Source organism: Pseudomonas sp. P9_35 (genome assembly GCF_034008205.1).
In the GTDB taxonomy this organism is placed as follows: domain Bacteria; phylum Pseudomonadota; class Gammaproteobacteria; order Pseudomonadales; family Pseudomonadaceae; genus Aquipseudomonas; species Aquipseudomonas kilonensis.
Map to the genome: position 1 here is coordinate 3,488,655 of NZ_CP125373.1, position 56,144 is coordinate 3,544,798.

Genomic DNA, 56,144 nt, shown 5'->3' on the forward strand with positions numbered 1-56,144 from the left:
TCCAGAACCTGTAGAGACATCTCCCACATCAGGGCTTCGCAACGTTGTACGCGGGCCGAAATCCACGCCAGGCTCATAGGCGTCGGCAGATCCGGGCCATAAAGCCCGTGCATCCATTCATCGATGGAGAAGCGTACGCCGGTCACTTTGGTATTTAACTGCCTGGCGAACGTCGACTTCCCGGCCCCAAGAGGGCCAAAAACCATATGGACTGATTGCATGCCCGTCTACTTTCTAAATACTTGAACGCTACAGTATCAAGAAATAAGGTTGCCGCAACCCATGTTCGACGAACGGCCGAAGCTGCCCAAACACGAAACGGGGAAACCAAGCGCACCTCGATGTTGTTTTTGGATAACAATTGATTCAGGACAGTCAGGCCGTCACCTCAGGCGGCCTGACTTGCGATTGATCGCTCATGACTCCTGCAACTGGCGCAACTCACCGCCCTCCTCCTTCAGACGCTCCAGATACGCGGCGGCATCCAACAGTTGATATGGGAAATAAAGCCCTGGCGCCGTTGGTGGCTGACCATCCAACCCTAGCAACCGCTCAAGAATCATTGCGACGCTGAGGCCAGTCAGAGGTGCAGCGCCTGCAGGGTGGACGACGGCATGACGCGTGCGTAGCGGTTCGCCCTTCAGGTCCTCGCCAACGAGTTCGATGATGATCTCGGTAGACATCGGCCTCCCCAGACGTCGGGTTGAGCTAACCGCGGTGGCCAGGTTGAACTGGACATTGGGTGCACCCGTCGCAGCCGCCAGGCCGACGACATCGATGGACGAGAAGCCGGAAGCTTCGATTTGCGTGCCATCCACCGCGCGGAATATTGCCTTGGAGTCGTCCCCTTCGCGCCAGACGAACACACCGTCACGTCGTGTCAGCGCGGCGGGCAGCATTCTGTTCAGGTGCTCGAAGTCGGTGGCGACGGTAGGGCCACCGGTGTCCTGCTCATCGACCAGCGCACTGATACGGATGTCGTGGACCCGGCCGAATGCCCGGGCAATGCTTAGCGTCGACACTGTCGTCGCACCTGCCATCCATTCATAACCGAGAACAATCGGCGAGGCGTCAGGCGTGTGCATGTACGTCGCGATTTCTGGCGCAATCTCGAAAACGCCAGAGGAAATGCTGAGGTGCGGCACTGCGCGCTTCTGCGCAAAACGCAATCCGGTAAGGGCGTGATCCATATAAAAGACTGCAACACCGCTGACCGAGCGATCGCCGAGGCCCAGGTCATCTGCGGCGGAATCAATCACCACGCCCTGCGCCCCGCCCATTTGCTCGGCGGCCCGCTGACCCTTGGCAAGATCGCGACCACCGATCAATAGTGGTACGTCGGGATGGGCGGCGCGCAGCGCCCGGGCGGTGTGATGACCAATAGCGCCAGAACCGCCCATTAACAAGATAGGATCAAGTGACATCGTGTGTTCTCCTTGTTTCCGGGTTTCAACCTATCCGGAGCGTCAAACTCCAACCGGGTGATACTTGGCCGGGAACTCGAGCGATGACTTTGATCTCGAAGTCGAACCCTGCGAGCCAGTTGACACCGATTGCCGTCCAGTTCGGATAGGGTGCTTGCGGGAAGAGTTCACTTTTATAACGCGCCAGCGACGCCCTCCATTTCAACGCACAGAAATCTCACCGCCTGCGCACCGTTTCTGACGAGCAGGCAGAGTTGCTGGTTGTCGTGCATAGCTCGGATTAGGCGGTTTGGATTCGATCAGGCCTGGAGGCTCAACGCTGCTTCAAATACACCCCGGCCAGCCCATCCTGTGAATCCGGTACCGCGTTGTAGCCAACGACCGCGAAGCCTTTCACCAATTGAATGTGATACGGACCGTTCTTCTCCAAGGCTTGCGGCTCGCGCACGATGATCAGGTTTTCGGTGTCCATCGGCACGATGTGATGCTCGGTCACGCTGTCCTTCGTGGTCACTGTGAATTCGGCGACTTCTTTTCCGTTGGCGTCGCGGTCCGGCAGGATCTTCAAGTCCAGGTCCGCGTCCCGTCCCAGGGCATCCTGGCGCATCTGGTAATGGCCGCTGCGCTGGTCAGCGTCGACGTCGTCGATGTTGTCGCCATCCAACTCCCGTTCTTCATCGTGCAGCAGGATCGCCAACTTGCGGTCGTCGCCCTGAGTGCCTCTAAACCAGGTGCCGGTGTGATTGTAGGGTTCGACGTTTTCCCGGGAGATCCTCCAGGTACCCGTTTGACGACCATCGCCGGCATATTCATGGAGGCTGACAACGTCGTCATCGTCCTCACGAGTCCCCAACAGCTTGATCGCTTCTCCGTTGCCAGCCTGGGTATAGCGCACCTCGCCAATGATCACTGCGCCTTGCGCCTGGTACCAGAGTTCTACCGGGGTCTTGGCGTCGAGGGTTCCGGCAAGAATCACTGGATCCTCCTTTTCCGGACCTTCCAGGCGTGATTGTTCGCGCCACTGGCCATCTTTCAATTCGCCGGTCGTGCGTAGCGTGTAGCCGCTGGGCATGCTGGTATTGTCGCCTGGCTCGGTCGGCTGGATCTGTTCCTCGGTGTCCGAGTAAAGCAGGACCAACTCGTCGCCGCGCATTTTCCAGTGGGTGGCGCGCGTCCAGCAGCAGTCGCGGTCGGTTTGCGAAAGCAGGACGCCGTCCAGCGGGCTGACGGCGAACATGCCTTTGCTATCCTCCTTTGCCAGGCCCGTCAACGCGGGGTTGAGGACCCATTGGGTTTTCTGCGGGTCTTGCAGGTAGACGTCGAACGCCGGTTTGTAGCTCGCGTCGGGATCGTTGCCGTTACGAATCGCCAAGTCCAGGCGGCCATCGAAGTTGAAGTCGTCGAAGTACAACAGGCTCTGGGGGCCGAGCAGCCAGTTATCGACCTTGCCGTTGCGGTCCACGGGCACATTGCCGGCGGCTGTCTGCAATTGCTGCAGGGTTTCGTGGGTGGCGTTGTCGCGAATGGTGATGAACGCGTGCGCCAGTTGATGCGGGTCTTCCGGCGGCTCCGGGAACAACACTTCAACCAGGTATTGGCCGCTGCGATCATTCACCGAAAACGCCCTTGGCTCGGCCATGACCGGGGTTGCCAGCGTCATGGAAAAAAGCACACTGCTGACGAGCGAACGCATCCACCCACTTCCTTGCTGAAATTCGGGCCAGCAGTTTAGCGATTACCGTGATGCATCGCGAGGAACGACTGTTGCTATCAGATTGGCCCGGACTGTAACTGACGCCCTCCTCGTCATTCGCTTACTGTCGTGGCTCATCCCTCGGAGTGATCCCCATGCCGGATACCGCCAATCTCTACCTGTTCGTGGTTGCTGTCGTGCTTCTGCTGATCGTCCCAGGGCCCAACATGGCCTTCGTCACCAGCCATGCGCTGGCCCACGGCTGGCGTGCCGGCGTTGCCGCCGCCCTTGGCATTTCCTTTTCGGACGTGCTGATGACGATGATGGTCAGCGCGGGCATTGGTGCGCTGGTGATGAGCTGGGCGCCGGCGTTCGACATCCTGCGCCTGGCCGGGGCTGGTTATCTGCTGTGGCTTGCCTGGCAAGCACTGAGAACACCAGCAGCGACTCAGGATAGCCAGCTCCAGGCGGCTTCGCTGTGGAAAATCTTCTGCCGAGGCGCCCTCAACAGCCTCTTGAATCCCAAGGCGCTGCTGTTCTTCATGGTATTCCTGCCCCAGTTCGTCAACGTCAAGGCTGGCGGCGTCAGTGTGCAGTTGATCTTCCTGGGCGCTTTGCTGGCGCTGATTGCACTCGTATTCCATACGCTGCTGGGTGTTTGCGCCGCTCAGCTCAGGGCGAAGCTGGCAAGCGGCGGGATTTCAAGGCGCCTGGGCACGTATGGTTTTGCCGGGGTCATGGCAGCGCTGGCCGCACGCCTGTTGTTTCTTGATCGCCCGCTTTGACCACTGGCTTCCCTGCGCCAGCGATTGACCTATGCTTAGCCAATCCATTGCGGAGCTGGATCAATGTCGTCCTCGGAAACCACCCTCCTCCAAAGCTGGCACCACAACGCCCAATCCTGGATCGAAGCCATCCGCACGGGTGCCATCGAAAGCCGGCTGACGGTCACGGACCAGGCCATGCTACTGGCGGTACAGAGCCGTCAACCTGCGCGCGTGCTCGATTTGGGTTGCGGCGAAGGCTGGCTGTTGCGGGCGCTGGCTGAACGGGGCATCGAAGCGGTTGGTGTGGATGGCGACGCGACGCTGGTCGATGCGGCGCGGGCGGCGGGTTCCTCGCCGGTGCATCTGGCAAGCTATGACGCGCTGGTGGAGGCAAAGGTGGACGTCGGCAGCGGCTACGACCTGATCTGCGCCAACTTCGCCCTGTTGCACCAGGACATTATCCCATTGCTCGCCGCGATGAATGCCATGCTCAGCCCAGGCGGCGCGCTGGTGGTGCAGACGCTGCATCCATGGACCGTGGCGGCGGGCGATTATCAGGACGGTTGGCGAGAAGAAACCTTCGATGGGTTCAAGGGCCAATGGCAACGTATGCCGTGGTACTTCCGCACCTTGTCCAGTTGGCTCAATGCCTTGGACATGGCCGGTTTCCGATTGGTGATCCTGCAGGAACCGCAGCATCCACAAAGCCCGGTGCCGCAGTCGTTACTGCTGGTGGCCGAGCAATCCCCGTCATGGCGTTAGCGACTCGACGGTAAAACACCCCGAGCGATACACCCTGCGCGCCTGCAGTCCGCGCTTTTGCAGGGTTTTCCTGACGGTTCTGAGAAACATGCCGTGAGAGACAACGATCGTGGTCTTCCCCGGTTCGCCGCAGCTGTTGTAAAGCTCATCGGCGATACCGAGTGCCCGCTGGTGTTCGGCTTTTCGGCTGGCGGCGCCCAGTGAAATCCCCAGCAACCACAGGATCCTGTGCAAGGCGAACCAATGCCTCACGCCCATTTTCAAGACGGGAATGCTGCTCAGCCGCAGGTCGTATTCACGTAGTCGAGCATCCTGTTGGATACGTGTGGCTTCGAATAGCCGGCATGCCGTCGCGTAGGCTCTGTTGACGGGCGAGGAAATAATGTTGGCTTCGGTCGCCAAAAGCACTTGGGACAAATCCGGTTGGCTCAGGAATGCGGCAATTTCGTCTTCATCGATGGATGAGGTCTGGTTGTATTCATCCAGCAGCAGCTTGGCTGAACGCGCATTGCAGGATTTGTAATCGATCAGCGGCGTGGCATGGCGTATCAGGTAAATCACAGCGACAGCTCCCTTGTGTTGTCTTGAAAATCCCTTTCGAAGCGCATCTGTATACACGTAACGACGCCATTGATCGAGTTTGGTAAATATCGTGGCGAGGGAGCTTGTGTAGGAGCTGTGTAGGAGCTGTCGAGTGCAACGAGGCTGCGATCTTTCCCCTGACACTTAAATCTCAAGCGAAAGATCAAAAGATCGCAGGCTTCGCCAGCTCCTACAGAGCCCTGCGAGAGCAAGCTCTGGCCAGAAATTGCCGGGAGCTTACCAAAGCGCCATCGTGTAGCTGACGATCAACCGGTTCTCATCCAGGTCGTTGCCAAAATTCGAGCGCACCGTTGCGTTGCGCCATTTCAAGCCCAGGCCCTTCAAGGTTCCATCCTGTACCACATAGGCGATATCCGTGTTGCGCTCCCATTCCTTGCCTTCGCCCGGTGCGCTGCGCTGGACGTTGTCGCCGGTGATGTAGCGGGTCATGAAGGTCAACCCGGGTACGCCAATGGCCGCAAAGTTGTAGTCATAGCGCGCTTGCCAGGAACGCTCGTCGATGTTGGCGAAGTCGCCGATCTGCACGAAGTTGACCAGGTAGGGATCGCTGCGTCCGATGTACGGGAACGGATCGTCGCCGCTCATGCGCTGGTAGCCCAGGCCCAACGCATGGCCCGCCAGGCTGTAGGTGAACATGGCGCCGAAGGCCTGGTTGTCGAGTTCGCGAAAACTGCCGTCTTCGGTGCTGCGCGAATAGCGCACGTCACTCTTGAACGACTGGCCTGCGCCCAGGTCCAGGGTGTGGACGAAGCCGAGGTAGTTCTGCTGGTAGATGTCTTCCAACAGGCTATAGCGGTATTGAGCCGTGAGGTTCGGCAGGAACTGATAGTCCGCTCCGGCGAACTGGAACTTGTCGCTGCTACCGCCGATGCGGTTGGCGGTCATGTCCTGGTAGTCGGTGGAGTCGACAAAATTGATCTGCGTGAGTTGCCCGGCAGTCAGCTTCAAACGATCGATTTCCTGCACGCTCAGCAAGCCGCCCTTGAACGTTCCCGGCAACAGGCGCGTGTCGTTGGAACTCACCGCAGGGTCCTTGATCTGCAACGTTCCCAGCTTCAAGGTGCTGTTGGACGCACGGACTTTGGCCGTCAGGCCCAGCTCGCCATAGCGGTCTTGCGAACCGCCAGACAGATCCGCTGGCAGCAGGCTGGTGCCCGCCGTACCGCCCCCGGAGTCCAGTTTGAAACCGGCCATGCCCAAGGCATCGAGGCCGAAACCCACGGTCCCGGCGGTGTATCCCGACTCCATCCGCAGCAGAAAGCCCTGCGCCCATTCTTCGGCCTTGTCCCGTGCCCCTTCCTGGCGGAAGTCGCGGTTGAAGTAGAAATTGCGGGCCTCCAGGCTGCCTTTGCTGTCGGCGATGAAGTCGGCCTGGGCGTTCGGTACGCCGATCAGGCTCAGGCCCAGCAACGTACCGGCGGGGGTATAAAACCAGGTGGATGTGAAATGCCCCATGGCATGCTCCTTTTTTATGGACACGAGCGAACCCTCTCGGGGGCGTTGCAATCGCGTCCGATGGTTGTTGTTTTAAGAGTTGTTGTGGCGTCCGCGCTGTGCGCGGACGTCACGGTTGGTCAGGACTCGAGCTGTCTGCCGCGGGTTTCCGGCAGGCTCAACGCCGCCAGGATCACCACGCCATAGGCGCCGGCGGCAAACACGCCGATCCCGGTGCCGATGGGCAAGGTGTTGCTCAACGCGCCGATGAACAATGGGAACAGCGCCGCGATGGAACGCCCGGCGTTGTAGCAGAAGCCCTGCCCCGACCCGCGCATGCGGGTGGGAAACAGCTCGGTCAGGAATGCGCCCATGCCGGCGAAGATGCCCGAGGCGAAGAAGCCCAGTGGAAAGCCCAGCCAGAGCATCCAGGTGTTATCGATGGGCAGTTGGGTGTAGGCCAGGACGATTGCCATGGAGCCGACGGCGAACAGGATGAAGTTCTTCTTGCGGCCGATGGCATCGGTCAGCAACGCACTGGTCACGTAGCCGATGTAGGAACCGACGATGACCATCGCCAGGTAGCCGCCCGTGCCGAGCACACTCAGGCCGCGTTCGGTTTTCAGGTACGTCGGCAACCACGTAGTGATGGCGTAGTAGCCGCCCAGCGCACCGGTGGTCAACAGCGAGGCGCGCAACGTCGTGCTGAGCATCCGTGGGGCAAAGATCTCGAAGAATGCCCAGCGAGAGCTTAGTTCCGGCTTGGCCTGGCGCTCCCGCACCGCATGTTCGAAGGTATCCGACTCCTTGACCAGTCGACGGATCACCAGCACAAACAGCGCCGGCACCAGGCCGATCATGAACAATGCCCGCCAGGCGTCTTCCGGCGGCAGGAAACTGAACAGTCCGGCATACAACAGCGCCGTCAGCCCCCAGCCCAGCGCCCATCCGGCCTGCACCATGCCCACTGCTTTGCCACGGTCCTTGGAACGGATCACCTCGCCGATCAATACCGCCCCCGCGGTCCATTCACCGCCGAAGCCAAAGCCCATCAAGGTCCGGGCCACCAGCAATTGCTCGTAGTTCTGCGCCAGCCCACACAGGAAGGTGAAGAATGCGAACCACAGGACCGTCAATTGCAGGGTCCGTACCCGGCCGATACGGTCGGACAGGATCCCGGCGATCCAACCGCCGGCCGCCGAGGCCAGCAGCGTGCAGGTGCCGATCATGCCGGCGTCGCCCTTGGAAATCCCCCAGGTCGCGATCAGGGTCGGGATGACGAAGCTCAGCATCTGCGTATCCATGCCGTCCAGGGCATAGCCGATCTTGCAGCTCCAGAATGTACGTTTTTCATTTTTCGACAGGGGGCCGTACCAACTGAACGGGCCCGTGCGCCCTGTCCCGGTGGTTACGCAGTCAGTCATGGTCTTTTCCATGGAAGGTTCCTGCGGCAGCAAGCGAAGATGACGGACACGCCTCGTTATTTTTTTGTGAAGGCGTTGTCGTTGGGGATGCGGACGCAGTGGCTGCGTCGTGGAGCGGATTCTTGGTGGCGGATCGGCACAGCGTCAAACGGGAAAAACAACAGATGGGACATAAGAAAATTTGATGCCCCAACGGCCCGATCTGGAGTAACAATTGCAAAACAATTGCAACATAAGAACCACCCGCACCCAGAGAGCCTTCATGAACCTCAAATTCCTCGAAACCTTTGTCTGGGTCGCCCGGCTACAGAGTTTCAGCCTCACCGCCGAGAAGATGTTCAGCACCCAGGCGGCGATCTCCAGCCGAATCGCTTCGCTGGAAGAGGAGTTGGGCCTGCGCCTGTTCGTACGGGATTCGCGCGGGGTTTCGCTGACACCTGAAGGCCTCAAGGTGCTCGACTACGCCGAACAGATGCTCGAAGTGCAGCGGGCGTTGAAGCAGTCACTGGACACCACCAGCCCGCAGCAAGGCCTGGTGCGCATCGGCGTGATGGATACGGTGATCCACACCTGGCTCAGCCCGTTGATGTCGATGCTGATGCAAGCCTTCCCCGCCGTGGAAATCGAAATCACCGCCGACGCCGCGCGCAATCTCTGTGACCAATTGCAAAAAGGCTACCTGGACATCGTGTTCCAGACCGATCTGGTCCGCCACGAAAGCGTGCGCAACCTGGAACTGGGTCACTACCCCATGCACTGGATCGCCGCCAGCCAGTCGATCTATGCCCGCCCCTATGCGTCGCTGGTGGAGATGGCCGGCGAGCGCATCATCACCTTCGTCAAGCATTCGCGACCGCATCAGGATGTACTCAACCTGTTGTACGCCCATGGCGTGAGTGCGCCGCGGGTCAGTTGCGTCAACTCGGTGTCGGCCATGACCCGGCTGATTCGCGACGGATTCGGCATCGGCGCCTTGCCCGCCGCGCTGGTGGCCAAGCCCCTGGCCAGCGGCGAATTGATCCAGCTCGAACCCGGCACCGCCCTGCCCCAACTCGGCGTCGTCGCCTCGTGGCGCGCTGGTGTCGGCCTGGAACTGGTCGAGAATATCGTGCAGATGAGTCGCCAGGTGGTCAGCCAATACGCCGTTGATGTCGGGCCGCAACGCATGGTGGCGGCTCCCGGGCTGAACAGCCAACCACCTCTTGAATAACTTTTAGTTGTCACGGGGTAGCAATATTCCTTGTTGGACGTCATCGCCACGGTGTTCTCAAAGTAGCGAACGAACGCTTGGAGAGCCCCGTAATGATGTCCTTCGAACAACTGCAGCAATGCACGCCCCTGGCCCTGCGCCAAAGCATCGCCGCCGGCCAGTACCAGGGCCACACCAGCGGCCTGGGCCAGGGCCGCGTGCAAGCCAATATCGTGATTCTGCCCGGCGACTGGGCCAATGAATTCCTGCGCTACTGCACCCTCAATCGCCAGGCCTGTCCGGTGCTTGATGTGACCGAGCCAGGCGATCCGTTCTTCCGCAACCTGGGCGTCGCCATCGATATCCGCCACGAGGTGCCTCAATACCGGGTCTACCGCCACGGCGAGTTGAGCGAAGCGCCGCTGGACATCGAACACCTGTGGCAGGACGACCTGGTGGCCTTCGCCCTCGGTTGCTCGTTCTCGTTCGAACAACCCCTGCTGGAGGCCGGCATCCGTTTGCGGCACATTGAGTTGGGGCGCAATGTCGCGATGTTCCAGACCAACATCGACACACGCCCCACCGCTCGCCTGTCTGGCAAAATGGTGGTGACCATGCGGCCGATGAAAGCCGCCGCGGCCATCCAGGCGATCCAGATTACCGGGCGCATGCCCAACGTTCACGGCGCCCCGGTGCACATCGGCGATCCGTCACTGATCGGCATTCAATCCCTGGACTCGCCGGATTACGGCGATGCCGTGCCGGTGGAAGCGGACGAGATCCCGGTGTTCTGGGCCTGCGGCGTGACGCCTCAATCGGTGGTCCAGGCCTCGCGTCCACCGTTGTGCATCACCCACGCCCCGGGCTGCATGCTGGTGACGGACTTATGGAACAGTGATTTGTAAACCTCGGACGAGGCTGTTTTTCAACTTGAAGGGACACACGATGAACACCGCTCAGCAATCGATTCAACAGTACATCAGCGCCAAGGACGGCAACCGCCCTCACCTGCTGGACCAGGCTTTTACGCCGACTGCTATTCTGCACATGGTGGTGCGCACCGGTTCTATCACGTTTCCCGACCACGTCGAAGGCCGTACCGCCATTGGCGACGTGCTGGTCAGTCGCTTTGGCCAGACCTTCGAAAACGTCTACACGTTCTGCCTGGCCGCCCCGCCACCGGCCAACGCCGAGGCGTTCCAGTGCAAATGGCTGGTGGCGATGTCCGACAAGAACAGCGGCGAGGCACGCGTCGGTTGCGGCCTGTATGACTGGCAGTTCGATCCGGCGTCAAGCCTGGCCAAGCGACTGACCATCACCATCGAACACATGAAGACCCTGCCGGCGACCGATCTGCCGATGATCATGGCCTGGGCATCACGGCTGGAGTACCCATGGTGCCAGCCTGAAGCGGTTATCGATAACGTGCCGGACTCAGGCGCGCTTCAGGATGTTATCCGGTACCTGGAAGATCTTTGATCAGGCTGCCCATGCGCTTTCAGGAGTCTTCCACGACTGTTTCAAGGAATCGCCCCAAATGAACATCAAGTTTCTCGAAACCTTCGTCTGGGTCGCCCGCCTGAAGAGCTTTCGCCTCACCGCGGAAAAGCTGTTCACCACCCAGGCGTCCATTTCCAGTCGGATCGCCGCCCTGGAGGACGAAATGGGTGTGCGCCTGTTCGTACGCGATTCCAAAGGTGTGTCGCTGACCTCCGAAGGCCAGCGCGTGCTGGAGTACGCCGAGCGCATCATGGATACCATGCAAAGCATGAAAGCCGTGATCAAGGATCCGCGCCAGGTGCGCGGTCGGATCCGCATCGGTGCGATGGATACGGTGATCCACACCTGGCTCAGCCCCTTGGTGACGCGCCTGATGGAATGTTACCCAGCCCTGGAAATCGAACTGTCGGCCGACACCGCGAGCAACCTGTGCTCGCAACTGGAGAAAGGCTACCAGGACATCATTTTCCAGACCGACATCCTGCGCCTGGACAGCGTACGCAACGCGCTGCTGGCGCGTTACCCGATGCACTGGGTGGTGCGCACCGGCTCCGCCTATGACCGCTCCTATGCGTCGCTGGAGGACTTGTCGCAGGAACGCATCGTGACGTTCTCGCGCAACTCTCGCCCCCACCAGGACATTCTCAACCTGCTGCACTCGGCCAACATCGTCTCGCCCCGCATCAACTGCGTGAACTCGGCCTCGGCCATTACCCGCCTGGTTCGCGACGGCTTTGGCATTGGCGCCATGCCCGCGGCGCTGGTCGTCGGCGAACTGGCCCAAGGCACATTGACGTTGGTGGACGGTGTGCCGCTGCCCTCGGTCATGGACATCGTGGCCAGTTGGCGGACCGGCGCGGGAATGGAACGGGTGGAAGACATCGTCAGCCTGACCCGCGAAGTGGTCAGCGAATTCGTCGCACAATTACCGGCCGAGTACCGACTCGATATGAATTAAGCCGCCCATTCATTTCGTCATCAGATATTCACACCGGTAACATACCGTGGGCACCGATTGATCCCGTCCCTCGATCGGTGAGCCATCTGCCTGATGCAAGCATTCCTGAAAAACAGCCCCCCCGAAGCGCCGACTAAAACGCCAACTCATAGGGAACACAGGCATGACGCGCAGAACAGCGACAGGTCCCGTGAAGGTGAGATCTGTGTTCGGTTCCTGTCGTGTGCAGACATTCCCTCGCTGCTTGAGCTCGAACAAAAGAAATGGACGGACGATCAGCGGGCCGATGCCGCCATGCTGGCCTCCCGAATCGCCGCATTCCCTGCCCTGAGTGTCGGTGCGTTTTGCACTCGCAGCGGCACCGCGCAGGCATCGCTGTTCATGAAACCGACCCGGCACGACCATATTCGCCAGTGCCCGACCTGGGCAGATTGCGCGAGGAAACAGCACGGTGACGAATCGGCCAGAACGGATGCGTTGTTTGGCATCAGCCTGAGCAGCGTCGACCCGAAAGCGGCCAATGCGATTTTCGAGTTCTTCTGGCCCTACGCGCTGAAACAAGGCTGGTCGGTCATCTATCTGGGATCCCCTGTCCCGGGCCTGAGGGATTGGCGCTCGAAAAACCCCGGTATCACAGCGGCACACTACATCCTGGGTAAACGCCAGGGAGTGCCGTTGGACCCACAACTGCGGTACTACTTCAAGAAAGGCTTTCGCAAGATCGTCGCCATCAAAGACAACTACTTCCCCCATGAGCCTTCGCTGGATGTCGGCGTGCTGATCCAAGGCAAAGTGCCGCTGTCGGGCCTTTCGTTCATCTGGAAGAGAGTTCCGTTGCCCTGGTTGCAACGCATGAAAAAACTGGTCTTCGTGTGCCTGTGAACACCTCCCGGGCTGTAGCCGTTGCCCGTGCAGTGGCTTTTGCTTCATCGAGCAGCAATCTTCCCAGCTACCTGTTCATGGCACTGTGCGTCCTGAATACCGCCGCGATTGCCTGGCTGGCGACGCACGAGGCATTCGTATGGCTGGCTGTCGCACCGCTGATCGTGCTCCAGGCGATCCTGATGATCGGTGTCCAGGAGATCAAGCATCAAGGCGTGCATCGCCAGTTCCTCGTGGGCACACGCCTCAATGACGCAGTGGGGGTGTTCGCGGCAGGCATTTTTGCGGCCAACTTCGTGGGCTACCGCTACTTCCACCTCGAACACCACCGCAAGACCTGCCAGGCCGATGATCCCGAAGGCTTGATGTACGAACAGACCTGGCCCACCCGCTGGATCAGCCTGCTGGGCGCCGCAGAGCAATTCTGGGTGGCGATCTCCACCAACAGGATCTCCCGCCGCTACCTGCCGCCGAACGCGGTCTGGCGCTGGCGCTGGAACAACGCCTTGATCGTCGTTTTTGCCGGTGCGCTGGCGTTCGGTCTCTATGAGGTGCCTCGCCTGGTCGTCTGCGTCTATCTGCTCCCTTATTGCCTGTTTGCCTGGATGGATTTCTGGCTGACGCAAGCCGAGCACTATGGCGTACGGATCTCGGCCCAAGGCCCGCGCCGCGCGCCCTGTGAGATCACCACGGACGTGCGCCTGCCAAAGGCCCTCTCCTGGCTGATCCTGCATCGTTCGCTGCATCGCACCCACCATCATGCGCCTGCAACCCGCTGGTTCCACGCGTACGCGCAATCGAGGGTGCTCGCCAAAGACAAGCCCGGTGGCATGACAGACCTGCCCACGTTCGTTGCGACATGGATGCGACTCGGTCCCAGACTCTGGAAATAAGCCATGAAAAACAACTGCGAGCCCTTCTGGAACGACACACCGATCAGGACCTACCTGTTCGATGCCTTTTCGGTGCTGCTGCCTGCCGGCGAACAATTTGTGATTTCGGTGGTGGAATCATCCGCTTTGCAGTTGCCGCCAACCTCGCCACTGGCTGACCAGTCACGCGACTTCGTGGCCGAGGAACGCGCCCACCAGCGAGCCCATCGCCTCTACAACCAACAACTGGAAAAGCAGGGTTTTGCAGTCAAGAAATACGAACACGAGATCGAAAAGGACCTCGATGCCCTGCGTGCCAAACTGTCACTCCATGCGCAGCTGTCCCTGGCCGCGGCGTTCGAGCATGTGACGGCCGTCACCTCGCGGATCGCCTTGCGCAGTGGCGGGCTGCTTTCTACCAGCGCCTCCCCGCAAACACGCCTGTGGCGCTGGCACTGCACTGAAGAAGTGGCTCATCAGCACGTCACCACCGATCTGCTCCAGGCGTTGGGTGTCCCCTATTGGCAGCGGATTGTCTATTTCTTGGCCGCATCGGCGCTGATGACCTTCGATGTCCTGCGGCATCTGCATGGTTTTGCTCGCTGGGACATTGCCCGCGGCCGCGTCAGCGCCAGGCAGCTGGGATGGGCCACGGGGCGCCTGCTGCTGCGCGACGGCGCGAACCTGGTGCTGCTGGCAAGCGGATGGGCCGCCTACTTTCTTCCGCTGAAAACGAATGCGGTGGCGGACTGTAAGTGAACTGCAATATCGCCGACTTATTCTGGACCGAGCGCACGGCGGCGAATGGCTGGTTGTGCATGTCGCCCGCTCGGAATGATCCAGGGAGTTCGCCATGAAAATCAGTGTATTCGGAAGTGGTTACGTAGGCTTGGTGCAAGCTGCCGTGTTGGCCGAAGTGGGCCATGACGTGGTGTGCATGGACATCGACGAGCGCAAGGTCGACAGCCTGCGCCAAGGCCAGGTGAGCATTTACGAGCCGGGCCTGGCCGCGCTGGTGCGTGAAGGCCTGGAGGCTGGCCGTTTGCATTTCACCTGCGACGAACAGCTCGCCGTGCAGCACGGCCAAGTGCTGTTTATCGCCGTGGGCACGCCTTCCCGGGACGATGGCAGTGCCGATCTGAGCCAGGTCCTGGCCGTCGGCGAGGCCGTCGCCCGCTACCGCGAGCAACCGCTCATTGTGGTGGAGAAGTCCACCGTGCCGGTGGGCACCGGCGACGTTCTGCGGGCGCACATCGACAAATGCCTGCTCAAGGCCAGTCGCCTGCTGCAGTTCGATATCGTCTCCAACCCCGAATTCCTCAAGGAAGGCTCGGCGGTCGCCGATTGCCGTCGTCCGGATCGCATCGTGATCGGCTGCGAGCGCGAGGAAGTGCGCGAAACCATGCGCGACCTGTACGCCCCGTTCAACCGCAACCACGACCGGGTCCTGTTCATGGACCTGCGCAGCGCCGAGCTGACCAAATACGCCGCCAACGGCATGCTGGCGACCAAGATCAGTTTTATCAACCAGATCGCCGAACTGGCCGAACACCTGGGGGCCGACATCGAGTCCGTGCGCCTGGGCATCGGCGCCGACTCGCGCATCGGCTATCACTTCATCTACCCGGGATGTGGCTACGGCGGCTCGTGCTTTCCCAAGGACATGCGTGCCCTGATCCACACGGCCGAGCAGGCTCATTGCTCCAGCGACCTGCTGCAAGCGGTGGAAGCCATCAACGGGCGGCAGAAACACAAGCTGTTCGAGCGGATCAACGCGTTCTACCAGGGCGACCTGCGCGGCAAGACCTTCGCCCTCTGGGGCCTGGCCTTCAAGCCCAATACCGACGATATGCGCGACGCACCGAGCCGCACCTTGCTGGAATCGCTTTGGGCCGCAGGTGCCAGCGTCCGCGCGTTCGACCCGGAGGCGATGCAGCAGACGCAATTGCTCTACCCCGACGAGCCCCGACTCATGCTGATGGGCACGCCGGAATCGGTGTTGCCGGGGGCCGACGCGTTGGTCATCTGCACCGAATGGCAGCCCTTCAAGGCGCCGGACTTCGACCTGATCCAGCAACGGCTCAAGGCCCCAGTGATTTTTGACGGTCGTAACCTGTTCGATCCGGAGCGCATGGACGACAAGGGTTTCACCTATTTTCCGATGGGTCGCGGGCAGTCGCGCAACCTGCCTATCGCCCAGCAAACGTGGTTCCCAGCTTCGAGAAGCGCGTGACCTGTGGCGTTACCTCAAAATTAATGCACTCAAGCAGCATTAATATGAATTTGTAAGCAAGGGTTGTGAACGGCACACTGTGCAGCGTTCCTCCCCCAACTGTTGGAACACTTAAAGGGCTTTCTGGGACCTCCCCGTAAGCCCCTTTTTTTGTTCGTTTTTTGGATTGTCGCTTAATGCTTTCTCGCTGGTTCCCCGCCGCTATCAATACCCGTCCCACCGAATGGAGCCGCGCCGCCATCGGCATGGCGCTGGGGACGATGTTCAGCGTCTGGCTCTGTGGCCAGGTATTCGGCCTTGAGGTGGCGCAACACCTGATCGGCCCGCTCGGCGCCTCGGCGGTGCTGTTGTTTGCGGTGTCATCGGGCGCCCTCGCCCAGCCCTGGTCGATTGTCGGCGGTTACCTGTGTGCGTCGGTCGTCGCGCTGCTGGTGGCCCATGTATTGGGTCGCACGCTGGGTAGCGCCTGCCTGGCGGCGGGCATGGCGCTGGTATTGATGTGCTGGCTGCGTTGCTTGCATCCACCGGCAGGCGCCCTGGCGGCGACGCTGGTACTGGCCGCCCCGTCTATCATTACCTTGGACTGGCAAGCCGTTGGCGCGGCGATGCTGGCCGGTTCCGGGCTGCTGGCCTTTGCCCTGGCCTACAACAACCTGACGCGGGTGCGCTATCCCAAGCGAGCCAGCGAACCGGTGGCCGTCATACCGGCTGACCACCCTCCCGTCGACCGCCAGGCAATCACCGCCGAAGACCTGAAACTGGCCTTGGCAGAAATGGAAGCATTCTTTGACGTCACACCGGAAGATCTCGAGCAATTGATCCACGTCAGCGAGCGAAATGCCAAGCGCCGCAGCATCGCGGAGGTTCTCTCTAGTCGCGGTTGAGCCTGTGGCTGCTATAAATATGCAGAAAGGACCTGCACGTATCCCGGTTGTGCAATGCAAATTTGCACTGGTACGATCCTGAATGGGTACGCGCGACACAATTCATAAAGAAGAATAAAAGCAGGGAGTTAGCGATGACAGCTCAGGTTTCATCACACGCTGCGGGAACCATCGAAACCGCGGCCTATGAGGTGCTGGTCGAAGTTCGCAATCACATTGGCCATTTGACCCTGAACCGCCCCGCCGGCCTCAATGCCCTCACCCTGGGCATGGTGCGCAGCTTGCAGCAACAACTCGATACCTGGGCTCTGGACCCACAGATCCGCGCCGTGGTGCTGCGTGGCGCGGGCGAGAAGGCGTTTTGCGCCGGCGGTGATATCCGTTCGTTGTACGACAGCCACAAGCAGGGTGACACCCTGCATGAAGACTTCTTCGTCGAGGAATACGCCCTCGACCTGACGATTCATCACTACCGCAAACCGATCGTTGCCTTGATGGATGGCTTCGTGCTGGGCGGCGGCATGGGACTGGCCCAAGGTGCCGACCTGCGGGTGGTGACCGAGCGCAGCCGCCTGGGCATGCCGGAAGTCGGCATCGGGTATTTCCCGGACGTGGGCGGCAGTTACTTCCTGCCGCGCATTCCTGGCGAACTGGGTATCTACCTGGGCGTCAGCGGCGTGCAGATCCGTGCGTCTGACGCCTTGTATTGCGGGCTGGCCGACTGGTATCTGGACAGTCGCAAGCTTGAACAGCTCGATGCGCGCCTCGATCGCCTGGCGTGGGGTGATACGCCACTCAAGGACCTGCAAAGCTTGCTGGCCAAGCTTGGTGTGCAACAGCTGCCTGCCCCGCCCCTGGCCGACCTGCGGCCAGCCATCGACCATTTCTTTGGCCTGCCCGACGTGCCGAGCATGGTCGAGCAGTTGCGCCAGGTCACCGTCGCCAACAGCCACGAATGGGCGATTAAGACCGCCGACCTGCTGGACAGCCGCTCTCCCCTGGCCACGGCCGTGACCCTGGAAATGCTGCGGCGCGGTCGGCATTTGAGCCTGGAAGACTGTTTTGCCCTGGAACTGCATCTGGATCAGCAATGGTTCGAGCGCGGTGACCTGATCGAAGGTGTGCGCGCCTTGCTGATCGACAAAGACAAGAACCCGCGTTGGAACCCGCCGACCCTGGAGGCGCTGGACGCTGACCATGTGGCGAGTTTCTTCGACGGCTTCGACGACCACGGGAACTGAGCCATGCATGACCTCGAACTGACCGAAGAACAAGTGATGATCCGCGACATGGCCCGGGACTTCGCCCGTGGTGAAATCGCCCCCCATGCCCAGGCGTGGGAAAAGGCCGGCTGGATTGACGATGGCCTGGTGGCGAAGATGGGGGAACTGGGCCTGTTGGGAATGGTAGTGCCGGAAGAATGGGGCGGTACCTACGTCGATTACGTCGCCTATGCCCTGGCCGTGGAAGAAATCTCCGCAGGCGACGGTGCTACCGGCGCACTGATGAGCATCCACAATTCGGTGGGTTGCGGGCCGGTGCTGAATTTCGGCACCGATGAACAAAAACAGACGTGGCTGGCCGACCTCGCCAGTGGCCAGGCCATTGGCTGCTTCTGCCTGACCGAACCCCAGGCCGGCTCCGAAGCCCACAACCTGCGCACCCGGGCCGAATTGCGCGATGGCCAGTGGGTCATCAACGGCGCCAAGCAGTTCGTCAGCAATGGCAAGCGAGCAAAACTGGCGATCGTGTTTGCCGTGACGGACCCGGAACTGGGCAAGAAAGGCATTTCGGCGTTCCTGGTGCCCACCGATACGCCGGGTTTTATCGTTGATCGCACCGAACACAAGATGGGCATCCGCGCCTCGGACACCTGCGCGGTCACCTTGAGCAATTGCACCATCCCCGAGGCCAATCTGTTGGGGGCTCGCGGTAAAGGCCTGGCCATCGCCCTGTCCAACCTGGAAGGTGGCCGCATCGGCATTGCTGCGCAAGCCTTGGGCATCGCCCGTGCTGCCTTTGAAGCGGCGCTGGCTTACGCGCGTGATCGCGTACAGTTCGACAAACCGATCATCGAGCACCAGAGCATCGCCAACCTGCTGGCCGACATGCACACCCGCATCAACGCCACCCGCCTGCTCATCCTCCACGCCGCCCGCCTGCGCAGCGCCGGCAAGCCGTGCCTGTCAGAAGCCTCCCAGGCCAAGCTGTTTGCCTCGGAAATGGCCGAGAAAGTCTGCTCCTCGGCCATACAGATTCATGGTGGGTATGGGTATCTCGAGGATTATCCGGTAGAGCGCTACTACCGCGATGCGCGGATTACCCAGATTTATGAAGGGTCGAGCGAGATACAACGCATGGTCATCGCCCGGGAGTTGAAACACTACCTGGTGTGATGGCTGTAAAAGCATCGCGAGCAAGCTTTGCTCCCACTGAATCTGTGCTGCACACAGAATACTGTGCCAGGTCACGGCCCCTGTGGGAGCAAGGCTTGCCCGCGATAGCGGTGTATCAGTCATTTATAGGCTGAATGTACCGCCGCCTTCGCGGGCAAGCCCAGCTCCCACAGGGTTTAGCGGCGCACACAAATGCTGCGTATCCCTCCGATCCCCTGTGGGAGCGAGCCTGCTCGCGATGGCGGTGTATCTGTCACTGAGATGCCGAATGTTCAGGCCCAATCGCGAGCAAGCTCGCTCCCACGGGGTTTGATGGCGCACACAAAGGCTGCATACACCCCAAATCCCCTGTGGGAGCGAGCTTGCTCGCGATGGCGTCAGTGAAAACGCCGCCTTACTTGTCCTGGAACTCCGCCGCACGCTTGGCTACGAATGCCGCCATGCCTTCCTTCTGATCCTGCGTCGCAAACGCCGCGTGGAATACTCGGCGCTCGAAGCGCACGCCTTCGGACAGGCTGACTTCAAAGGCGCGGTTGACGCTTTCCTTGACCATCATGCTGATGGGCACCGACTTGGAGGCGATCAACGCTGCAGTCTTCAGCGCCTCGTCCAGCAACTCATCGGCCGGCAGGATCCGCGCGACGATGCCGCAACGCTCGGCTTCCACCGCATCGATGAAGCGCCCGGTCAGGCACATTTCCATGGCCTTGGCCTTGCCCACCGCGCGGGTCAGCCGCTGGGTGCCGCCCATGCCTGGCAGCACGCCGAGGTTGACCTCCGGCTGGCCGAACTTGGCGTTGTCACCGGCCAGGATGAAGTCGCACATCAACGCCAGCTCACAGCCACCGCCCAAGGCAAAACCGTTCACTGCCGCGATGATCGGCTTGCGACGGTTGGCCACGCGGTCGCTGTCGCTGAACAGGTCGTCCAGGTAGATCTGCGGGTAGGTCAGCTCGGCCATTTCCTTGATATCGGCACCGGCGGCAAAGGCTTTTTTCGAGCCGGTCAGCACGATGCAGCCAATCTTCGGATCAGCCTCCAGGCTGTCCAGCGCCTGGTTCAGTTCGCTGACGATCTGCGCATTCAAGGCGTTCAATGCCTGGGGACGGTTGAGGGTGATCAGGCCGACGCGGTCCTTGATCTCCAATAAAATCGTTTCATAGCTCATGCAGGACTCCTGTTCAAAGATTGCGCGAAATGACCATGCGCTGAATGTCGCTGGTGCCTTCGTAGATCTGGCAGACCCGCACGTCGCGGTAGATGCGCTCCAGCGGGAAGTCGTTGAGGTAACCGTAGCCGCCCAGGGTTTGCAACGCCATGGAGCAGACTTTTTCAGCCATTTCCGAGGCGAACAGCTTGGCCATGGAGGCCTCCACCAGCGCCGGCTGGCCGCTGTCTCGCAGGGCAGCGGCGTAGTGCACCATTTGCCGGGCCACGGCGATCTGGGTCGCCATGTCGGCCAGGCGGAACGCCACGGCCTGGTGCTCGATGATCGGCTTGCCGAAACTGGAGCGTTCCCGGGCATAGTCCCGCGCCGCCTCGAACGCCGCGCGGGCCATGCCCACCGCTTGCGCCGCGATGCCCACGCGCCCGCCTTCCAGGTTCGCCAGGGCGATCTTGTAGCCCTCGCCCTCCTCACCCAAGCGATTACCCACCGGCACCTTCACATCCTCGAAGAGGATCTGGCAGGTGTCGGAGGCGTGCTGGCCAAGTTTGTCTTCGACCCGGGCCACGCTGTAGCCCGGCGAATCGGTCGGCACGATGAATGCACTGATGCCACGCTTGCCTGCGCTCGGATCGGTCACCGCAAACACAATCACCACCCCGGCATTCTGCCCGGACGTGATGAACTGCTTGCAACCGTTGAGCACGTAATGATCACCCTCCAGCCGCGCCCGCGTCTTGAGGCTGCTGGCGTCCGAACCGGCCTGGGGCTCGGTCAGGGCGAAGGCGCCAAGCATCGCGCCACTCGCCAGGGGCGTGAGGAATTTCGCCTTCTGCTCATCGTTGCCGAACTTGAGGATCGGCACGCAGCCCACCGAGTTGTGCACGCTCATGATGGTCGAGCACGCGCCGTCGCCAGCGGCGATTTCCTCCAGGGTCATCGCGTAGGCCAGGTAACCGGTGTCACAGCCGCCCCACTGCTCCGGCACCAGCATGCCGAAGAAGCCCAGCTCGGCCATTTCACCAATGGCTTCCCGGGGGAAACGGTGCTCGCGGTCCCATTCGGCGGCGAACGGTTTCAAGCGTTCCTCGGCGAACTGCCGGGCCATGTCGCGGATTTGGGTCTGTTCTTCAGTCGGGAGCATGGTGATTCCTTAATACAGGCATTCGACGGCCATGGCCGTGGCTTCGCCGCCGCCGATGCAAATGGCCGCAACGCCGCGCTTGAGGCCCTTCTGACGCAGGGCCGAGAGCAAGGTCACCAGGATCCGTGCGCCAGACGCGCCAATCGGGTGGCCCAGTGCACAGGCGCCGCCGTGGACGTTGACCTTGTCATGGGCAATCTCCAGCTTGTCCATGGTCACCAGCCCTACCACGGCAAAGGCTTCGTTGACTTCGAACAGGTCGACTTGATCCAGCGACCAACCGGTTTTCTGCATCAGTTTCTTCACGGCGCCAATCGGTGCGGTGGGAAACAGGCTCGGAGTATCGGCAAACGCCGCGTGACCGTGAATCACCGCCAAGGGCTTGAGGCCACGCTGGGCAGCCTGGCTCTGGCGCATCAGCACCAGGGCAGCGGCACCATCGGAAATGGAACTGGCGTTGGCCGCCGTCACCGTGCCGCCCTCGCGAAATGCCGGCTTGAGCGAGGCGATCTTGTCGATCCGTGCTTTCGGCGGCTGCTCGTCGTGGCGCACGGTCACTTGCTCCTTGCCGACCATGATCTGCAACGGCACGATCTCGGCGTCGAAACTGCCATCCTTGATCGCCTGCTGGGCGCGGGTGGTGGATGCAATGGCGAAGGCATCCTGGGCCTCGCGACTGAAGCCATTGGCCTCGGCGCAATCTTCGGCGAAAGTGCCCATCAGCCGACCTTTGTCGTAGGCGTCTTCCAGGCCGTCGAGGAACATGTGGTCAAGCACCCGGCCATGGCCCATCCGGTAACCGCTGCGAGCACGATCGAGCAGGTACGGCGCGTTGGACATGCTCTCCATGCCGCCGGCCACCACTACTTCGGCGCTGCCGGCGATGAGCATGTCATGGGCAAGAATCGCCGCTTCCATGCCCGAACCGCACATCTTGTTGAGCGTGGTGCAGCGGGTCGACTTGTCTAGCCCGGCGCCCAGCGCGGCCTGACGCGCCGGTGCCTGGCCCAAGCCTGCGGCGAGTACACAACCGAACAGCACTTCTTCAACCGCGTCGGGTGCGATGCCGGCTCGCTCCACGGCGGCCTTGATGGCGGCGGCACCCAGCTGCGGGGCGCTGAGGCTTTTCAGTTCGCCCTGGAAACCGCCCATGGGGGTGCGGACGGCGCTGACGATGACAATAGGATCGTTGGACATCATGAATCCTCCTGATTATTTGGCTGCCATACGCAAGGCACCGTCGAGACGGATCACCTCGCCGTTGAGCATGCTGTTTTCAATGATATGCCTGACCAGCGCCGCGTACTCGGAAGGTTTCCCAAGGCGTGGCGGAAACGGCACGCCGGCGGCCAGGGAATCACGGACTTCCGGGGTCATGCCGGCCATCATCGGGGTCTCGAAGATCCCTGGCGCAATAGTCATCACCCGGATACCGAAACGCGCCAGCTCGCGGGCGGCCGGCAACGTCAGGCTGGCGATGGCGCCTTTGGATGCCGCATAAGCCGCCTGGCCGATCTGTCCATCGAAGGCCGCCACCGACGCCGTATTGATGATCACCCCGCGCTCGCCGTCGGCGTCTGCCTCGGTTTCGGCAATGGCCGCAGCCGCCAGGCGCAGCAGGTTGAAGCTGCCGATCAGGTTGACGTTGATCACCTGGCTGAAGCTGGCCAGGGCGTGGGGACCGTTCTTGCCGAGGATCTTCTCGCCGCGCACGATACCGGCGCAGTTCACCAGGCCATTGAGACCGCCGAACGCATCGACCGTGGCCTTGACCGCCGCTTCAGCCGCCGTTTCGTTGCTGATGTCGGCCACCACGCTCTGGCAACCCAGTTTTTGCGCCTGGGCGGCCACGGCGTCGGCGTTGAGGTCCACCAGCATCACTTTGGCGCCGGCCTTGACCAGCATTTCACCGGTGGCCGCACCGAGGCCGGAAGCACCGCCGCTGACGAGGAAAATCTTGTTGTCGATCTGCATCATGGTTTCCTTGGATTCAAGCTGAAACGTTGGACGCCACGGCCTCTTGAGCCTTGGCGATTTCCTGGTTGCGCAAGATAAAGCGCTGCAATTTGCCGCTCGGGGTTTTCGGCAAGTCGCTGACAAATTCGATTTCACGGGGATAGGCATGGGCCGCCAGGCGCTTGCGCACATGCAGGCGCAGCTCTTCGGCCAGCTCCGGTGAGGCACGGAATTGCGCGCTGAGCACCACGAAGGCCTTCACCAGCTCGGTGCGTTCCGGATCGGGCTTGCCGATCACCGCCGCTTCCACCACGGCCGGGTGTTCGATCAGTGCGCTTTCCACGTCGAACGGACCGACCCGGTAGCCGGAGGTGGTAATCACGTCGTCGCTACGGCCCACGAAGCTGATGCTGCCGTCGGGGTTCAGCTCCACGGTGTCGCCGCTCAAATAGTAGTCACCGACGAAGGCCTTGGTCGGCCCGCCTTCGTAACCGGCGAACCAGCACATGGGCGATTGACTGCGATCCAGCGCGAGAATGCCCGGCTGGCCTACGCCCAGCTCGCGCTGATTTTCATCCAGCACCACGATCCGATGGCCTGGCGAGGCAAAACCGGCCGCGCCCAGGTGCACCGGATGTTCCAGCCCATGGTGGTTGCACAGCACCATGCCCAGTTCGGTCTGGCCGTAATGGTCGTGGATCACCACGTTCAGGTTATCGGCGAACCAACGGATCACCTCCGGGTTCAACGGCTCACCAGCGCTGCTGACGATGCGCAGCTTGCCCTTGATCGAGCGGGCAAACTGCTCGCCACCGGCGATCAACAGGCGATAGGCCGTGGGCGAGCCGGTCAGGTTGGTGATGCCGTATTTATTGATGACCCGGCAGGTGCTTTCCAGGGTGAACGGGCCATCGTAGAAGGTAATCGGATGCCCCATGGCCAGCGGCCCGGTCACGCCAAAATAGATGCCGTAGGCCCAGCCCGGGTCGGCGACGTTCCAGAAGGCGTCTTCAGGGCGCAGGCCTACGGCGTCACGGGTGTAGCTCTGGAACGCCACGATGGCCTTGAGCGGCACCGACAGCGCCTTGGCAGGTCCCGTGGTGCCGGAGGTGAACATCAGCAGGAACGGGTCTTCGCCGGTGAGCATCAGCGGTTCGCACTGGCTGGAGTGGTTCGCCACTTCGGCCCAGAAACTGTAGTCACCGCGCACGATGCCCTGGCCCTTTTCGCCGCCGACCGTGACGATGGTGGGGCAACCGGCGACTTCGTCGAGCTTGGGACGGTTGACCGCATCGGTGACGACCAAGCGCGCGCCCGAGCTGCCGAGGCGGTGCTCGATGGCCTTGGGCCCGAATGCGGTGAACAGCGGTTGATACACCGCCCCAATGCGCCAGGTGGCGAGTACCACGATCAACAGTTCAGCGGTGCGCGGCAGCAGGCCGGCCACTTTGTCGCCCTTGCCGATGCCTTGGGCCCGCAGGAAGTTGGCGAACCGCGCGGCGTTGTCCTGCAGGTCACGGTAAGTCCAAGTCGCATCGCTGCCGTCACGGCCCTCCCAGAACAAGGCGATGCGCCCTGGCAACGCATGCCGGTCGCAACACTCGACGCAGGCATTGAGCGCCTCGAGCGAGCCGTGCAGTGCGGTGTTGACAGTGTGCAGGTAATCGAACTGCGAAGTGGCGGACGAATAATCGCGCATGACCAGCATCCCTCTGTGGTTTTTATTGGTTGGGGGAACCGTAATAGCAGGCAAATACTCGCGCCGAAGGGCTGTGGCGGCAATGGTCAAAGCTTTCAAGTTGCTTGACTGGTTTGGCCATGGTCCGAGGGATGTGTTGTCAGTACGGCCGCCATCGCGAGCAAGCTCGCTCCCACAGGGTGTTTGGGCGGTCACAAAGTCGAGGCCCCCCACCAATCCCCTGTGGGAGCGAGCTTGCTCGCGATGGCGGTGGTTCAGCCGCTACAAGGGTTGCTGCCAGGCAAACGAATACACCTTCTCCGGCGCTGGCGACTGGCAGCGCTGGTTGTCCGCATCAGCCCCCACCAGGAACCACTCGGCTCTTGAGGTATCGCCGACCCGGCGAGCCTTTTGCGGGTCGTAACAGCGGGCCAGGTCCCGAGCGGGCACCAGGGCGAAGGCCTGGGGGTGGCTGCGCAGCCAGGTGGCGGATTGTTCCAGGGAGTTGCCGTTATAAAAGCCGAAATGCACGATGGGTTGCTGGGCGAACAGCCAATGCCCCTCACGCCACCCCACAAGCACCAACTCGGCATTTGAAGTCATCCCGGCGACATCGCGCATCAAGGTCTGGTGGGGGTTGATGCCTTCCTTGTGGGGCTCGATAAAACCGCGCACAAACCAGGCACACAGCCACAGCGCAGCCAATACGTTGAAGACCACCCTGCCCCTCGGTCGCGCGCCAAACCAGCGGCGCAGCATCCACGGCACAAGCGGCGCCACCACCAGAATCAACGCGGGTAACGCGGGAAAGATATACAGCTTGCGTTTGCCGCTGCTCAGGCTAAAGAACACCAACACCAGCAGTACCCAACCGAGCAGCACCAACACCCGACCGTCGTGCTTGAGCAGTTGTTTACGCCAGGCCGGCACCAGCCAGGGGAGCATGAACACAATCGGCAGCCAGTACTTCGGAATCACCTGGACGAAGAAATACCAGAATGGCTCGCGATGCTCCCATGCGTTGGCATAACGCCCAGCGGTCTGCTTGAACAGGATTTCCTGGGCGTACGCCAGGCTGTCGGCACTGCCCTGCGCCACAATCATCAGCAAAGGCCCCAGCCATAACGCGATGGCGGCCAATGCTACGACCAGCCCCAGCCACCAGCGTCCCGCCTGGCCAGGCATGGCCACCACCCCTTTCCAACCTTTGCGCAGCGCATAGGCGTAGGGAATCAGCAGTAGCACCGGCAGAAACCCCACGCCTTTGCTGATGATCCCCAACCCCATCGCCGCGCACGCCACGTAGTACCAACGCCAGGCCGGGCCGAGCAGCATGTGCCGGCACAGGCCATAGATCCCCAGGATGGTCCAGAGCGCAAGGAAACCATCGATCTGCCCGGTGCGCAGGATGCTGTAGGTCTGGTAAGTCGCGAGAAACAAGAGCGCCGCGATCACCCCAACACGCCGTCCCCACAAACGTCGGCCCAGGTCATACAGACACGCAGTGGTGACGGCGCCTGCCAGCAGCGCGGGCAAGTACAGGGCAACTTTGGGCAGGTGGGTCTGTTGCACGAACAGCGCCACCGTCCACATGAACAGCGGCGGCTTGTCGGCGTAGATTTCACCGGCACGATGGGGAATGAACCAAGAGCCGTTCTGCAGCATCTCCAGGGCAACGCCAAGGAAGCGCTCCTCATCGACGTTCATCGGTTGGCGCCAGCCCAGGCCCGCGCCCACCATGATCAAGGCCAATACCACAAACGCCAGGAGCTCGAGCCGCGAGGAAGATAATCGTATCCGCACCGTCTCAGCCCTTCTTGGCCAGTTCGGGGTTTTCCTGCTCATGATGCTTGGCGATCAACTGCAAATTGCGCAGGTAAACGATAAAGCCGAAGGACTGGCCGACAATGAACACCGGGTCTTCGCGGTAGATGGCATAGGCCAGCAACAGCGCGCTGCCGATGATGCTCAGGTACCAGAAGCCCACGGGAATCATGCTGCGCTTCTTGTATTCGCTGTACAGCCATTGCAGGGCAAAACGCCCGGTGAATGCCAATTGACCACCGAAGCCAACGGCCAACCACAACGATTCTCTGCCCATTTCAAACCTCGGTTTCTTGTGCGTTGACGTCCAGGCGGGTGCGCTTGATCAGCCACCACACCCCGAACAGATCGACAATGCCCACCAGCGCCCGGTCCAGGTTGCCGTAGTTGGACACCCCGGCCCCGCGCTCACGGTGATTGACCGGTTGAACCAGCATCCGGCCGTTGTGACGGCGGATCAGCGCCGGAATAAAACGGTGCATGTGATCGAAATACGGCAGACGCAGAAACGCCTCGCGCTCGATCAACTTGATGCCGCAACCGGTATCGGGCGTCTGGTCCTTGAGCAGGCTGGCGCGCAATTTGTTGGCAAATCGCGAGGCCCAACGCTTGCTCGCCGTGTCCCGGCGATTGACGCGATGCCCTGCCACCAGCTTGACGCCCGCGGGGGTGCCTTCGGAGCCGCGCACCAGGTCGAGCATTTTCGGCAGGTCGGCCGGGTCGTTCTGACCGTCGCCGTCCAGGGTTGCCAACCAATGCCCGCGTGCCACTTCAGCGGCGTGGTAGATCGAGGTGCTCTGTCCGAGGGAACGGGTGTGGCTGAGCACTCGCAACTGCTGGTAGCCGCTGCCTTGCAGCGTCCGCAACTCAGCGGCGGTGGCGTCGGTACTGCCATCGTCGACCACGATGACTTCAAAAGCCTCGTCGACCAGCGCCGCACGTACTTCTTCCAGCAATGGAATGAGGTTGCCTGCTTCGTTCTTTGCCGGAATCAGGACCGACACATAAGGGGTTTCGTGCATGACGCTCCAGTAAAAAGCTGAGGAATGAGGGGTTAAACGCGGTAATACGCGCGGTACCAATCGACAAACGACTGCACACCGACGGGCACTGCGACCTGTGGGCGAAACCCCACCCGCTCCTCCAGTTCGCGAGTGTCCGCCCACGTGTCGACCACGTCGCCCGATTGCAACGGCAAGAAATTCTTTATCGCGCGGGTGCCCAGCGCCTCTTCAATGCACTCGATAAACTGCAAAAGCTTCACCGGTGAGCCGAAGCCGATGTTGTAGACCTTGTTGCGCACGCCGCTCTCATCGGTCGGCGGCAGCGGTATCAGCCGCACGAGGCCCTCGACGATGTCGTCGATATAGGTGAAATCGCGAGACATCGCGCCATCGTTGTAAACGTCGATGGCGCGCCCATTGAGGATCGCATCGGTGAATTTGAACGGCGCCATGTCGGGCCGTCCCCAAGGCCCATACACGGTGAAAAACCGCAGGCCGGTGGTGGGAATGCCATAGAGATGCGAGTAAGCGTGGGCCATCAGTTCATTGGCGCGCTTGGTCGCCGCATAGAACGATACCGGCTGATCGACGGGGTCGGTGGTGGCATACGGCAGGCGGTCGTTCAAGCCATACACCGAACTGCTCGAGGCGAAAATCAGGTGCGCCGGCCGATGGGCACGGCAGGCTTCCAACACGTTGAGGAAACCTACCAGGTTGCTTTGCGCATAAACGTCCGGATTGTCGATCGAATAACGCACGCCGGCTTGAGCCGCGAGGTGGACGACCTGGTCGAAGGCATGTTCGGCAAACAACTCCAACAGTGCCTGTTTGTCTGCCACATCCAGCAACTGAAAGCGGAAATCGCGGCATTCGGCCAACTGAGCCAGTCGTGCCTGTTTCAGCTCGACGCTGTAGTAGCTGTTGAGGTTGTCGATGCCAATGACCTGATGGCCATCGCTGCACAGCCGCTTGGCGGTATGAAATCCGATGAACCCTGCGACGCCGGTGACCAGTACTCTCATACGCGGCCAAAAACGGTCATTTGCATACATTACCCTGATGGATGGCCCGGCTTTTCCGGGGCCTGCACAGGCTTGTATCAGAAATAAATGACGGTTTTATGAGCGTAGCGAAAACCCCTGTGGGAGCGAGCTTGCTCGCGATAGCGGTGGCTCAGCCGCCTCTTCATCGACTGCCAGCCCCTCATCGCGAGCAAGCTCGCTCCCACAGCGGGCTTGGGTAGGCACAAGATTGGAGGCCAGCCGATGGGTCAATCAGGGTCGTTGAGAATCAGGCTGCGATAATGCCCCGGGTTGGACCCGGACCATTTGCGAAACGCCTTGTAGAAGGAGCTGGCATCGGCAAAACCCAGGCGCGAGGCGATTTCGACGAAACTGATGGAGGGCTCGGCCAGCCAGGTGATCGCCAGATCCTTGCGCACGCTGTCCTTGAGGCCCTGGTAAGTCTGGCCCTCCTCCGCCAGGCGTCGGCGCAGGGTGGACGCGGACACGCACAGCTGCTGGGCCAGGGCCTCGGTTTCCGGCCACTGTTCGGCAGGCAACTGCCGCAGGTCGTGCCGGATACGGCTGGCCAGGCTTTGCGGGTTGCGATACTTGACCAGGATGTTGGCCGGGGCCTGGGCCAGGAAGCGCTTGAGCTCATCAGCGTTGCGCCTGATCGGCAGGTCGAGGCATTCGGCGGCGAAAATCATTCGGGTGCGAGGCCGGTCAAAACGCAGGTTCTGGGAAAACATCACCCGATAGTCGTCGCAGAAATCCGGCGCTGGGCAACGCAGTTCGACGGAAAGAATGGGAATGCGCCGCCCGGCCAGCCAGCAGGCCACGCCATGGACGATCATCCAGTAGGTGAAATAGGTAAAGGCCCGGCGCGGTTCCTGATCGTCTTCCAGCAGCACGATCTCCGCCAGGCTTTGCTGGCGCACCCATTGGGCCGGCAGGTGTTCGAGCATCAGCGACAGAAACCCCAGCCCCGCCGTCAAGCCGCTCGCCAGCGTGGGCTGGGCCATGGCGCACTGGCAGAGAAACGCCAGGCTGCCAGACTTGAGCTTGCGCGGGTCCATGCCAAAAAACTCGTCATCCAGGCGCCGGGCGAGCAAACGCCAGAGCCGCGCATAGGCATGGGCCGGGACCCGTGCCTGGGCGTCGTCGAGCAACGCGGGATCGATGCCCACCTTGCTCAATACCTCATCGGTAGCCGCTCCGGGGGCGCAGCTTTGCAGCAGCGCCTCACGCACCAACTGAATGGAGATGGTGTCTTTTTTCGACATGGCGCGGGTGTTCACAGGATCCGGTAAAGCAGCCGTTCTATCCGCACCCGGCTGACCCGTTTCAGGAACCTGGCCACGGCGTCGGGGTAATCCGGCAGGGTTTCCAGGTCCAGGTAACGTTCGATCCGGCGGGTGTGGCGGTAGATCTGTTCAAGCTCGGCCTGGCGCGGCGCCAGCAACTCGCCCTTGGGGTCATCCAGCAACAGCGCGTTTTCCAGGTCCAGGCGAAAGGCCCGCGGATTGAGGTTATTACCGGTCAGCAAGGTGTAGCGCTCGTCGATCCACATGCCCTTGAGGTGATAGGTGTTGTCCCCGTCACGCCACAAGTGCAGGTTCAATTGACCGCTGTCGATAGCGCGCTGATGCCGTTTGGCGAAGCGTCGCAAGCTGATTTCGTAGAGGTATGGCAGCGCCGCGATGATCTTGAACGGCTCGCTTGGCGGAATGTAGAAGTCGTTGGCGGTCTTGTCGCCGACGATGATGTCGATCTTGACCCCACGGGCCAAGGCGCGATTGAGCTCCCGGGTCACCGCCAGGGGCAGGTTGAAATACGGTGTGCAAATGGTCAGTTGCTGGCGACTGCTGGCGATCAGCTCACCGATCACCCGGCTCAGCGGATTGTTCTTGCCCACGCCCAGCAACGGGCTTACCGACAGGCCACTCTTGTCGAGGCTGCCAACGCTGGTGTCATAGGTCGCGTACTTGAGGCGACTGCGCAGGTCGCCGATGTCCTTGCGCAAACTGCGGGTGCTGGGCAGGTTCGGCAGGTCCAGGCGGTGCACAGCCCTGGAGGTGACCAGGCCGTGCTGCACCAGGTGATGCATCGAATCGGCCAGTGCCGTGTTCTGCAGCAGGTGATAGCGGTCGTAGCGGTATTTGTCGAACTTGTGCAGGTAGACGTTATTCAGGCTGGCGCCGCTGTAGAGCACACAGTCGTCAATCACGAAGCCTTTCAAGTGCAGCACGCCGAACAGCTCGCGGGTCTGCACCGGCACGCCGTAGATCGGCACTTCACTGGCATGGATGCGAGTCTGTTCCTGGTACCACGCCGAGTTGCCCGGCTGCTTCTTGGCGCCGATCAGCCCGCGCTGGGCCCGCAGCCAGTCCACCACCACGACCACATCCAGTTCCGGACGCGCGGCCTTGGCGGCATGCAGGGCATCGAGGATTTCCTGGCCGGCCTCGTCCTGTTGCAGGTACAGCGCGACGATGTAGATGCGCTGGGTGGCCTGGGCGATTTTCTCCAGCAGGCAACGGCGGAATTGGGCAGCGCCATCGAGGATGGTCACCGCGTCGGCGGTCAGTGCAAAGCTGCGCAGCTTGGGCAGCAGGGAGCGTTTGAAAAGCGACGGCATAGGGCTCGCAAAAGGTCGATTCCGAAGAACGGATGAGCTTACACCATGGATGGGTTTGGGTCTTCCTGTCCTCAAGAAAAAATGACTTGACCAAGGAGAACGATCATTCTACTTTTGTTTCATGAACGAAATCACTGGTAATGAAACACGAGACATCATCCTCGATGTCGCTGAAAAGTTGATCTATAAAAGTGGCATCGCCGCCACCGGCATGGACCTTCTGGTAAAAACCGCCGGCGTCTCCAGGAAAAGTGTCTATCGCTACTTCGCCAACAAGGACGACCTGATCGTCGCCGCCCTCAGGCGGCGGGACGAACGCTGGATGCACTGGTTCTGCACCGAAGTGGACAAGGCGCCGACCCCGACTGCACGGCTGCTCAACCTGTTCACCGTGCTCAAGGGCTGGTTCGACAGCGAAGGTTTCCGCGGCTGCGCATTCATCAACACCAGTGGCGAAACCGGCGATCCACAGGATCCGGTCCGCCAGGTGGCGAAGCTGCACAAACAGAAGTTGCTCGATTACGTAACCCGGCTGTGCGTCGAACAAGGTGTCCAGAACCCGGACGCACTGGCCCGCCAACTGCTGATTCTGATTGACGGCGCCATTACCGTGGCGCTGGTCATGGGCGACCACAGCGCGGCTGACGACGCCCAGGACTTGCTCGAAAAACTGCTGCACGCCTGACCTGTTGAACCCTTGTGCAATTCGTCAATTCACTGGAGATCCGCCATGTCTGCCTCTTCCGAAGTTCGTCCGCCGTTGCCGCCGTTCACTCGTGAATCGGCGATCGAGAAAGTTCGCCTGGCCGAAGACGGCTGGAACTCTCGTGACCCACAGAAAGTATCCCTGGCCTACACGCTGGATACTCAATGGCGTAACCGCGCCGAATTCGCCCATAACCGCGAGGAAGCCAAGGCATTCCTGACCCGCAAATGGGCCAAGGAGCTGGATTATCGGCTGATCAAGGAGCTCTGGGCCTTCACCGATAACCGCATCGCCGTGCGCTACGCCTACGAATGGCACGACGACTCGGGCAACTGGTTCCGTTCCTACGGCAACGAAAACTGGGAGTTCGATGAGCAAGGCCTGATGTACAACCGCTATGCCTGCATCAACGACATGCCGATCAAGGAAAGCGAGCGCAAGTTCCGCTGGCCGCTGGGCCGCCGGCCGGACGATCATCCGGGGTTGTCTGAGTTGGGGTTGTAACGCTTTCGACTGAACCACCGCCATCGCGAGCAAGCTCGCTCCCACATTGGATTTCAGCGAATACACATGGTGTGTCCGACATGGATCCCCTGTGGGAGCGAGCCTGCTCGCGATGGCGGTCTGACTGAGTACATATCCATTTATGCGGTGACGGCGGCTTAGGGTTCCGCCCTTACGGCGGGTCACTTTTGGAAGAGCCGGGAGCCGGACCAGCCAAAAGTAACCAAAAGCGCTTTGCCCCACCACTTGGCACCTCGCCTAGGCTCGGTGTGCCCGAGATCAACGTCCACGCCGAGGCGGCCTAGTAGCCGACCTGGTTCTTCCGGTCGTACTCCAATCCCATTGTGGGAGCGAGCTTGCTCGCGATGACGGCGGCAAATCCAGCAAGGGTCCAAGCTGACCCACCGCTATCGCGAGCAAGCTTGCTCCCACAGTACAGCGGTGGGCACGCAGTAGCGCCAGACCAGCGGCCCCTCCAACAGGCTTGACCCACATGTCGCCAGGCATCACATTGCCTGGGCCGGCGATACGTTGTGCATCAGACTTTGTGGAGCCCATGACCGCGTCGATTCCGATCCGTCCCCCCTGCCCGCCCGGCGTCTGCGATTGTGGCCGTGATGCCTTGCTGCAAGCGCCTGGTAGCGACCTGCGCATCCTTTGCCTGAATCGCCAGGAAGAAAAACGCCTGCTTGAGCGTCTGGAGAACATCCAGGACCTCGACGAACTCCAGCGCCTGCAGCAACGCCTGTACGAAAACCTGGGGATCCGCCTGAGCGTCGAGCCTGGCTACAACGAAGTGCGGACCATGCGCGGCATCGCCATCGAATTCCAGGACCAGCCCGGCCTGTGCCGCAAGATTCGCCAGTCGATTCCCGCCGCCATCCGCCGTGGGCTGGAAAAACGCCCGGAGATTGCCTGGCGGCTGCTGGATGCCCACGATCTGTTTCGCGACATCTGAACCCAGGCGGCTCCTTCCCTGGAGCGGCACCTCGGCCTAGAAATCCACCGTTGCGGAAAGCAGGTAGGTGCGCGGGGTCGACAGCGTCAATCCTGCCTCACTGTCATCCGACGCCCCGGCCGAACTCCAGTAGCGCTTGTCTGCCACGTTTTCGATGTTGGCCCGCAGGGTGATGTGCTTTTCGTCGACCTTGAACGCGTAGCGGGCGCCCACGTCGAAACGTTCCCAGGAATCGATTTGCTTGGTGTTGGACTGGTCCAGGTACTGCGAGCTGGAGTAGATGCCACGGCTGGTCAGGGTCAGGCCCTGTACCGTCGGCACGTCCCATTCGGCGCCGAGGTTGACGTTGTACTTCGGCGTGGCCGGTGCGCGGTTGCCATCGAAGGTGCCGTTGGTGGTATGGGTCAGTTCGCTGTCGATGTACATCACACCACCCAGTAAGCGGGTTCCCTTCAGCGGCTCACCAAATACACTCAACTCCACGCCGGTGTTTTCTCGCTTGCCGTTCGGGCCGAAGACACGCGTCGTCGCGTCGGTCGCATAGGCCGGCTGCTTGATCCGGAACAGCGCGGCGGTGACGGCGAACGGACCGGCATCATACTTGGCGCCCACCTCGACCTGGCGGCTGATGAATGGCGGGAAAATCTCGTCCTCATTCACCGATGTCGACGGAGCGATCTTGCCCTGGCTCAGGCCTTCCATGTAGTTGGCATACAGCGACAGCCTGTCGGTCGCCTTGAACAGGATGCCGCCCGACGGCGAAACCTTTTCCTCATCGTAGGCAGTGTCGCCCTTGACGTTATTCGTCCAGTCGTCAACCTTCACCCGCTGCCAGCGGGCACCGAGGGTCAGCAGCAAGCGATCGTCGAACAGCCCCAGGGTGTCGGACAACGCCACGCCACTGAAGCGGTTCTCGGTGTAGACCTTGTCGTCCTGTCGCGTCGGGTTGCTCGGCGTCGGGGTCTGTACCGGGTCATACAGGTTGCTGCTGCCGTTGGCGTAACGGGCGCCGCCATTTTCGAAGTCCATGTAGAAATAGCTGGCAGCCAGGTTGACCTCATGGCTCACCGGGCCGGTATGGAACCAGTTGCGCACCCCGGCCGTGGCCGTCCGGACATTTTCGTCACGGGTAAAGTCACGGGGCTGGACGGTGAAGTCACCCGCGTCGTTGGTCACCGAAACGTTGTGCCGAAGGAAGTCGTGCTCGCTTTTGCGCGCCCCCACACCGCCATACAGCATGACGGAATCGTTGACGTCGAATTCAGCGTTCACGGCGCCGAAGGTGTCCTTGGTGCGTGCCTTGCTCCAGGACTGGGCGTAGTTGTCACGCACATCACTGGCGTGAGGAACCTGTGCATTGGCGCCCACCTGCACGCGTTCCTGGGGCGCGTCGGTATTACGCTCGGTGCGGCCGATGTCCGTCGACAGTCGCAGGCGCTCACCGCGAAAATCCAGGCCCAGCACCGCCATCTCGCGGTCCACGCTCTGGTGATCCCATTCGGTATCGCCCGCCTGCTTCACGCCATTGAAGCGAATCCCGAACTTGTCATCCTCACCAAAACGCCGACCGACATCCACGGCACCGCCAAGCTGGTTGTTGGAGGCATAGCTGCCGGTGAACGAGGTGATGGGCTTGTCGGTGGCACGCTTGGGCACCACATTGATCCCGCCCCCCACACTGCCCCGCGGCGAGATACCGCTGATGAGCTGGCTCGGGCCCTTGAGGATATCGACGCGTTCGGCCATCTCCATGTCGATGGTGTAGGTCGGCAGGATGCCGTAGAGACCGTTGTACGCAACATCACTGTTGAACAGGCTGAAACCGCGAATGGTGAACTGCTCAAAGCGTCCGCCCGCCGGGTTGGTGGCACGGACCGAGGGGTCGCTGGCGATCAGGTCGCCCAAGGTGCGCGCCTGCTGGTTCTTGACGGCAGCGCTGGTGTAGGTGGTCATGCTGAACGGCGTTTCCATGAAGTCCCGCGAGCCCAGCAAGCCTTGCGAACCACGCCGCGCCACCTGTCCACCGGCATACGCCGGGCTGTCCGTCGACGCCGTGGCGCCGACAATCGAGGTGGGTGCCAGTTGCAGGCTGCCGCCTTCTGGCGCCGGCATCAGGATGTAGGCCTGCTCACCCACCGCTTGCAATTGCAGGCCCGAGCCCGACAACAGCCGGGCAAACCCCTCCTCTACGCCAAACTCACCCGAAAGCCCGGCGCTGTTGCGACCACTCACCAGGGCCGGATCCACCGACAGGTTGACGCCCGCCAGCCCGGCAAACCGGGTCAACGCCGCGCCGAGGCTGCCGGCCGGCACCTGGTAGCTGCGCCGGTCGGCTTCTTCGGCCAGGCTCGATGAGATAAAGAACGGGCTGGCGCTCAAACTCAGCATAAGGCTCAGGTTCAACAGCGGACGCCAGCCGGCAAAGGCCGGGCGCAAACGCAAAGGTGCAACTGCGGACATTGGAAAGCGCTCTCATTTTTGTTCAGTTGCCTTGAATGACAATCGAGACAAAAAAAGGGGACAGGCCTCAGGCTCGATTCCTGGCGAAACTTGCAAGCCACCCCCATCTGTGGCGAGGGAGCTTGCTCCCGCTGGGGTGCACTGTAGGAGCTGCCGAAGGCTGCGATCTTTTGATCTTTCGCTTGAGATTCAAGTGCCCGGGGAAAGATCGCTGCCTCGCTTCGCTCGGCAGCTCCTACAGACCCAGCGGGAGATCGACTTCAATTGGCCTCAGGCCATATTTTTGCGAAGTGTCAACGTGACCCAGTAGCGAGTGCGCATGTGCACGTCCAGCGGTAGGCTGGCTGCAAGCAGCGTGAGGATTCGGTCGGTGTTGTCCAGGCGGAAGCTGCCGGTGATTCGCAGGGATTCCAGGGGTTCGTCCCAACGCAACACCCCGGGGCGATAGCGGCTCAGTTCCCGCAGGAAATGCCCCAGTGGCTGGTCCTGCGCAACCAATACGCCGTCACGCCAACCCAGCTGTGCCACGTCGAACGCCTTCACTGGCCCCGCGCCTGAATCCTGGATGTTGACCTGCTGGCCCGCTTCCAAGCTCAGCAATGGCCCGCGCAAGGGTTGCAGTTGTGCCGAGCCGCTGACCACCGACACCCGGCAATCGCGTTCGCCCAGATACACACATATTTCGCCACGACCGACCGTGATGAGCCCGTAGGGTGATTGAACGGACAGCGGCGTGCGCCCGGCGAGCTTGAGGGCCATTTCGCCGCGCACCAGCACCAGGCGATGCGCCTTGAGGTCCAGGTCGACGGCGCTGTCGGTGTTCAGTTGCAGCGCACTGCCATCGACCAGCGACCAGCGCCGTTGCTCGCCCGTGGCGGTGTGCAAATCAGCGCGCCAGGCCTCCAACGGCAGCTCTCGCCCCAGCAACCAGGCGGTCGGGACCAATGCGGCGACGCCCAATGCGCGCTTGAGCACCTCGCGCCGAGCCAGCACTGGGCGGTCCAGGGTCGCCATGCCCAGGGACGCGGGCACCCCGGCAAAACGCTGGCGCAATCGCTGGGCCTTCTGCCAGGCCGCCTCATGATGAGCGCTGCTGTCGCGCCAGCGTTGCAGGGCCGCCGAGTCGAACGCATCCCCGTCGAACTCCATCAGGGTCAACCAGCGAGCCGCCGCCCGCGCCGCTTCGCGGGCTTCGGGTGAAGGGGCCGAGCGCATCAGAAGTCCACCAACAGGCAATGCTCATAGGCCTGGGCCATGTAGCGCTTCACGGTGCGTTCGGAGACTTGCAGGCGCTCGGCGATCTCGCGATAACCCAGGCCTTCAAGTTGGCTCCAGAGAAAAGCCCGCCGCACCAGGGGCGGCAGGCCATCGAGCAGTTCGTCCCAGGCTTGCAGGGTTTCCAGCAGCAGCCAGCGTTGCTCTGGCGACGGTACGCAGGCTTCGGGCAGGCTCGCCAGGGCGTCGAGATACGCCTGTTCCAGATTGCGCCGGGAGTAGAAATTGCTCAGCAGGCGTTTGCCAACGGTCAGCAGATAAGCCCGGGGCTCTTGCAGGTCAGCCAATGTCTGGGAACTGGAAAGCACCCGCAGGAAGGTATCCTGGCGCAGGTCCGCCGCATCCCAGGCATTGCCCATGCGCCGCCGCAGCCAGCCTTCCAGCCAGCTACCGTGGTCACGGTATAACGCATGGAGGGAATGCTCCGTCGACGTAACTGCATCACACATGTCCAGAAGCCTGCGCAAAGTCTTAAATGAGACTGATTCTAATTAATGTTCGCGCAGGAATCCAAGTTGTTTATGCAAAGTATGTCTAGAAACGGGTCGGAAACACCCCACCCTGTGGGAGCGAGCTTGCTCGCGATGGCGGTGTGTCAGAAACATGGATGCTGACTGATACTCCGCCATCGCGAGCAAGCTCGCTCCCACAGGCAGGTTTTTGCGAGCAGTGCGATCAGTGGCTGGCGTGCAAGGTCTTCGGCACTTCAGGCATGGCCGAAGAGTGATGGTTGATGATCTTCCACTGGCCATCGAGGCGCTCATAGAGGAAGGTGTAGCGCGCCTGGACCTCGCGCTTGGAACCGTCGGCCTGGGTCAGCGTGAAGGTATAGACACCACTGTCCATCGCCGCATCGGGGCCCAGGTGGCGGATCTCCCGGTAGTTGATTTGCCCGACCGGTTTGCCGGCCAGGAAATGCTCGAAGTAATCCTGGATCTGCGCCGGCGTGTTGCGCACCTTGTTGGAAACAGTCGGTTGCAAAATCGCATCCGGGGCGTAGAGGCCGGTCACGGCAGTGGCGCTACCGGTTTGCAGCGCGGCGTTCCAGCGGTCAAACAGCGCCGCGATCTCGCGGTCATTCACATTCTTGGGCTGCTCGGCCACCGTGCGATACACGTAAGGCGTAGCCTCAAGCGCCTGGACAAGCGGCGCGGCCAGCAGGAATAAAGCAGCAATGGCGCAGGTTTTCATTTTCATCAAAGTGGTCCTTTGGGTTTCAATGGGCCCACTTTGCCGGCCTTCCCTGCCTTCGCCATCGGCCAACCGGTGCCAATCGCCTATGCCGTTCGGCAGATAGGCCCGGCGTCGGTGACACGTTCTAATGACGCCACCGCGAACCGGACCGGTCCTCTTCCACGCTGGAGTTCCCCATGCAAAGTCCACCCCATGACCCCGGCAGTGCCCTGGCGATCCGCAGCCAATATCGCCAGTCGCAAAGCCGTGCCGCGCGCCTGGGCCTGCTGCTGGGCACCGGCCATGAACTGACGCAGTTGCCCCTGTCGGCCATGCGCCAGCGTGCGTTGCAACGGGCGTGCGCGTTCATGGCCATGGACCATGGCCTGCTGCTGGAGTGGGCGCCGGATCACCCGTTGCGCACCCTCGCCAGCCACGGCAGCGCGGAGCGACTCGAGCTGCTCGCCAACCTGGCCCAGCCACAAACGCCCGGCCCACAATGGCTGGAGTCGCCCGGCAGCGCCCTGCCCCAGGTCTTGCGGGTGCCGTTGCGTGCCTCCGACGGCGTAGCGTTCGGGGCGTTGTTGCTGGGTAACAGCGTGGCCCTCGGCGCGCCGGACAACGAAGACATCGAATCGCTGCAATTGCTCGCGACGCTGTTGGCGGCGCACCTGGAAAACAGCCGTCTGCTCGAAGCACTCCAGGCCCGCGAACGGACCATGTCCGAGTTGGTCCACCGCTTGTTCAGCGCCCAGGAAGACGAACGCAAGCGCGTGGCCTACGACCTGCACGACGGCCTGGCGCAGAATCTCGCTGGTTTGCATCAGCGCTTGCAGGGCTTCGCCGGTCGCTGCCCGTCGCTACCGCCGGCACTGGCGAACGAGCTGCAAAGTATCCTCGACCTGGCCCAAGGCTGCGTCGGCGAAGGCCGGCAACTGATCGGTGGCCTGCGCCCCCACGTGCTGGATGATTTCGGCCTGTACAAAGCCGTCGACAAGGAGGCCGATCGCCTGCGCGACGCGGGCCTGACGGTGAACTGGGCCGAACACAGCACCGCGCGCCTGCCGGGCAACACGGAGATCGCTCTGTTTCGCATTGCCCAGGAAGGCATCAACAACATTCTCAAGCACGCCCAGGCCAGCCATGTGCACCTGGGGTTGGCGGTGGACGATGGCCACGCTTGCCTGCGAGTGGAGGACGATGGCCGTGGCTTTGCCCTGGAACAACCCATCGAGACCAACGGCAGCTGCCATCTGGGGCTGGCTGCCATGCAGGAACGCGCGCACTTGCTGGACGGACACTTGAGCTGTTGCAGCCAGCCCGGCGGCGGCACCCGACTGCTGGCCAGCGTGCCGCTACCGGCCCACGGAGGACACCCATGAACTCACCTTTGCGCCTGCTGCTGGCCGATGACCACGAAGTCACCCGCACCGGGTTTATCAGCATGCTCGCCGGCAACCCGGGATTCGAGGTCGTCGGCCAAGCCCGCGACGGACAGGAAGCCCTCGACCTGTGCGAGCGGCTACAGCCGGACATCGCGATTCTCGACATCCGCATGCCCGTCCTCAACGGTTTGGGCGCGGCGCGGATCCTGCAGCAGCGCCAGCCCGGAATCAAAGTCGTGATCTTCACCATGGATGACAGCCCCGACCACCTCGAAGCCGCCATCGGTGCGGGCGCAGTCGGCTATCTGCTCAAGGACGCCAGCCGCGATGAAATGCTCGACGCCCTCAAACGGGTCGCCCAGGGCGAAGAGGCGTTGAACAGTTCGGTCAGCGCGCGCCTGCTGCGCCGCATGGCCGAGCGCGGTGCTAATGGTGCCACTCAAGTCCAGGCCCTGACCGCCCGGGAACGCCAGGTCCTGGGGCTGGTGGCCGGCGGTTTCAGCAACCGTGAAATCGGTGAAAAGCTGGGCATCGCGCCCGGCACGGCCAAGGCACACGTAGAGCGCGTCATCGGCAAACTGGGCGCCGCCGACCGGACCCAGGCCGCCGTGCGCGGCGTTGCCCTGGGCCTGGTGGCGCAACCCTCCGGGCAATGGCCATGAGGTTTCTCGCCGCCCGCCGCTGGGCCGACCTGCCCTTGCGCGGCAAGGCCCTGGTGGTGATTTCCCTGCCCCTGGTGGTCCTGCTGCTGTCGCTGGTGCTGATCTATATCACCGAACGCCAGACCGCCCGGGCCGAAGAAGATGTGCGCCGGGTGCTGCTGGTCCAGGGTGATATCCAGACAGTCCATACCCTGTTGGCCGAGGCGGCGGCCAGCGTGCGCGGTTACCTGCTGACCCGCCGCGAAGATTTCCTGCCCAGCTACGAGCAGGCCACGCCGCTGATCCAGGCCGCGTTGCAGCGCCTGGATCACAACATTCGCGACGCCAGGATGCGCGAACACCTCAAGACCATCACCCCGCTGATCGCCGACAAACTCGAGGGTTTGCTCGCTTTGCGCAACGGCAAGCGCGACGACCCCGAAGCCATCACCGCGATCCTGATCGAAAACAAACAGGTGCTGGACGTGCTGCGCGAGCAGATCAGCGCCATGCGCATACGCGAGGACGCCCTGCTCGCCGACCGCAGCGCCGCTGCCTCGGCCACGCGCATGCGCCTGTTGTTCGCCACCTTGCTGGCGGCGGTGTGCGGGCTGCTGGGGGCGATTGTCGCGGTGTTGTTCCTGTCCAAGGGCATTGTCGCCCGGGTCCAGCAGGTACAAGGCAACGCCCAGCGCCTGGCGTTGGGCCAACCCTTGTTGCCGCAACCGCCGGAGCAGGACGAAATCGGCCAGCTCGGCACGCGCCTGGTGGAGGCTGGGCAGTTGCTCGCCGAACGCGAGCGGGCCCTGCGCGACAACGAGGAGCGCTTGCGGCTGATCATCGATGGTGTGAAGGACTACGGGATCTTCGCGCTGGATGCCCAAGGCTACGTCACCACCTGGAACGCCGGCGCGGAGCGGATCAAGGGCTACACCGAGCAGGAAATCCTCGGCCGGCATTTTTCCCTGTTCTACCTGGCCGAGGAATGCCCGGCGCACCCGGACATGGCCTTGCGCGAAGCCACCCGCGACGGTCATTACATGGAAGAAGGCTGGCGTTGCCGCAAGGACGGCAGCCGCTTCTGGGCCAGCGTGGTCATCACCGCCCAATACGATGGCACCGGCGCCCTGCGCGGCTTTTCCAAGATTACCCGCGATATCACTGATCGGCGCGCCGCCGAGATCGCCCTGCGCACCGCCCGCGAAGAAGCCGAAAGCGCCAGCCGGGCCAAGAGCGAGTTTCTCTCGCGCATGAGCCACGAGCTGCGCACGCCACTGAACGCCATCCTCGGTTTCGCTCAATTGCTGGACATGGACTCCACGGCTGGCCAACGCCCCCAGGTCAGCCACATCCTGCGGGCAGGCCAGCACTTGCTGGCATTGATCAACGAGGTGCTGGACATTGCCCGGATCGAGGCCGGGCGCCTGCCGCTGAACATCGAACCGATCGCCCTGTCGACGGTGCTGCACGAAGCCCTGACCTTGGTTTCACCAATGGCCGCCGACGCCGGAATCCACTTGGCCGAGCTGCCAGCGCTGCCCGACGACAGCGGCGTGCTCGCAGACCGCCAGCGCCTGGTGCAAGTGCTGCTAAACCTGCTGTCCAACGCCATCAAGTACAACCGGCCCGGCGGTGAGGTGCGCATCGAGGTCAGCATCCAGGCCCATCAGGTGAGCATCGCCGTCAACGACACCGGCCATGGCATTGCCCCGGAACAGCTGGACCAACTGTTCAAGCCCTTCGAACGCCTGGGCGCCGATCCCCAGGTCGAAGGCACTGGCCTGGGGTTGTCCTTGAGCAAGAGCCTGCTGGAAATGATGCAGGGCAACCTGCAGGTCCACAGCGAGCCCGGACACGGCTGCTGTTTCACCCTGCAACTGCCCGGCACCCAGGTGGTTGGCGCGCACTTGCCGCCTATCGCCGCCCTGGCGGTGACACGTTCGCCTGTGGACTATCACGGCAAAGTCCTGTGCATCGAAGACAACCTGTCGAGCCTGGCGCTGATCGAAACCCTGATGCAACGCCGCCCTGGCATCCAGTTATTGTCGAGCATGCAAGGCCAGATGGGCCTGGACCTCGCTCGCCAGCACACCCCGCAACTGATCCTGCTGGACGTCAGCCTGCCGGACCTCGAAGGCCTGGAAGTCTTGCGGCGCCTGCGCCAGTCCCCGGCCACCGCCGCCACGCCCGTGCTGATGATCACCGCCGATGCCAGCGACCTGACCCACCGCGCCCTGCATGACGCCGGCGCCACGGCGATCCTGACCAAACCTATTCATATCCAGGCCTTCCTGGGCCACCTCGAGCACTATCTACCGGAGCCCGCATGAATCGCGACTTGCGCATTCTGATCGTCGACGATCAGCGCCCCAACCTGGACCTGATGGAACAACTGCTGGCCCGCGAAGGGTTGCACAACGTGCTGAGCAGCACCGAACCGTTGCGCACGCTCGATCTGTTCAACAGCTTCGAGCCGGACCTGGTCATCCTCGACCTGCACATGCCGGCGTTCGACGGCTTTGCCGTGCTCGAGCAGCTCAACCGACGCATCCCGGCCAATGACTACCTGCCGATCCTGGTGCTGACCGCCGACGCGACCCGTGACACGCGCCTGCGGGCCCTGGCCCTCGGCGCCCGGGATTTCATCAGCAAACCCCTGGACGCGCTGGAAACCATGCTGCGCATCTGGAACCTGCTGGAAACCCGTGCGCTCTATAAGGCGTTGCGCGAGTTGATCCCGGCCCAGCAGATCGAACTGTTGCGCCAGCACCGTCCCGCCGTCGACCCGGTGTAGTTCATTTGATCCAGTAGTGAAAGGAATCGGCGGGGTTTAGTGCCCGCGAATGTAGTGTTCCAACTGCCGGATCAAATCCGCCTGCTCGACAATCGCTTCTTTCACCAGGTCACCAATGGACAGCAGGCCGATCAACTGCCCGTTATCCAGCACTGGCAGGTGCCGCAAGTGGCTGTCGGTCATGACTTCCATGCAGCGGTCGATGCTCTGCTGGCAGTCGGCGGTGACCACCGGCGCGCTCATGATGGTGCGTACCGTCGTCCCCACCGATGAACGCCCCTTGAGCACCATCTTGCGCGCGTAGTCCCGCTCGCTGAACACACCCACCACCTGGCCGTCCTCGATCACCGGCAGCGCACCGACATTTTTCTCGGCCATGATCTGCAGCGCTTCGAGCACCGTCTGCTCCGGTGCGATGCTGTGGACCTGCTGGTTCTGCACACTCTTGAGTCTTACCAGTTGGGCGGCGGTCTTCATTGTTCATCCCCACATTTCAATAAAATCTGACCCGCTGTTGTGGCGAGGGAGCTTGCTCCCGCTCGGTTGCGCAGCGACCGCAAAGGCTTGGGGCCGCTCCGCAGCCCAGCGGGAGCAAGCTCCCTCGCCACAAAAGCACCACAAAAGCACCACGAACGCAGCGATTGCGCAGATCAGTCTTCGCCAATCTCCACCACGTCGCCATTGAGCCGCACCGGCCACACCCGCAGGCTTTGCTCCGGGTATTCCAGGCAATGGCCGTCTTCCAGGCGGAAATGCTGCTTGTACATCGGCGAGGCAATCACCAGGTCACCCTTGATGCTGCCCAGCAAGCCACGGCCGATGACGTTTGCACCGGACTTGGGGTCGCGGTTGTCGATGGCGTACAGCGGTTTGTCCTGATGCTCGGGCAGGTACAGCAACGCCACTTGGCTACCGTCGTGCCAGGCGACCACGCCAGAGTTGGGCACCAGGTCCTCGCGGCTGCACAGGGCACGCCATTGCAGCGGTTCTTGGGCAACATCGCGGACAGGAATACGAACGACGTTTGACTGGCTCATCAGAGCACCTCCTCGGTAACGGGAATCAGGTGGAGTTCGTGGGCGTGAACCGGCCGACGCTGGCCGCGTTCCCTGACGAAGTGAACATCCGGATCGCCGCGCCCGTCGTTGACGAAGGTGCGGAAACGCTTGAGTTTGTCCGGATCCTTGAGGGCATTGGCCCATTCGCATTCGTAGCGGTCGACCACCAGTTGCATCTGCGCTTCGAGCTCGGCGCCCAGGCCCAGGCTGTCGTTGATGATCACGTCCTTGAGGTAGTCCAGGCCGCCTTCCAGGCTTTCGCGCCAGACCGAGGTCCGTTGCAGTTTGTCGGCGGTGCGGATGTAGAACATCAGGAAGCGGTCGATGTAGCGGATCAGCGTGGCGTCATCCAGGTCCGTGGCGAACAGCTCGGCGTGACGCGGACGCATGCCGCCGTTGCCGGCCACGTAGAGGTTCCAGCCCTTCTCGGTGGCGATCACGCCGACGTCCTTGCTCTGGGCCTCGGCGCACTCGCGTGTGCAACCGGACACCGCGAACTTGAGCTTGTGCGGCGAGCGCAGGCCTTTGTAGCGATCCTCGATGGTCAGGGCCATCTGCACGCTGTCCTGCACGCCGTAGCGGCACCAGGTGCTGCCCACGCAGGATTTCACCGTGCGCGTGGATTTGCCGTAGGCATGCCCGGTTTCGAAACCGGCTTCGATCAGCTCGGCCCAGATGTCCGGCAACTGGTGCAACTGGGCGCCGAACAGGTCGATGCGCTGGCCGCCAGTGATCTTGGTGTAGAGGTCGTATTTCTTGGCGACCACGCCGATGGCGATCAGCTTGTCGGCGGTGATTTCCCCACCGGCGATACGCGGTACCACCGAGTAGGTGCCGTTTTTCTGCATGTTCGCCATGAAGGTGTCGTTGGTGTCCTGCAACGGCACCAGGGACGGGTCCATGATCGGCTGGTTCCAGCACGACGCCAGGATCGAGCCCACCGCCGGCTTGCACAGGTCACAACCGGTGTGGCCACGACCGTGCTTGGCCAGCAGTTCGTCGAAGCTGATGATGCCTTCCACCCGCACCAGCGCATACAACTCCTGGCGGGTGTAGGCGAAATGTTCGCACAGGCTCTTGTCGACGCTGACGCCGCGGGCAGTCAACTCATGCTCGAACACTTGCTTGACCAGGGCCGCGCAACCACCACACCCGGTACCGGCCTTGGTGTCGCATTTGAGCTGGCCCAGATCAGTGCAGCCACCGTCGATGGCCGAGCAGATCGAGCCCTTGGTGACGTTATGGCACGAGCAGAGGGTGGCGGTTTCGGGCAACGCCGCCGGGCCCAGGGTCGGGGCGCCTGCGGATGAGGGCAAGATCAGGCTGGCAGCGTCCTTGGGCAAGGCGATACCGTTCTGCATGTATTGCAACAAGGTGTCGTAGTAGCTGTTGTCGCCCACCAGCACCGCGCCGATCACGCGCTTGCCGGCGGCGTCCACCACCAGTCGCCGGTAGCTGGCGCTGGTTTCGTCGATGAATTGGAAGCTGCGCGACCCCGGGGTGTTGCCATGGGCGTCGCCGATGGAGCCAACGTCCACACCGAGCAACTTGAGCTTGGTCGACATGTCCGCGCCAGTGAAGGCCTCAGCGCTTTCGCCGCACAGCCGGGCCGCGACATTGCGGGCCATTTGGTAGCCCGGGGCGACCAGGCCGAAAATGCTGCCGTTCCAGGCCGCGCATTCGCCGATGGCGTAGATGTCTGGGTCGCTGCTCTGGCAATGGTCGTCGATCACCACGCCACCGCGCGGGCCGATCTGCAGGTCGCTTTGGCGAGCCAAGGCATCCTGGGCACGGATGCCGGCGGAAAACACGATGAGGTCGGTTTCCAGGAAATCGTTGTCACCGAAGTTCATCCGATAACGGTACTGCTCACCGGCGCCGATGGACTGGGTGCCCTTGGACAGGTGCACGCCGACGCCCAGCTTCTCGATACGGGCCTTGAGGGCCAAGCCGCCCTGGATATCCAATTGCACCGGCATCAGCCGGGGGGCGAATTCCACCACGTGGGCCTCCAGGCCCAGGGTCTTGAGGGCATTGGCCGCTTCCAGTCCCAGCAGGCCCCCGCCGACCACCACACCACGACGGGCATTGCTGGCGGCGGCGCGGATCGCGTCCAAGTCTTCCAGGGTACGATAGACCAGGCACGAATCGCCTTCGGCACCTTCAATCGGTGGCACGAACGGGTAGGAACCGGTGGCGAGCACCAGTTTGTCGTAGTGAAGGCGATCATGGGCGGTCACGACCTGATGCGCGTCACGGTCGATTTCCAGCACCGGCACACCCAGGTGCAACGTCACGCCGGGGGTCTGGTACAGCGACGCTTCGCCAAGGGCCAGGGACTCGGCATCGCGGCCCGAGAAGTACTCGGACAGGTGCACACGGTCGTAGGCACGCATCGGCTCTTCGCTGAACACATGCACACGGTAATGATTGAGGGCACCGCGCTCGATCAGTTGCTCGACGCAGTGATGGCCGACCATGCCATTGCCGATCACGATCAGCGTTTGCAGCTTGTTCAGAGAAGCAACGTTGGAATTCATAAAAAGCACCCGACAAAAGCCCATCACGATTTTGAAAGCAAAAAAAAGACGCCTGAAACCTTGCGGTTCCAGGCGTCTTTGCCTGTTCTGTGCGGTATCGGCCCGGCGACTGCGCCCTGACCTACCGTTGTCCCCCGGCCTGCTGGCACTCGATCTTCGTTGACCGACGGGGCTGCCCACTCGACTGTGTTCGCGGTGGGCCTGGATAGCCTCTTGCAGCGAGCGTGCCAAACCTGCGTCCCCGCTTATTCACGCCCTCCCGTTCACCCACAATCCCCTGTGGGAGGGGGCTTGCCCGCGAAGAGGCCAGCTCAGTCACCGCAAGCCAACCGGCGCCCGCCGCCGTTTCGCAAGCACCGCCAACTGCCTTGCGATGGTGCGATCACCCCGCCTGCGGCTTCATAAAAGTGCAGCCCGCCCTCAGGAGAGGCTTGCTCTCGATATCAGTCGGTCAGTGGGTAAAGATGCCGGATGTGCCGCCGCCATCGCGAGCGAGCTCGCTCCCACAGGGGTAAGTGGTGAGCTTGCTCGCGATAGCGGTGGTTCAGTTTGAGGGGATATTGGCGGTCCTATCCACCATCGCAACGATACTGACCAGCAGTTCTTCCTTCGCCTCGCCAGCGCTGATTTCCCCGCTGGCGGCGGCATTGGACAAGGCCTCCGCCGCTCCCAGCATCGCTCGCAAACCGGCTTGAGTGATGCCCTTCGTGCCGGCGAACGGTTCCAGCACGGCACGGCACTTGTCGAGGAAAATCCCCTCGTATTCGCGCTTGATACGTTCCAGTTCCGGCGAGCTGGTCAACGCCGCGATCACCCCAGGGATCTCTCGGCCCTGCAACAGCACGCATTCGACGTAGGACGAAGCAATCACCGTCGCGCGGCTTTGCAGGGTGGCTTCGCTGGCGTCCAGGGCTGCGTCCATCAACGCGGTCTGGCGGGCGTCGAAATCCTGGTACAGCGCCGCCAGCAACCCGGACCGGGTGATGAAGTGGTCGTAGACGATGGGCTTGGTCACCCCCGCCTGATCCGCCAGCCGGGCCAATGTCAGGGCGTCGCTGCCCTCCTCCCGCACCAGTCGCCAGGCGACATCCAGTAATTGTCGCTGCCGGTCATGCCGGGATAAACGACGACGAGGTGAAGACTGCGGATTTTCGTCAGTGCTTGACATGCTAACTTTACCAACCGTAACTTACTAGCCGTAACTTAACCCAGCATACCTGTCTTCCAGACTGCGTGACCAGAAGGAGTTTCGCCATGCATGCACTGATCGTTGTGGCTCACCACGACCCTCGTTCCCTCACCCACAGCCTGGCCGGAAAAATCGCCGAGGGCATCACCCGCGCCAACCCCGCCGATACGTTCGAGATCGCCGACCTGGCCGCCGAAGGCTTCGATCCGCGCTTCAGCTTCGCCGACCATGCCGTTCACCACCGCGAAGCCTTGCCGCCCGCGGATGTGCTGGCCGAACAAGCCAGGATCGATCGTGCCGATACGTTGGTGCTGGTCTATCCGATTTACTGGTGGTCCATGCCGGCGCTGCTCAAGGGTTGGATCGACCGGGTGTTTTCCAACGGCTGGGCATTCGATTTCAGCCTCGACAAGCCGTTTGTCCAACAACTGCAGCACTTGCGGGTGCATCTGGTGGCAGTTGGCGGCGCCGATGCCGACAGCTTCCAACGCCACGGCTATGGTGAGGCGATGACCACGCAGATCGACCATGGCATTTTCGATTACTGCGGCGCCCGCGTGGTGAGCTCCCAACGTTTGCTCGAATCGGAAACCGTCGATCCGCACCAGCATTTGCAGGCCGCCAGCGTTATCGGCCAGCGGCTGTTCACGACGCTCGACGAGACCACACACGCCGCCACCGCCTGCGCGTGACCTCAGAGTGCTCGACCCTGGGCAGCAGACAGTGTCGCATCACGAGCATAGATATCCGGGATGTACACCGGCTGGCCCTGGCTGTCCGCTTGTGCTGTCCAGTACCCCAGCAGGATCGGCACGGGCCGGGCCAACCGGAATTCATGGGTCGTCTCGGTAGCCAGCAGCGTATCGGTACGCGCGCGTTCGGCCGGGCTGACCAGCAGGTCGCGCAAGCTCATCACTTGCTCGATCCGCACACAACCTGAACTGAAGGCTCGCGGGCCTTTGCTGAACAGCGCCTGGCTCGGGGTGTCATGCAGATACACCGAGAACGGATTGGGAAAGCGGATCGCCATTTTGCCCAACGGGTTCTTCGGACCTGGATCCTGGCGCAGCATGAGGTTGCCCGGATGTTCCCAGTCGATATCCTCCGCCAGCAACGGCTGGCCTTCACTGTCGAGAATCCGCAGGTTGTAGCGGTTGAGAAACTCCGGATCACGGCGGATCTCGGGCAGTTTGTCTTCGCGCATGATGGTTGGGGGGATGGTCCAGGTCGGGTTGAGCGTCAGTCGGGTGACATGGGACTTGAGCAACGGTGTCTGCCGTTGCGCACGGCCCACCTGGGTGCGGGTTTGCCAGACCGGCGCGCCACCTTGGTAAACCGTCAGTTGGGCCGCCGCCACGTTGACCAGGACACTATCGGCCTCCACGTCCTGGGCCAGCCAGCGCATGCGTTCCAGGTTGATGCGCAACTGCTCGCGGCGCATGGCCGGGCTGATGTTCAGCTCGGTCACGGTCCACGGCCCCACCACCCCATCGGCCTGCAGCGAATGCTGGAGCTGGAAGCTCTTCATCGCCTCCACCAGCATGGGACTGTAGTGCTCGTCGGTCACCAGCGGTGGTGTACTCAGGTAACCCTCGTTGAACAGTCGCTGGGCCAGGGCGGGGACGCGGGCGTCCTGCTTGTCCGGTTGCAGCAACGGCCCGCCGGGCACGGGTTGCCAGTTGGATAAAGGTTGTTGCCGCAGGCGGGCATAAAGGCCGCGCAGGTTGCGATAAAGGTCCAGGTTCGGCCGGGCCTGTTCAAAGGCACTGGCGACGTTCTGCAGGCCCAGCCCGGCGATGGCCAGCACCACGGCCGGGTGGTCCTGTGGCGGCGGGTTGGCCTTCCATACCGGTTCCAGCCGGTCTTGGGGCAAATAGCCGAAACGCAGGTCATGCAAGGCTTGCAGGTAGCGCTGGCTGATGGCGATGTCGACACAATGAGCGCCCTGGTCTGCCCCCTGGGCCGGCAGGCTATAGCGGGTTGGATCCAGGCCGTCGTCGGCCAGTTGTTGCAACTGGACCTGCAACGCCATCCGTCGTTCGTCGTCCGTCCAGGCTTGCTGGCCTGCGTTTTGCTGATAGAACGCCTGCAAGTCGAGCAACGTCGGAAAGTCGACACTCGTCGCTACTTTTGGACACGCGACCGCCAATTGCGCCAGGGTGGTCTGCACGAGCGCCGGATCGCTGTCTTCGGCTGTCGCGACCAATGGCGCAGTGAGCAATAAAAGGCTCAGGTAACATGCGGACTTTTTGAACAACTGCTTTACTCCACTCCATGGCCGTCTCGTTGACGGTGAATTTTGCGACAGGTACGACCCGCCATCATGCAAACAAACGAAATCGGACGGGATGCCGCGAACGAACACCACGCTGGAAACGCTTCGCCTGTACAGGGCTTTTTGCGCCGATTCTGTCTGGTCATGCTGGGCCTGGGCGTCATTTGCAGCCCGGCACTGGCCGAAAAGAAGACGAATTCGCAAACGCTTTACAACAGCCTCGCCCACGCAGCGCCGGAACTCAATCCCCTGGCGCTCAAAAGTGCCTTGAGCGCCATGCAATGCGCGGTCGCCAATGGTGCCAGCCAGGCCCGCCACCTGGCGGTCATCGACTACTCGCAACCCTCCACGGCCCGTCGCCTGTGGATCTTCGACCTGCGTCAGCAGAAACTCGTATTGCGTGACCTGGTGGCCCACGGGCAAAAATCCGGGGAAAACTTCGCGACACAATTCTCCAATCGCCTGGGCAGCTACCAATCCAGCCTGGGTCTGTTTCGTACCCAGGAAAGCTACCAGGGCACCCACGGCTATTCGCTGCGCATGGACGGCCTGGAGCCGGGTTTCAATGACCAGGCCCGTGATCGGGCAATCGTGATCCATGCCGCCGACTACGTGAACCCGTTGTGGAGCGTGCGCCAGGGCCGTATCGGGCGCAGCCAGGGCTGCCCTGCCGTACGCCCGCAGGTGGCGCGCCAGGTGATCGACAAGCTCAAGGGCGGTCAATTCATGTTTTCCTGGTACCCGGACCCGGGTTGGCTCAAGCGTTCGGCCTATCTCAACTGCCAGCCGCAACAGGTTGCCAGCATTTTGGCTACAAGCGGTAGTTGATGCGGCTGCTTCGCAGCCGAGCGGGAGCAAGCTCCCTCACCACAGGGATTGCGCCGGGGTGGCCTGCGGTTAAAATGCCGGCCTTTCGAATCCCTGGCGTTGCCTGAATGAATTGCGTAGCCCTTCAAACCCTTCACGCCCATTTGCTGACCGCCCTGGAATCGGTGCTGGAAGAAACCCGGCGCCTGTTCCATGGCCGCGGACGCTGCTGGCCAGGCCTGGAGCAGATCACGGTTGACTGGTTGCAAGGGGTGGTGCTGGTCTCGCTGTTCAAGGAGCCTGAACCGACGCACCTGGACGATTTGATCGCAACACTGCTGGCGCTCACTACGTCGCCGGCCTGGCAACACAGCAAGGCCCATACACTGGCGTTGCAGCACCGCTACCTCCCGCAAAGCCTCACCCAATGGCTGGTGGGCGAACCCATTGACGAATGGACCTTGACCGAAGGTGGCCTGCGCTACCGGATCGATCTGGGCAAGAAGCAGAACAACGGCCTGTTCCTCGACATGCGTTATGGCCGCGACTGGGTCCGGGCCAACGCCGAGGGCAAACGGGTACTGAACCTGTTCGCCTACACCTGCGGCTTCTCCGTGGCGGCCATCGCCGGCGGCGCCCGGCATGTGGTCAATCTGGACATGTCCCGTGCGGCCCTGAGCCGAGGCCGCGACAACCATCGCCTGAACGGCCACGACCTGAGCCAGGTAAGTTTCCTCGGCCACGACTTGTTCAAGTCCTGGGGCAAGGTGATCAACAGTGGCCCGTACGACCTGGTGATCATCGATCCGCCGACCTTCCAGAAAGGCAGCTTCCTGCTGACCAAGGATTACCAGCGGGTATTGCGCCGCCTGCCGGAACTGCTGACGGCCCACGGCACAGTCCTGGCCTGCAGCAACGACCCGGCCACCGGCCCGGACTTCCTCATCGACGGCGTTACCCAGCAAGCGCCGGGGCTGGTCTTCGAGAAACGCCTGGAAAATCCGCCGGAATTTCCTGACGTCGATCTGGAGTGTGGCCTCAAGGCCCTGGTCTTCAAGACGACGGCGCCCGTGGCGAGGGAGCTTGCTCCCGCTTGAGTGCGAAGCGCTCACCAAAAGGGGCTGCTACGCAGCCCAGCGGGAGCAAGCGCCCTAGAGACTCAAACCACCAAGGTCAACCACGCCGACACCAGCAGCATCACCGCCATGACCCGATTGAATCGGCCCATCGCCACGGCGGAACGGCAGAACCTGGCGGCGCCGCGGCCCAGGTAGGCCCAGACGGTCATGCACGGGATCGAAATGGCAAAGAACGCCAAGGACAGCCAGAGGACCCGCACGGTGCGGTCGGCCTCCGCCCCCGCGAAGACGCTGACCACCGCCAATGCCATCATCCAGGTTTTCGGGTTCACCAACTGCAAACCGGCAGCCCCCGCCAGTCCCAGCCGCGGGCCTTCGACCGGCCGATCCGGGTCGATGGCCTGGGCCGGGGCGCTGAAAATCTGCCAGGCCATCCAACTCAACCAGGCAATGCCCGCCCAGGAGAGCAGCGTCTGAATCGTGGCATGGCGCGCCAACACGTCTCCCAACCCGGTGCCGACCAGAAGCACCAGCAAGGCCGCCGCCGCGCAGGCGCCGAGGATGATCGGCAAGGTGGTTGCCAGGCCGAAGCGCGAGCTATGGCTCAGCACCAGGATATTGGTCGGGCCCGGGGTGATGGAGGCGACAAACGCGAACAAGGCAAACGGCAGTAACTGGTCCATGGAGCAACATCTCGGTGAATGATCGATGGCTTGATCATCCCCATGAAGCCGTGGTCAGTCTGGAACAATTGAGCAGCGCTTGCGGTAGTCCGCCGGGCTCAGGCGATAGGCGCGCTGGAACCAGCGGCCCAGGTGGCTTTGGTCGGCAAAACCGAGCATGGCCGCCACTGCCACGGCACTCTCGCCACGCGCCAGCAGGCGCCGGGCGCGGGCCAGGCGCAACTGGATCAGATAGGCATGGGGCGCCAGGCCAAAAGCCGCCTTGAACGCGCGGGTCAGGCGGAAACGATCCACGCCGGTGACCTGCGCCAAGTCATCCAGGCCGATGTCTTCGCTCAGGTGACTGTGCAGATAATCCCGGGCCTGCTGCGCCACCAATGGCAGCCGCGGATCCGGGTTGATCCGCGCCCGCCAGTGCAGGTGTTGGGTCAGGTTGGCCAACAGCGTATCGAGGGCCGTCTGGCGCACGATGCGGATCTCCTGCTCGTGCAGGCTCTGGAAGGCCATGGCCGTGGCACTCGCCAGCCGCGCATCGTCGGTCAGGGTCGCGGCAAACCCCAACTGGGCGTTGTCCGGCGCCACGTCGAACAAGGAACGCAATTCGCGCTCCAGCCATTGAGGCTCCAGGTACAACGTGCGGTAGGTAAACCCGTGGTCGTGGGGGGCATTGCCATCATGCAGCTCGCCGGGCTCGAGCAGAAACACTTTGCCCGGCGTGCTGTTGTGCTGCTGGCGGCGGCAATGAAACTGCTGCACGCCCTGCTCGGTCACGCCCACCAGATAGGCGTCATGCCAGTGGGGATCATAGGCATGCCCCTCGAAATGCGCGCGCACGGTCTCGATACCGGACGTGGCGTCCTGCTTGAGATCGATCCAGTTGCGCGCCGTCATGCCCTATCCCGCTTGGTGAATGTGCTCTTGGCAGATTAACTGCTGATGAGGAGAGTGTCTGGAAGATTTGTGCAAGCCTTGTGGCATTCGGGTCTGCTCGCGATGGCGTTCGGTCTGTAGATGCATCTGTGACTGACCCACCGCTATCGCGAGCAAGCTCGCTCCCACACTGGATCTTCAGAGGGCAAAAAACTTGTGTTCGGCACAAATCCCTCTGTGGGAGCGAGCTGGCTCGCGATAGCGGTGGGTCAGCTTGCATCAACATTAAATGTGCCACCGTCTTCGCGAGCAAGCTTTGCTCCCACAGATCTAACGGGTGTACGACCGGGAGAGCCAGGTCGGCTGTTAGGCCGCCTCGCGGTGGACGTTGATCTCAGGCGCCCCGTTAACCACGCTGGCCGAACGTAGGCGAGGCACCGAGTGGTGGGCAAAAGCGCTTTGGTTACTTTCGACTGGGCCGGCTTCCGAGCTTTTCGAAAGTGACCCGCTGTAAGAGCAGAACCCTAAGCCTCCGTGACCGCGAAAATGGATATGTACCCGATCAACAAAACCGCCCGATCCCACCTCAGGCATCCGGAGTGATCGCTGGCAACACCGTCTCCACCGCCAAACGAGCCAATTCAGCATCCTGCTCAGCCTTGACCCCTGACACCCCGATGGCACCAATGCACTGGCCGTCATGACGAATGGCCACCCCACCTTCAAGCATCCCCTGCAGGTGCGGAGCGCTGAGAAACGCGTAACGACCACCATTGATCATGTCTTCGAAAACCTTGCTATCACGCCGCCCCATGGCGGCCGTGCGGGCTTTTTCGGTGGCGATATAGGCCGACAACGGCGAGGCATCGTCCAGGCGCAGCAGCCCCAGGGGATGACCACCGTCGTCCACCACACAAACCGACACCGCCCATTGACGCTGATGAGCCAGCTCCTTGGCCGCCACCAGCAATTGCGCAACGTCCTGCTCAGTCAATACCGCTTTGGTTTTCATGGATCACTCCGTGCTATGCCACAGGAGGCCCGCGAGACAATCAGGCGCCCGCCCAGCAAGCCGAGGAATATTTCCTTCTGCGAACCATAGCGCACATCCAGCGGTTCATTGAAGCCCGGGGGCCGGCGATCTACCGCGGGGACACGAACATCCACTTCATATCAATGGATCCACCACATCAACCAATTGTCCGTAAACACGGCAAAACCGTTGACAATTAAATTAGTTAAGAGAGTTAATGGATCCACAGACAAGAACAACATCCGCCTGGAGATCCCTCATGTACCCCCAAAATGCCTGGTACGTTGCCTGCACCCCCGATGAAATCGCCGACAAGCCCCTGGGTCGCCAGATCTGTGGTGAGAAGATGGTTTTTTACCGGGGGCATGAAGGCAAGGTCGCGGCGGTGGAAGACTTCTGCCCCCATCGCGGCGCCCCGCTCTCCTTGGGCTACGTCGAAAACGGCAACCTGGTGTGCGGCTATCACGGCTTGGTGATGGGCTGCGACGGCAAGACCGTCGAGATGCCGGGGCAACGGGTACGTGGCTTCCCTTGCAACAAGACTTTTGCGGTACAGGAACGGCATGGGTTCATCTGGGTCTGGCCCGGTGACCAGGCGCAGGCCGACCCGGCGCTGATCCATCATCTGGAATGGGCTGAAAACGATGAGTGGGCCTACGGTGGCGGCCTGTTCCATATCCAGTGCGACTATCGCCTGATGATCGACAACCTGATGGACCTGACCCACGAAACCTACGTCCATGCCTCGAGCATCGGCCAGAAGGAAATCGACGAGGCGCCGCCGGTGACCACGGTCGACGGCGATGAAGTGGTCACCGCCCGGCACATGGAAAACATCATGGCCCCGCCGTTCTGGCGCATGGCTTTGCGCGGCAACAACCTGGCCGACGACGTGCCGGTGGACCGCTGGCAGATCTGCCGTTTCACCCCGCCCAGCCATGTGCTGATCGAAGTCGGCGTGGCCCATGCTGGCAACGGCGGCTATCACGCCGCGCCGCAATTCAAGGCGTCGAGCATCGTGGTGGATTTCATCACGCCGGAAACCGAGACGTCGATCTGGTACTTCTGGGGCATGGCCCGGCACTTCCAACCACAGGATGACGCCCTCACCGCGTCCATTCGCGAAGGCCAGGGCAAGATTTTCAGCGAAGACCTGGAAATGCTCGAACGCCAGCAGCGCAACCTGCTGGACCATCCCCAACGCAATTTGCTCAAACTCAACATCGACGCTGGCGGCGTACAGTCCCGCCGGGTACTGGAGCGCTGGCTCGCACGGGAAC

The 56,144-nt window shown here is 62.0% G+C and carries 53 protein-coding genes and 2 pseudogenes (2 of these 55 cut by a window edge); 25 read left to right on the top strand and 30 right to left on the bottom strand.

Translation table 11 applies throughout. From position 1 onward, the window contains the following. From QMK47_RS15180 to QMK47_RS15190, 3 genes and pseudogenes are all read right to left on the bottom strand, one after another. Positions 1-221: the beginning of an AAA family ATPase gene (locus QMK47_RS15180; RefSeq protein ID WP_253474920.1), read on the bottom strand. It extends 268 nt beyond the left edge of the window; 221 of the gene's 489 nt are visible here — the first part of the coding sequence; its start codon is at positions 219-221; its stop codon lies beyond the left edge, outside the window. Between the two features lie 195 nt (positions 222-416). After that, positions 417-1,424, bottom strand: coding sequence for an NAD(P)-dependent oxidoreductase (locus QMK47_RS15185; protein ID WP_320388627.1), 1,008 nt, complete (start codon positions 1,422-1,424; stop codon positions 417-419). A gap of 25 nt (positions 1,425-1,449) precedes the next feature. Beyond that, positions 1,450-1,593 (bottom strand): annotated as a pseudogene (locus QMK47_RS15190) (hypothetical protein); the annotation flags it as partial. A gap of 19 nt (positions 1,594-1,612) precedes the next feature. Between QMK47_RS15190 and QMK47_RS15195 the strand changes: the two are divergent. After that, a pseudogene (locus tag QMK47_RS15195) lies at positions 1,613-1,708 on the top strand (DNA-binding protein); the annotation flags it as partial. Between the two features lie 29 nt (positions 1,709-1,737). Here the strand turns inward: QMK47_RS15195 and QMK47_RS15200 are convergent. Next, positions 1,738-3,117 (bottom strand): XAC2610-related protein, encoded by a 1,380-nt coding sequence (locus tag QMK47_RS15200; protein ID WP_320388629.1) that lies wholly within the window; start codon positions 3,115-3,117, stop codon positions 1,738-1,740. Positions 3,118-3,272: 155 nt separating this feature from the next. Between QMK47_RS15200 and QMK47_RS15205 the strand changes: the two genes are divergently transcribed. Beyond that, the gene (locus QMK47_RS15205) at positions 3,273-3,902 is read left to right on the top strand and encodes a LysE family translocator (protein WP_214510382.1); all 630 of its coding nucleotides are present in this window, start codon (positions 3,273-3,275) and stop codon (positions 3,900-3,902) included. A gap of 63 nt (positions 3,903-3,965) precedes the next feature. Next, positions 3,966-4,646: a class I SAM-dependent methyltransferase gene (locus tag QMK47_RS15210; RefSeq protein WP_320388631.1), complete on the top strand. Its 681-nt coding sequence runs from the start codon at positions 3,966-3,968 to the stop codon at positions 4,644-4,646. On the opposite strand, the gene QMK47_RS15215 is transcribed toward QMK47_RS15210, so the two are convergent. The 3 genes from QMK47_RS15215 to QMK47_RS15225 all read right to left on the bottom strand — a co-directional run bounded on the left by QMK47_RS15215 (position 4,635) and on the right by QMK47_RS15225 (position 8,107). Next, positions 4,635-5,207, bottom strand: a complete 573-nt coding sequence (locus QMK47_RS15215; protein ID WP_320388633.1) for a histidine phosphatase family protein — start codon at positions 5,205-5,207, stop codon at positions 4,635-4,637. The two genes, QMK47_RS15210 and QMK47_RS15215, sit on opposite strands and share 12 nt — an antisense overlap. Before the next feature lie 258 nt (positions 5,208-5,465). Continuing rightward, entirely contained in the window at positions 5,466-6,704 is a 1,239-nt protein-coding gene (locus QMK47_RS15220; protein WP_320388634.1) for an OprD family porin, read from the bottom strand. 119 nt (positions 6,705-6,823) lie between these two features. Then, complete coding sequence (locus QMK47_RS15225) at positions 6,824-8,107, bottom strand: MFS transporter (RefSeq protein ID WP_320388636.1); 1,284 nt, start codon at positions 8,105-8,107, stop codon at positions 6,824-6,826. A 262-nt stretch (positions 8,108-8,369) separates the two neighbouring features. Between QMK47_RS15225 and QMK47_RS15230 the strand changes: the two genes are divergently transcribed. The 11 genes from QMK47_RS15230 (at position 8,370) to QMK47_RS15280 (ending at position 19,021) form a co-directional block, all read left to right on the top strand. Beyond that, positions 8,370-9,317, top strand: a complete 948-nt coding sequence (locus QMK47_RS15230; protein WP_320388637.1) for a LysR family transcriptional regulator — start codon at positions 8,370-8,372, stop codon at positions 9,315-9,317. A gap of 92 nt (positions 9,318-9,409) precedes the next feature. Then, entirely contained in the window at positions 9,410-10,201 is a 792-nt protein-coding gene (locus QMK47_RS15235) for a putative hydro-lyase (RefSeq protein ID WP_258687978.1), read from the top strand. Positions 10,202-10,241: 40 nt separating this feature from the next. Further along, positions 10,242-10,775 (top strand): hypothetical protein, encoded by a 534-nt coding sequence (locus QMK47_RS15240; RefSeq protein ID WP_258687980.1) that lies wholly within the window; start codon positions 10,242-10,244, stop codon positions 10,773-10,775. A 58-nt stretch (positions 10,776-10,833) separates the two neighbouring features. Then, complete coding sequence (locus QMK47_RS15245; protein WP_214510375.1) at positions 10,834-11,754, top strand: LysR family transcriptional regulator; 921 nt, start codon at positions 10,834-10,836, stop codon at positions 11,752-11,754. 294 nt (positions 11,755-12,048) lie between these two features. Next, positions 12,049-12,636: a hypothetical protein gene (locus QMK47_RS15250; protein ID WP_320388639.1), complete on the top strand. Its 588-nt coding sequence runs from the start codon at positions 12,049-12,051 to the stop codon at positions 12,634-12,636. Then, positions 12,627-13,529, top strand: a complete 903-nt coding sequence (locus tag QMK47_RS15255) for a fatty acid desaturase family protein (RefSeq protein ID WP_320388640.1) — start codon at positions 12,627-12,629, stop codon at positions 13,527-13,529. Before QMK47_RS15250 ends, QMK47_RS15255 begins: the two co-directional genes overlap by 10 nt. A gap of 3 nt (positions 13,530-13,532) precedes the next feature. Next, a complete protein-coding gene (locus QMK47_RS15260) occupies positions 13,533-14,267 on the top strand; it encodes a metal-dependent hydrolase (protein ID WP_253474951.1) in 735 nt (244 codons plus the stop codon). 94 nt (positions 14,268-14,361) lie between these two features. Next, positions 14,362-15,741, top strand: a complete 1,380-nt coding sequence (locus QMK47_RS15265; RefSeq protein WP_258687995.1) for a UDP-glucose dehydrogenase family protein — start codon at positions 14,362-14,364, stop codon at positions 15,739-15,741. Between the two features lie 176 nt (positions 15,742-15,917). Continuing rightward, positions 15,918-16,625 carry an HPP family protein gene (locus QMK47_RS15270; RefSeq protein WP_253474957.1) on the top strand — a complete coding sequence of 236 codons (708 nt, stop codon included), beginning with the start codon at positions 15,918-15,920 and terminating at the stop codon, positions 16,623-16,625. Between the two features lie 134 nt (positions 16,626-16,759). Next, positions 16,760-17,866: an enoyl-CoA hydratase/isomerase family protein gene (locus QMK47_RS15275; protein ID WP_214510371.1), complete on the top strand. Its 1,107-nt coding sequence runs from the start codon at positions 16,760-16,762 to the stop codon at positions 17,864-17,866. 3 nt (positions 17,867-17,869) lie between these two features. Beyond that, positions 17,870-19,021: an acyl-CoA dehydrogenase family protein gene (locus QMK47_RS15280; RefSeq protein ID WP_003202007.1), complete on the top strand. Its 1,152-nt coding sequence runs from the start codon at positions 17,870-17,872 to the stop codon at positions 19,019-19,021. Positions 19,022-19,415: 394 nt separating this feature from the next. Here the strand turns inward: QMK47_RS15280 and QMK47_RS15285 are convergent, their stop codons facing one another. The 11 genes from QMK47_RS15285 to pssA all read right to left on the bottom strand — a co-directional run bounded on the left by QMK47_RS15285 (position 19,416) and on the right by pssA (position 31,434). Continuing rightward, on the bottom strand, positions 19,416-20,189 hold the full coding sequence (locus QMK47_RS15285) for an enoyl-CoA hydratase (protein WP_003202009.1): 774 nt from the start codon (positions 20,187-20,189) through the stop codon (positions 19,416-19,418). Between the two features lie 13 nt (positions 20,190-20,202). After that, entirely contained in the window at positions 20,203-21,330 is a 1,128-nt protein-coding gene (locus tag QMK47_RS15290; RefSeq protein ID WP_079303339.1) for an acyl-CoA dehydrogenase, read from the bottom strand. Between the two features lie 9 nt (positions 21,331-21,339). Then, a complete protein-coding gene (locus QMK47_RS15295) occupies positions 21,340-22,530 on the bottom strand; it encodes an acetyl-CoA C-acyltransferase (protein ID WP_320388642.1) in 1,191 nt (396 codons plus the stop codon). Positions 22,531-22,542: 12 nt separating this feature from the next. Beyond that, positions 22,543-23,304 (bottom strand): SDR family NAD(P)-dependent oxidoreductase, encoded by a 762-nt coding sequence (locus QMK47_RS15300; RefSeq protein WP_214510368.1) that lies wholly within the window; start codon positions 23,302-23,304, stop codon positions 22,543-22,545. A 16-nt stretch (positions 23,305-23,320) separates the two neighbouring features. Beyond that, a complete protein-coding gene (locus tag QMK47_RS15305; protein ID WP_320388644.1) occupies positions 23,321-24,985 on the bottom strand; it encodes an AMP-binding protein in 1,665 nt (554 codons plus the stop codon). 261 nt (positions 24,986-25,246) lie between these two features. Continuing rightward, the gene (locus QMK47_RS15310) at positions 25,247-26,704 is read right to left on the bottom strand and encodes a glycosyltransferase family 39 protein (protein ID WP_320390533.1); all 1,458 of its coding nucleotides are present in this window, start codon (positions 26,702-26,704) and stop codon (positions 25,247-25,249) included. A 67-nt stretch (positions 26,705-26,771) separates the two neighbouring features. After that, the gene (locus QMK47_RS15315; protein WP_092143294.1) at positions 26,772-27,065 is read right to left on the bottom strand and encodes a lipid-A-disaccharide synthase N-terminal domain-containing protein; all 294 of its coding nucleotides are present in this window, start codon (positions 27,063-27,065) and stop codon (positions 26,772-26,774) included. 1 nt (position 27,066) lies between these two features. Further along, positions 27,067-27,810, bottom strand: coding sequence for a glycosyltransferase family 2 protein (locus tag QMK47_RS15320; protein ID WP_214510366.1), 744 nt, complete (start codon positions 27,808-27,810; stop codon positions 27,067-27,069). A gap of 32 nt (positions 27,811-27,842) precedes the next feature. After that, complete coding sequence (locus QMK47_RS15325; protein ID WP_258688028.1) at positions 27,843-28,814, bottom strand: NAD-dependent epimerase; 972 nt, start codon at positions 28,812-28,814, stop codon at positions 27,843-27,845. A gap of 248 nt (positions 28,815-29,062) precedes the next feature. Continuing rightward, positions 29,063-30,079, bottom strand: a complete 1,017-nt coding sequence (locus QMK47_RS15330) for an AraC family transcriptional regulator (RefSeq protein WP_214510364.1) — start codon at positions 30,077-30,079, stop codon at positions 29,063-29,065. An 11-nt stretch (positions 30,080-30,090) separates the two neighbouring features. Beyond that, the gene (gene pssA / locus QMK47_RS15335; RefSeq protein ID WP_057450714.1) at positions 30,091-31,434 is read right to left on the bottom strand and encodes a CDP-diacylglycerol--serine O-phosphatidyltransferase; all 1,344 of its coding nucleotides are present in this window, start codon (positions 31,432-31,434) and stop codon (positions 30,091-30,093) included. A 121-nt stretch (positions 31,435-31,555) separates the two neighbouring features. Here pssA and QMK47_RS15340 point away from each other — a divergent pair, with 121 nt between their 5' ends. From QMK47_RS15340 to QMK47_RS15350, 3 genes are all read left to right on the top strand, one after another. After that, positions 31,556-32,119, top strand: coding sequence for a TetR/AcrR family transcriptional regulator (locus QMK47_RS15340; protein WP_253474980.1), 564 nt, complete (start codon positions 31,556-31,558; stop codon positions 32,117-32,119). Positions 32,120-32,164: 45 nt separating this feature from the next. Continuing rightward, complete coding sequence (locus QMK47_RS15345; RefSeq protein ID WP_046062452.1) at positions 32,165-32,644, top strand: DUF1348 family protein; 480 nt, start codon at positions 32,165-32,167, stop codon at positions 32,642-32,644. Positions 32,645-33,200: 556 nt separating this feature from the next. Then, entirely contained in the window at positions 33,201-33,602 is a 402-nt protein-coding gene (locus QMK47_RS15350) for a hypothetical protein (protein WP_018610475.1), read from the top strand. A gap of 36 nt (positions 33,603-33,638) precedes the next feature. Here QMK47_RS15350 and QMK47_RS15355 read toward each other — a convergent pair whose 3' ends face one another. The 4 genes from QMK47_RS15355 to QMK47_RS15370 form a co-directional block, all read right to left on the bottom strand. Continuing rightward, entirely contained in the window at positions 33,639-36,062 is a 2,424-nt protein-coding gene (locus tag QMK47_RS15355; RefSeq protein WP_320388646.1) for a TonB-dependent receptor, read from the bottom strand. 270 nt (positions 36,063-36,332) lie between these two features. Further along, positions 36,333-37,277, bottom strand: coding sequence for a FecR domain-containing protein (locus QMK47_RS15360; RefSeq protein WP_320388648.1), 945 nt, complete (start codon positions 37,275-37,277; stop codon positions 36,333-36,335). Then, a complete protein-coding gene (locus QMK47_RS15365; RefSeq protein WP_320388649.1) occupies positions 37,277-37,786 on the bottom strand; it encodes a sigma-70 family RNA polymerase sigma factor in 510 nt (169 codons plus the stop codon). The genes QMK47_RS15360 and QMK47_RS15365 overlap by 1 nt, the downstream gene beginning before the upstream one ends. 226 nt (positions 37,787-38,012) lie before the next feature. Beyond that, positions 38,013-38,534: an SgcJ/EcaC family oxidoreductase gene (locus QMK47_RS15370; protein ID WP_013693409.1), complete on the bottom strand. Its 522-nt coding sequence runs from the start codon at positions 38,532-38,534 to the stop codon at positions 38,013-38,015. A 173-nt stretch (positions 38,535-38,707) separates the two neighbouring features. Here QMK47_RS15370 and QMK47_RS15375 point away from each other — a divergent pair, with 173 nt between their 5' ends. From QMK47_RS15375 to QMK47_RS15390, 4 genes are read left to right on the top strand one after another with little or no spacing between them, the layout of a single operon-like run. Next, a complete protein-coding gene (locus QMK47_RS15375; protein WP_253474994.1) occupies positions 38,708-39,892 on the top strand; it encodes a sensor histidine kinase in 1,185 nt (394 codons plus the stop codon). Further along, complete coding sequence (locus QMK47_RS15380; protein WP_214510355.1) at positions 39,889-40,557, top strand: response regulator; 669 nt, start codon at positions 39,889-39,891, stop codon at positions 40,555-40,557. Before QMK47_RS15375 ends, QMK47_RS15380 begins: the two co-directional genes overlap by 4 nt. Further along, complete coding sequence (locus QMK47_RS15385) at positions 40,554-42,866, top strand: ATP-binding protein (RefSeq protein WP_258688059.1); 2,313 nt, start codon at positions 40,554-40,556, stop codon at positions 42,864-42,866. Before QMK47_RS15380 ends, QMK47_RS15385 begins: the two co-directional genes overlap by 4 nt. Continuing rightward, complete coding sequence (locus QMK47_RS15390; protein WP_214510353.1) at positions 42,863-43,330, top strand: response regulator; 468 nt, start codon at positions 42,863-42,865, stop codon at positions 43,328-43,330. Before QMK47_RS15385 ends, QMK47_RS15390 begins: the two co-directional genes overlap by 4 nt. Before the next feature lie 36 nt (positions 43,331-43,366). On the opposite strand, the gene QMK47_RS15395 is transcribed toward QMK47_RS15390, so the two are convergent. The 4 genes from QMK47_RS15395 to QMK47_RS15410 all read right to left on the bottom strand — a co-directional run bounded on the left by QMK47_RS15395 (position 43,367) and on the right by QMK47_RS15410 (position 48,096). After that, positions 43,367-43,807 (bottom strand): CBS domain-containing protein, encoded by a 441-nt coding sequence (locus QMK47_RS15395; protein ID WP_320388650.1) that lies wholly within the window; start codon positions 43,805-43,807, stop codon positions 43,367-43,369. Between the two features lie 173 nt (positions 43,808-43,980). Next, a complete protein-coding gene (gene nirD, locus QMK47_RS15400; protein ID WP_003202074.1) occupies positions 43,981-44,367 on the bottom strand; it encodes a nitrite reductase small subunit NirD in 387 nt (128 codons plus the stop codon). Next, on the bottom strand, positions 44,367-46,928 hold the full coding sequence (gene nirB / locus QMK47_RS15405) for a nitrite reductase large subunit NirB (protein ID WP_320388652.1): 2,562 nt from the start codon (positions 46,926-46,928) through the stop codon (positions 44,367-44,369). The genes nirD and nirB overlap by 1 nt, the downstream gene beginning before the upstream one ends. Positions 46,929-47,472: 544 nt before the next feature. Beyond that, complete coding sequence (locus QMK47_RS15410; RefSeq protein WP_253475006.1) at positions 47,473-48,096, bottom strand: TetR/AcrR family transcriptional regulator; 624 nt, start codon at positions 48,094-48,096, stop codon at positions 47,473-47,475. A gap of 86 nt (positions 48,097-48,182) precedes the next feature. Between QMK47_RS15410 and QMK47_RS15415 the strand changes: the two genes are divergently transcribed. After that, positions 48,183-48,809: an NAD(P)H-dependent oxidoreductase gene (locus QMK47_RS15415; RefSeq protein ID WP_053179926.1), complete on the top strand. Its 627-nt coding sequence runs from the start codon at positions 48,183-48,185 to the stop codon at positions 48,807-48,809. A gap of 2 nt (positions 48,810-48,811) precedes the next feature. Here the strand turns inward: QMK47_RS15415 and QMK47_RS15420 are convergent, their stop codons facing one another. After that, positions 48,812-50,374: a L,D-transpeptidase family protein gene (locus QMK47_RS15420; protein WP_258688073.1), complete on the bottom strand. Its 1,563-nt coding sequence runs from the start codon at positions 50,372-50,374 to the stop codon at positions 48,812-48,814. 162 nt (positions 50,375-50,536) lie between these two features. On the opposite strand from QMK47_RS15420, the gene QMK47_RS15425 reads away from it, so the two are divergent. Next, positions 50,537-51,220, top strand: coding sequence for a murein L,D-transpeptidase catalytic domain family protein (locus tag QMK47_RS15425; protein WP_214510451.1), 684 nt, complete (start codon positions 50,537-50,539; stop codon positions 51,218-51,220). Positions 51,221-51,327: 107 nt separating this feature from the next. Then, positions 51,328-52,296, top strand: coding sequence for a class I SAM-dependent methyltransferase (locus QMK47_RS15430; protein ID WP_320388654.1), 969 nt, complete (start codon positions 51,328-51,330; stop codon positions 52,294-52,296). Positions 52,297-52,358: 62 nt separating this feature from the next. On the opposite strand, the gene QMK47_RS15435 is transcribed toward QMK47_RS15430, so the two are convergent. The 3 genes from QMK47_RS15435 to QMK47_RS15445 form a co-directional block, all read right to left on the bottom strand. After that, the gene (locus QMK47_RS15435) at positions 52,359-52,961 is read right to left on the bottom strand and encodes a LysE family translocator (RefSeq protein WP_253475015.1); all 603 of its coding nucleotides are present in this window, start codon (positions 52,959-52,961) and stop codon (positions 52,359-52,361) included. A gap of 54 nt (positions 52,962-53,015) precedes the next feature. Beyond that, positions 53,016-53,852, bottom strand: coding sequence for an AraC family transcriptional regulator (locus QMK47_RS15440; protein ID WP_018610404.1), 837 nt, complete (start codon positions 53,850-53,852; stop codon positions 53,016-53,018). Positions 53,853-54,417: 565 nt separating this feature from the next. Continuing rightward, on the bottom strand, positions 54,418-54,843 hold the full coding sequence (locus QMK47_RS15445; protein ID WP_214510345.1) for a GlcG/HbpS family heme-binding protein: 426 nt from the start codon (positions 54,841-54,843) through the stop codon (positions 54,418-54,420). A gap of 280 nt (positions 54,844-55,123) precedes the next feature. Here QMK47_RS15445 and QMK47_RS15450 point away from each other — a divergent pair, with 280 nt between their 5' ends. After that, positions 55,124-56,144, top strand: partial view of an aromatic ring-hydroxylating dioxygenase subunit alpha gene (locus QMK47_RS15450; protein WP_320388655.1) — the 5' portion only. The gene runs 65 nt beyond the window's last position; 1,021 of the gene's 1,086 nt are visible here — the first part of the coding sequence; the start codon lies at positions 55,124-55,126; the stop codon falls past the right edge of the window.

Excerpts from the sequence above, each read along its gene's own strand:
- QMK47_RS15285 (WP_003202009.1), bottom strand. The coding sequence starts at position 20,189 with ATGAGCTATGAAACGATTTTATTGGAGATCAAGGACCGCGTCGGCCTG.
- QMK47_RS15375 (WP_253474994.1), top strand. The coding sequence starts at position 38,708 with ATGCAAAGTCCACCCCATGACCCCGGCAGTGCCCTGGCGATCCGCAGC.
- QMK47_RS15245 (WP_214510375.1), top strand. The coding sequence starts at position 10,834 with ATGAACATCAAGTTTCTCGAAACCTTCGTCTGGGTCGCCCGCCTGAAG.
- QMK47_RS15265 (WP_258687995.1), top strand. The coding sequence starts at position 14,362 with ATGAAAATCAGTGTATTCGGAAGTGGTTACGTAGGCTTGGTGCAAGCT.
- QMK47_RS15320 (WP_214510366.1), bottom strand. The coding sequence starts at position 27,810 with ATGCACGAAACCCCTTATGTGTCGGTCCTGATTCCGGCAAAGAACGAA.
- QMK47_RS15315 (WP_092143294.1), bottom strand. The coding sequence starts at position 27,065 with ATGGGCAGAGAATCGTTGTGGTTGGCCGTTGGCTTCGGTGGTCAATTG.
- QMK47_RS15305 (WP_320388644.1), bottom strand. The coding sequence starts at position 24,985 with ATGCGCGATTATTCGTCCGCCACTTCGCAGTTCGATTACCTGCACACT.
- QMK47_RS15220 (WP_320388634.1), bottom strand. The coding sequence starts at position 6,704 with ATGGGGCATTTCACATCCACCTGGTTTTATACCCCCGCCGGTACGTTG.
- QMK47_RS15350 (WP_018610475.1), top strand. The coding sequence starts at position 33,201 with ATGACCGCGTCGATTCCGATCCGTCCCCCCTGCCCGCCCGGCGTCTGC.
- QMK47_RS15235 (WP_258687978.1), top strand. The coding sequence starts at position 9,410 with ATGATGTCCTTCGAACAACTGCAGCAATGCACGCCCCTGGCCCTGCGC.
- QMK47_RS15340 (WP_253474980.1), top strand. The coding sequence starts at position 31,556 with ATGAACGAAATCACTGGTAATGAAACACGAGACATCATCCTCGATGTC.
- QMK47_RS15240 (WP_258687980.1), top strand. The coding sequence starts at position 10,242 with ATGAACACCGCTCAGCAATCGATTCAACAGTACATCAGCGCCAAGGAC.
- QMK47_RS15395 (WP_320388650.1), bottom strand. The coding sequence starts at position 43,807 with ATGAAGACCGCCGCCCAACTGGTAAGACTCAAGAGTGTGCAGAACCAG.
- QMK47_RS15345 (WP_046062452.1), top strand. The coding sequence starts at position 32,165 with ATGTCTGCCTCTTCCGAAGTTCGTCCGCCGTTGCCGCCGTTCACTCGT.
- QMK47_RS15270 (WP_253474957.1), top strand. The coding sequence starts at position 15,918 with ATGCTTTCTCGCTGGTTCCCCGCCGCTATCAATACCCGTCCCACCGAA.
- QMK47_RS15425 (WP_214510451.1), top strand. The coding sequence starts at position 50,537 with ATGCTGGGCCTGGGCGTCATTTGCAGCCCGGCACTGGCCGAAAAGAAG.
- QMK47_RS15355 (WP_320388646.1), bottom strand. The coding sequence starts at position 36,062 with ATGTCCGCAGTTGCACCTTTGCGTTTGCGCCCGGCCTTTGCCGGCTGG.
- QMK47_RS15205 (WP_214510382.1), top strand. The coding sequence starts at position 3,273 with ATGCCGGATACCGCCAATCTCTACCTGTTCGTGGTTGCTGTCGTGCTT.
- QMK47_RS15415 (WP_053179926.1), top strand. The coding sequence starts at position 48,183 with ATGCATGCACTGATCGTTGTGGCTCACCACGACCCTCGTTCCCTCACC.
- QMK47_RS15385 (WP_258688059.1), top strand. The coding sequence starts at position 40,554 with ATGAGGTTTCTCGCCGCCCGCCGCTGGGCCGACCTGCCCTTGCGCGGC.
- QMK47_RS15440 (WP_018610404.1), bottom strand. The coding sequence starts at position 53,852 with ATGACGGCGCGCAACTGGATCGATCTCAAGCAGGACGCCACGTCCGGT.
- QMK47_RS15365 (WP_320388649.1), bottom strand. The coding sequence starts at position 37,786 with ATGTGTGATGCAGTTACGTCGACGGAGCATTCCCTCCATGCGTTATAC.
- QMK47_RS15435 (WP_253475015.1), bottom strand. The coding sequence starts at position 52,961 with ATGGACCAGTTACTGCCGTTTGCCTTGTTCGCGTTTGTCGCCTCCATC.
- QMK47_RS15390 (WP_214510353.1), top strand. The coding sequence starts at position 42,863 with ATGAATCGCGACTTGCGCATTCTGATCGTCGACGATCAGCGCCCCAAC.
- nirD (WP_003202074.1), bottom strand. The coding sequence starts at position 44,367 with ATGAGCCAGTCAAACGTCGTTCGTATTCCTGTCCGCGATGTTGCCCAA.
- QMK47_RS15360 (WP_320388648.1), bottom strand. The coding sequence starts at position 37,277 with ATGCGCTCGGCCCCTTCACCCGAAGCCCGCGAAGCGGCGCGGGCGGCG.
- QMK47_RS15225 (WP_320388636.1), bottom strand. The coding sequence starts at position 8,107 with ATGACTGACTGCGTAACCACCGGGACAGGGCGCACGGGCCCGTTCAGT.
- QMK47_RS15310 (WP_320390533.1), bottom strand. The coding sequence starts at position 26,704 with ATGGTGGGCGCGGGCCTGGGCTGGCGCCAACCGATGAACGTCGATGAG.
- QMK47_RS15230 (WP_320388637.1), top strand. The coding sequence starts at position 8,370 with ATGAACCTCAAATTCCTCGAAACCTTTGTCTGGGTCGCCCGGCTACAG.
- QMK47_RS15370 (WP_013693409.1), bottom strand. The coding sequence starts at position 38,534 with ATGAAAATGAAAACCTGCGCCATTGCTGCTTTATTCCTGCTGGCCGCG.
- QMK47_RS15200 (WP_320388629.1), bottom strand. The coding sequence starts at position 3,117 with ATGCGTTCGCTCGTCAGCAGTGTGCTTTTTTCCATGACGCTGGCAACC.
- QMK47_RS15185 (WP_320388627.1), bottom strand. The coding sequence starts at position 1,424 with ATGTCACTTGATCCTATCTTGTTAATGGGCGGTTCTGGCGCTATTGGT.
- QMK47_RS15430 (WP_320388654.1), top strand. The coding sequence starts at position 51,328 with ATGAATTGCGTAGCCCTTCAAACCCTTCACGCCCATTTGCTGACCGCC.
- QMK47_RS15295 (WP_320388642.1), bottom strand. The coding sequence starts at position 22,530 with ATGATGTCCAACGATCCTATTGTCATCGTCAGCGCCGTCCGCACCCCC.
- QMK47_RS15380 (WP_214510355.1), top strand. The coding sequence starts at position 39,889 with ATGAACTCACCTTTGCGCCTGCTGCTGGCCGATGACCACGAAGTCACC.
- QMK47_RS15410 (WP_253475006.1), bottom strand. The coding sequence starts at position 48,096 with ATGTCAAGCACTGACGAAAATCCGCAGTCTTCACCTCGTCGTCGTTTA.
- QMK47_RS15330 (WP_214510364.1), bottom strand. The coding sequence starts at position 30,079 with ATGTCGAAAAAAGACACCATCTCCATTCAGTTGGTGCGTGAGGCGCTG.
- QMK47_RS15445 (WP_214510345.1), bottom strand. The coding sequence starts at position 54,843 with ATGAAAACCAAAGCGGTATTGACTGAGCAGGACGTTGCGCAATTGCTG.
- QMK47_RS15280 (WP_003202007.1), top strand. The coding sequence starts at position 17,870 with ATGCATGACCTCGAACTGACCGAAGAACAAGTGATGATCCGCGACATG.
- QMK47_RS15290 (WP_079303339.1), bottom strand. The coding sequence starts at position 21,330 with ATGCTCCCGACTGAAGAACAGACCCAAATCCGCGACATGGCCCGGCAG.
- QMK47_RS15210 (WP_320388631.1), top strand. The coding sequence starts at position 3,966 with ATGTCGTCCTCGGAAACCACCCTCCTCCAAAGCTGGCACCACAACGCC.
- pssA (WP_057450714.1), bottom strand. The coding sequence starts at position 31,434 with ATGCCGTCGCTTTTCAAACGCTCCCTGCTGCCCAAGCTGCGCAGCTTT.
- QMK47_RS15300 (WP_214510368.1), bottom strand. The coding sequence starts at position 23,304 with ATGCAGATCGACAACAAGATTTTCCTCGTCAGCGGCGGTGCTTCCGGC.
- nirB (WP_320388652.1), bottom strand. The coding sequence starts at position 46,928 with ATGAATTCCAACGTTGCTTCTCTGAACAAGCTGCAAACGCTGATCGTG.
- QMK47_RS15250 (WP_320388639.1), top strand. The coding sequence starts at position 12,049 with ATGCTGGCCTCCCGAATCGCCGCATTCCCTGCCCTGAGTGTCGGTGCG.
- QMK47_RS15325 (WP_258688028.1), bottom strand. The coding sequence starts at position 28,814 with ATGAGAGTACTGGTCACCGGCGTCGCAGGGTTCATCGGATTTCATACC.
- QMK47_RS15275 (WP_214510371.1), top strand. The coding sequence starts at position 16,760 with ATGACAGCTCAGGTTTCATCACACGCTGCGGGAACCATCGAAACCGCG.
- QMK47_RS15260 (WP_253474951.1), top strand. The coding sequence starts at position 13,533 with ATGAAAAACAACTGCGAGCCCTTCTGGAACGACACACCGATCAGGACC.